Raw genomic sequence first — 57671 nt, 5'->3', positions numbered from 1 at the left:
GCGCCTCCCCGCAGGGTATGCCCGAGGTTCCGGAAGCCCGGCACCGGCCTTCCGACACGCGCGCACGGCGTGCCGGCCCGCTCCGCGTCCGCTGCCGCGACGGGCCGCGTCCACCGGTCCCGACGGGCCGTGCGCGACGGGCCCAACAGCCCGGCGGACACCGCTGATCCGGGCTTTCGACACGTGCGGTCCGGCCCGCAAGTCACCCCTGGTCGTCACAGCAGCCGCATGCTAGCGTTGCCCTCAGTTGCAGTTTGATTCCCCTTGCAGTACTTGAAGCCTGCGGAGCATGTAACCGCAGGCTTTTTGTAGTTTTTCAGCAATATCGAAAAACTCCGGACCCGTCCGGAGGCAGGGCGATCAGCGCAGCGGACCGGGTGCCACACGGTGTGGTCCCCGACACGTCCCTCGCAAGGAGAACGGCATGGCTCAGGGAACCGTCAAGTGGTTCAACGCTGAGAAGGGCTTCGGCTTCATCGCCCAGGAGGGCGGCGGCCCCGACGTCTTCGTCCACTACTCCGCCATCAACGCGAGCGGTTTCCGCTCGCTGGAGGAGAACCAGGCGGTCAGCTTCGACGTCACTCAGGGCCCGAAGGGCCCGCAGGCGGAGAACGTCACCCTTATCTGACCATCCTCACGATGTTCTGATCGCTCGGGACCCCTCGGGTCCGCCGACGGCCGCCGGCCGTCACCAGAGCACAAGAGAGCAACACCCAAGGGGGCCCGCCGTTTTCGGTGGGCCCCCTGCCTTTTCCGGCGCCGGGGGCTGTGCCGCACCCCCTCCGCGGGCATGCGCAGGGCCCCCTCCCCGGCGGGGAGAGGGCCCTGCGTGGAACCGGTCAGGCCGTGGCCGCGGCCTTCGGGCCGGACTGCGCCGGGACGACGGCCGCCGGGGCGTCCGCGTAGAGGTCGCCGGTGGGGTTGTTGTAGGCCACCAGGTCGAGGGTCTTCTCCCGGGCGGCGACCACGATCGGCACGAGAGCCTGGCCGGCGACGTTGGTCGCGGTGCGGATCATGTCGAGGATCGGGTCGATCGCCAGCAGCAGGCCGACGCCCTCCAGGGGCAGGCCCAGGGTGGAGAGGGTCAGGGTCAGCATCACGATCGCGCCGGTGAGACCGGCCGTCGCGGCCGAGCCGATGACCGAGACGAAGGCGATCAGCAGGTAGTCCTTGATGCCGAGGTCGATGCCGTAGACCTGGGCGACGAAGATCGCGGCCAGCGACGGGTAGATCGCGGCGCAGCCGTCCATCTTCGTGGTGGCACCGAACGGCACCGCGAACGAGGCGTACTCGCTCGGCACGCCGAGGCGCTCGGTGACGCGACGGGTGACCGGCAGGGTGCCGACCGAGGAGCGGGAGACGAAGGCCAGCTGGATGGCAGGCCAGGCGCCCTTGAAGAAGTTCAGCGGGTTGAGGCCGGCGGCGAACTTCAGCAGCAGGGAGTAGACGACGAACAGCACCAGCGCGCAACCGACGTAGATGTCGACGGTCAGGACGGTGAAGGGCTTCAGCAGGTCCCAGCCGTACTTGGCGACGGACTTGCCGATGAGGCCGAGGGTGCCGAGCGGCGAGAGCCGGATGACCCACCACAGGGCGGTCTGGATCAGCTCCAGGACGGACTCGCTGAGCTTGAGGACCGGCTCGGCCTTCGCGCCGAGCTTGAGGATCGCCGCGCCGGCCACGACCGCCAGGAAGACGATCTGCAGGACCTCGACCTCGGTGAACGCGGTGACGATGTTGGTCGGGAAGATCCCGGTCAGGAAGTCGATCCAGCTGCCGGTGGACTTCGGCGCCTTGAGGCCCTCGGTCTTGAGGTCGGTGCCCTCGCCCGGGTTGGTCAGCAGGCCGAGGCCGAGGCCGATGGCCACCGCGATCAGCGAGGTGATCAGGAACCAGAGCAGCGTGCGGACGGCCAGGCGGGCCGCGTTGGTCACGTTGCGCAGGTTGGCGACGCTCACCAGGATCGCGGTGAAGACCAGCGGGGGGACGGCGAGCTTCAGCAGCTGGACGAAGATCTTGCCGATCGTCTCCAGGGTGGTGGCCAGCCAGGAGATGTCGGCCGCGCGGGCCAGGTAACCGAGCCCGATGCCGAGCACGAGGCCGGCGACGATCTGGACCCAGAAGGGGGTCTTGCGGATTCTGGCGAGCACGGACGGCGACGAGGTCGCCTCGGGCGCTGTGGACATGACGGTGCGGCTCCGGGGGAGGCGTTGCTGACGGTGAGGCGGGGCGGGGAAGGCGACACGGCGGGGGCCGGGGGAGGAGGACCGGCTCCGGTCAGGGGCGTGCCGCCGGAATACAGCTCATCGCGCGACAACGGCGCGGGCTGTCCACAGCACCGGGCAGACGGCACCCGCGGGCGGCGCCGGGCTGCGAGCCCAGGCCGTGCATCCGGAGTGCGTCTGAGGTGGTCATGGCCGATACGTTAGCAGTAAAGGTTTGAGATGTTCAAAGTAGTTGTTTGAGTTCCGGACACGCGCCCACGCGCGACCCGGGCGGAGTCCGGACACGAACGAAGCTGACGCCCCATCAGATCGATCGTCCGCCCCGATTGACCGCCTGCCGGTTATACGTATAACTTGGATGGCGCCCCCTCCACGCCCACCGCCCAGACCGGAGAACCCCGCCCATGGGCTACCTCGCCCTGCTCCGCGCCCCGCACGTCGGTCGCCTGCTCCTCGGTACCCTGCTCGGCCGCCTCCCGGCCGGCATGACCGCCCTGGTGATCGCGCTCGCCCTGCGCGAGGCCGGCGCGCCGTACAGCCGGATCGGCCTGGCCACCGCCGCGTACGCGATCGCGGCGGCGGTCGGCGGACCGGTGCTCGGCCGGATCGTGGACCGGACGGGGCAGCCCCGCGTCCTGCTCCTCTCCGCCGTGGTCGCCGGCGGCGGGTACACCCTGCTCGCGCTGGCTCCCGGATCGGCCCTGGCCGCGCCGGTCGGCGCCGCGATCGCCGGCCTGGCCATGCCGCCGCTCGAACCCTGCCTCCGCTCGCTCTGGCCGGACGTCGTCGAGGACGAACAGCTCGACACCGCTTACGCGTTCGACTCCGCCGCCCAGCAGATCCTCTACGTCGCCGGTCCGCTCGCGGTGGCCGGGATCGCCGGTGCGGTCAGCCCGGTCGCGGCACTCTGGGTGGCGGCCGGGCTGGGGCTGGCCGGGGCCCTGATCGTGGCCACCACCGCACCGGCCCGGGCCTGGCAGGCGCCGCCGCGCGAGCACTCGGCGGGCCTGCTCGGACCGCTCCGCTCCCCCGGACTGGTGCTGCTGCTGGTCGGCCTGGCCGGCGCCGGCTGGGCGGTCGGTGCGCAGAACGTGCTGTTCATCGCCTACGCGGAGGCCCACGAGCGGACGGACGGGCTCCCGGGCGGCGCGGGCACCCTGCTGGCGCTGGCCGCGCTCGGCGGGCTGCTCGGGGCGCTCGCCTACGGCGCAGTGAAGTGGCGCAGCTCCACCGCCACCCGCACCGGGCTGATGGCGCTCGGCATGGCCGCCTCCTACCTGCCGCTGCTCCTGGTTCCGGGACCGGCCGCGATGGCCAGACTGGCGTTCGTCTCCGGGATCGCCCTCGCCCCGCTGCTGGCGGCGGCGTTCGTCCTGGTCGCCGAGCTGGCCCCGGTCGGCACCGTGACCGAGGCCTTCGCCTGGCTGGTCACGCTCTTCGCGACCGGCAACTCGCTCGGCTACGCGGTCTCGGGCCACCTCGCCGAGGGATCGCTGCGCTCGGTGGCGCTCTGTGCGGCGGGCGGCATCGGCCTGGGCGGGCTGCTGCTGTTCGGCGCCCGCCGCTGGTTCCGGGTCGTCCCCGCCGCCGGCCCGGCGGGCTCCGGCGCGCCCGCCGACGCCGGACCGGTGCCGGTGCCGGTGGGCTGAGCCCGCCCCGAAGACGTGGCTGCGCCCGTCGGGCCGGTGGTCCGGCCGACGGGCGCAGTCACTTTCTCCTGGCCGGTGCCTCAGCTGTGGCGGCCTCGGCCTCCCCAGACGATCAGGGCGAGCAGCAGGCCGGTACCGAGCACGGCGGCCGCGAGGATGCCGATCAGGGTTCCCGGTCCGCCGCCGGTGTCGGGCAGCTCACCGCCGTGGCCGGACGAGTGCGTCGGCTTCGGATGGTGGGTCGTGGGGTGGTGCGTCGGCGAGTGCGTCGGCGACGGGGGCTCGACCGTCGGCGACGGCGAGGGAACGGCCGTGGACGTCGACGAGGTGGGCGACACCGTCGGGGACGGGGAGACCGTCGGGGACGGCGAGACGGTCGGGGACGGCGACACCGTCGGGGACGGGGAGACCGTCGGCGACGGCGAGACGGTCGGGGACGGCGAGGGCGAGGGCGAGGGCGAGGGCGAGGGCGAGGGCGAGGGCGACGGCGTGGGAAGCACCAGTCCCAGGTCCAGGCCGAGGTCCCGCGTCCCGCCGGCCAGCGTGACCGTCTGGGTCACTCCGGTCGTCGGGTCCGCGTCCGAGTCCAGCTCCCGGTCCGCCCCGGCGGCCCGCCGGGTCACCGTGGCCCCCTCGGGCAGCGTGGTCAGGTCGAACCGCACCGCGTACACCCCGTCCGGCAGCTGCTCGAACAGGTAGTGCCCGCTCGCGTCCGTGACCGCGGCGACCGGCCGGCCGCTCTTGTCCCGGACCGCCCGGCCCTCGCCGTCCAGCAGCTCGACCCGCACGCCGGGGACGCCGGGTTCACCGGGCTGCTGGACGCCGTCGCCGTTGAGGTCGTTCCAGACGAAGTCGCCGAGCGCGTTGGCCGGCGGGACGGCCTGCTCGACGCCGACCCCGACCTTGGCCGGTTCGGCGGGCAGGAACGGACGGCCGGAGGCGTCGGTGGCGGAGTAGGCGAAGCTGTTCCAGGCGAACTCGTCCGCACCCGCGTCGAACGAGGCGACCATGGGCCAGGTCAGGGTGAACAGTGCGCCGGGGGCGAGGGTGCCGGGGCGGGCCACCCGGAACCAGGTGGCGGTGCCGGGGCCGGGGAAGGCCGTGCTCCACTGCGCGCCGGCGTCGCACGGCCCGGGCACCGCGAAGTCGGCGGGCAGGCAGGGATCGGGCGAGGTGGTGTACTCGATCACCACGGTCGGGTCGCTGGAGGTCAGCGGCTCCACCAGGGAGGGTGTCCAGGCCGAGCTGCGCGGGGTGTCCGGCCGCAGCACGTACCCGTCGCCGGGGGTGGGCAGCTTGTCGTACGCGACGAACTCGGTGACCGGGTCGGCGGAGTCGTTGCGGACGGTCAGCCGGTAGGAGATGCCGCCGCCGGGCCGGGTGGTTCCGGTGGTGGTGTAGTCGGGGTCGAGGTCGCCCCTGACCTCCTTGTAGGACCGCAGCACGGCCGGTACCTGCACCTCGACCTGCGAGGAGGCATGGCACAGGGTCTCGGTGGCGTCGCCGTCCTTGTCGAGGTCCTGGGCGTCCTGCACCCCGCTGTCACTGCCGAAGTAGAAGCAGGCGACCGGGGGGCCGCTGCCCTCGGTGGTGACGTACACGTCGTTGGTCAGGGTGCCGGGGCGGGCGCTGCCGGCCACCTGGACGTCGATCAGGGTCCGGTAGGCCCGGTGGTCGTTCAGGTACATCATGTCGGGGCTTCCGGCCGGCCAGGTCAGCTTGAGCAGCTGCCGCCCGTCGGGACCGGGCAGCACCGCGACGGACTCCGGGGCGACCGACTCCGCGTAGGCGGGGTCAGGGCGCGCACTGCCCTCGACGTAGACCATGCCGGGCGGCAGCAGGTCGTAGAGGACGAGCGGACGGTCGAGGGTGCGGCCGGTCCGGTTGTACGGGGTGATCTGGAAGGTGGCCACCCCGCCGGGGGAGAGCACGGCGCCGGCCACGGTGGTCTTGGCGGCACCCAGGTTGGTGGCGGCGGTGACGGTGGAGTCGGCGCAGTCGTTGGCGGCCGAGGTGTCGCCGGCCGCGTCGGTGCCGACCACGTCGACGCAGTTGCGCAGCGGGACGGGCGCGGGGCGCCCGTCGTGGCCGGGGGTGATGGTCTGGGCGAGCAACTGGACGGAGTTGCCGGGGCTCCAGCCGGTCGGGATCGGGCCGGTCCAGGTGAACCGCAGGCCGTCGAGGTAGCGGCCGGCCGGGATCCCGATCACGTCGTTGGCCGGGTCGCCGGCACCCGCGGCGAAGGTGATCCGGCGGGTGCCGGACCCGTTCAGCGGGGTGCCCGGGGTGAAGGTCTGCCAGGCGGGGTCGCCGTCCAGCCGGTACTCCAGGGCGAGACCGATCGAGGTCGGGTTCCACGCCTCCAGCTGGATGGACTGCGGGATCAGCCAGTTGTACAGGTTGGCGGTGGTGCCGGTGCCCGGGTCGGTCACCACCAGGCTGGTGATCGGACCGGCGACGTTGCTGGGGCGCAGGCTGAAGGAGGTGAGGTCGCCGGAGACCGAGGTCGTCTGCCACACCTTGGAGGCGCCGACCTGGATGCCGGTGACGGGCGGCTGGAAGACCGGGGTCTCGGCGGTGGCGGTGGAGAGGTCCCGCTGCGGTTCGGGGCCGAGCGGGTCGCCCTGGAGCGTCACGGTGTTGGTGGAGGTGGTGCCGCTGGGGAACGTCGGGTCGGGGTAGTTGACCACCAGGACGCCGGGGATCCGGCAGCCGGCCTGGCCGTTGCCGGCCCGGAAGGCGCCGATGTCGTACACCCAGGTGGTCGAGCCCGCCGGGTCGTTGACCCAGCCAGGGGAGCGGCCGGTGTCCACCACCGCACCGGGCGGCAGGGTGTCGACCAGCCGGCTGCCGTCCAGGTCGACGTTGGGCACGTTGGCGGTCGAGCAGGCGCTGAACTGGTAGGTGACCGAGCGGCCGTCCTGGCTGCTGCCCTGGACACCCTTGGTGGTGGTGTAGCTGGGCTGGACCACGGCGGTGGTGCCGGCCGTACCGGTCTGCGGCTGTTCCCCGTCGGCGGTGAGGGTGGCCGAGTTGGTGCTCTGGGTGCCGTTGGCTGTGGTGAAGTTGGGGTACCTCAGGACCACGTTGATGGTGGCGGTGGTCCCCGGGGTGAGGTCCTGCAGCTTGGCCGTGAGGGTGCCGCCCACGGTGCCGGGCGCCGGGACGGTGGAGTTGGGGACGTCGACGGTGGAGGCGTCCGGAGTCCAGCCGACGAACTCCATCCCGGCCGGGAGCGTGTCGACGATCTGCCCGTTGACGCAGTCGCTGACCGAGCAGGTGTAGCGCAGTGTGTAGGTGACGTTCTCGCCGGGTACCGGGTTGGGCTTGTCCACCGACTTCGTGAAGGTGACGGCGGCCTCGGCGGGCGGGGCGGTCAGGGTGCCGGTCAGCAGGGTGCCACCGATCAGGCCCAGAGATGCGGCCAGGAGTGGCAGGCGTGAGGGTTTAGGTCGAAACGTCCACATATCGAAATCTCATCGCCCGCCCAGCCGGCCACGGCGTCGGCGCGAGTCCGTATGACGATATTTCACCCGTCGGGCCCAGCCCGGTCGAGCGGTCCACCGACCGGAACGGACGGTCAGTCCGTCCGCCCCGGAGCGGTGGAGGACCGCAGCACCAGCGAGGTGGCGAGCGGCGCCACCGGCGCCACCGGCTCGCCGCGGAGCAGCCGGGCGAGCGCCGCGACACCGGCCCGGCCCAGTTCCTCGCCCGGCAGGTCGACGGTGGTGAGCGGCGGGGCGAGCAGCGCGGCCACCGGGACATTGTCGATACCGACCACCGAGAGGTCGGCGGGCACCCGCAGGCCGAGTTCGGCGGCGGCCTGGTAGACGCCCGAGGCGACCACGTCGTCGTCGCAGATCACCGCCCGCGGACGGGCCGGGTGCTCCAGCAGCCGGTGGGCGGCGACGCGCGCCGCGGACTGACCCTCGTTCAGGCTGACGCCCAGTTCGAGCACGTCCAGGCCGAGCGACCGGACGGCCTCCTCGAAGGCGGCCTGGCGGACCCGGAAGGTGTAGGCGGAGTGGGTGGAGCGGAGCCGGCCGATCCGGCGGTGGCCCAGGGCCGCCAGGTGCTCGACGGCGGCGCGCATGCCGCCGGCCACGTCCAGCTCGACCGTCGGTCGGGCGCGGTCGGTGCCCGGGTCCGCGTCCAGGAAGACCGCGGGGGTGTCGGCGGGCAGTTCGCCGAGCTGGCTGTCGTCCGGGGAGCAGATCAGCAGGCCGTCGAACCGGCTGGTGGTGGCGGCCTCGGCGAGGGTCGCGCTCCCCCAGCCGGAGCTGACCACGACGGCCAGGCCGTGCCTGCCCGCCTCCTCGTGGACGCCCTCCAGCACCCGGCCGAAGAACGGGCCGAGGATGTTCGGCACGGCCAGCAGGATCATGCCGCTGCGGCCGAGGCGCAGCTGCCGGCCGGCCGCCTGCGGGCGGTAGCCGAGCCCGCGTGCGGCCTCGCGGACCCGTTCCCGGGTGGCGTCGGAGACCCGGCGGCCCGCCTCCGAGCCGGAGAACACCAGCGAGACGGTGGCCTGGGAGACCCCGGCGAGCCGTGCCACGTCCCGGCCGGTGGGCCGCCGGACGGGGGCCGGCCAGGTACCGGTCGCGGGCCCGTCGCCCTCGACCGCGTGCTCCGGGGACCCGGCACCGGCGGCACCGGGCGGACCCGTCGCACCGGCCGGCGTCCCCGGCGGTACGACGTCACCGGGCCCGGCGTCGTCGGGGACGGCGCCGGGCGTGGCGGGACCGGAGCGGGGCACGTCGGCGGCGCTGGTCAGTTCGGCGCGGCGGCGGTCCGGGCGGACGTGGCCGCCGCCGAGCGGGCGGCGTCGTCGGCCGCGTCCTCCTCGGCGTTCTGGGCGGCGATCTTCTGCGCCGTCCGCGTCCGGATGCCGTCCACCCGGCCGGAGATCTCGGCCGACATGTCGTCGCGCTGCCTGTGCAGCAGCACGTAGCTGAGCGGCGCCGAGACGAGGGCGGCCAGCAGGAACAGGAAGACCGTGCCGGACTGGCCCTTGACCGGGATCACCTGGAAGTGCCCCAGCAGCAGGGCGACCAGCAGGCAGCCGAGGAAGATGGAGACCCGCATGGAGGTGTAGCGGAGTGTGGCGTGCGACTTCTTGCTCACAGTGCTGCTCACCGGGGACACGTCCTTCTCTGCGCGGGGGCTGGCCGGTCTCCCAGTGAAGCATGCCCGGGCGGCCCGCCGGGGAACGGGTCCGCCGTCCCCGGGCGGAAGGCGCTCCGCCGGGGGTGCGGTCAGCGCAGGTCGAGCCACATGGTGACCTCGTCGCGGTCGTCACCGGGCGCGATCCGGATGGCACCCGGGACCCGGCCGGCCTCGGTGTAGCCGCTGCGCCCGTAGAACGACTCCAGACCGAGCCCGCCGCGCAGGTGGAGCCGCAGACCTGCCAGGCCCCACTCCCGGGCGATCCGTTCGGCCTCGGCCATCAGCACCGCGCCGTAGCCGCGCCCCTGGAGCTCGGGGTGCACCATCACCCGGGAGAGCACCCGCCAGTGCTCCATCAGTTCGAAGCGCATCGACTCGAAGACCAGCAGACCGGCCAGCCGTCCCGTCCCGGCCTCCCGGGCCACCAGCAGCCGGTCCGGCCCGGCCGGCGCGATTCCGGCGAACTGCTTCTCGGCGGTGACCCAGACCTCGTCCTCGGTGACCGGGGGCACGAAGCCCACCGCGCCGCCGGCGTTGCTGGCCTCGGTCCACAGCCGGGTGATCTCGCCGCGCAGACCGGGGTCGAGGTCGGGGTCGAGGGTGAAGATGAGCGTCATGGGCGCGAAGCCTAGTCGCCCCTTACGACATGACCCCGGCGACAGGCCGTCACCCTCCGGGAGGACACCCCGGCAGCCCCCCGGCAGCCCCCGGCGGTCCGCCCTCACGGTGGGCCGCCCTCACCGTGGGCCGTGCTCAGGGTGGGCCGTGCTCACGAAGGGCCCCTCACGACAGCGCCGGGTCGATCCGCTCCGGCCGGGCATCCCGGAGCGCCAGGCAGAGGGCGACGGCGATCGCGCAGAGTCCCCCGGCCGCGTACCAGGCGAGGTCGTAGTCGCCGAACGCGTCCCGGGAGAGCCCGGCCAGCCCGGCGACCACGGCCGCGCCGATCTGGTGGCAGGCCAGCACCCAGCCGAACACGATCGGTGCGTCGGCGCCGAAGTGGTGACGGCAGAGCGCGACGGTCGGCGGCACGGTGGCCACCCAGTCCAGCCCGTAGAAGATCACGAAGGCCAGGATCGGCGGCTCCGGCGTACCCGCGAACAACTGCGGCAGCAGGAGCAGCGAGAGCCCGCGCAGCGCGTAGTAGACGACCAGCAGCCGGCCGGCGTCGAAGCGGTCGGTGAACCAGCCGCTGGCGACGGTGCCGACCACGTCGAAGACGCCGATCAGCGCCAGCAGGCTCGCCGCCGTGGTGACCGGCAGTCCGTGGTCGTGGGCGGCCGGGATGAAGTGGGTGCCGACCAGGCCGGCGGTGGTCGCGCCGCAGATCGCGAAGGAGGAGGCCAGCAGCCAGAACGCCCGGCTCCGGGACGCCGTGCGGAGCACCCGCAGCGAACGGGCCAGCGCCCGCCCGTCGGTCGCCGGGGCGGGGGGCTCCTCGGTCGCGCCGTACGGGAGCAGGCCCAGGTCGGCGGGCCGCTCACGCATCAGGAGCAGCACCGGGACGGCGACGGCGGTCGCCGCCAGCGAGACCACCACGACGGCCGAACGCCAGCCGTGCTGCTCGACCAGCCAGGCGCCGACCGGCAGGAAGACCAGGTTGCCCGCCGCTCCGGCGGCCGTCAGCACCCCGGTGACCAGCCCCTGCCGGGCCTGGAACCAGCGGCCGGTGATCGTGGTGGCGAACGCGCCGGCCATCGAGCCGCTGCCGAGACCCACCAGCACTCCCCAGCAGAGCACCAGTTGCCAGGGCTCGCGCATCAGCATGGCCAGACCGGCGCCGACCGAGATGGTCAGCAGCGCGCAGACCACCACCAGCCGCACGCCGAACCGGTCCATCAGCGCGGCGGCGAAGGGGGCGGTGAGTCCGTAGAGGGTGAGGTTGACCGAGGTGGCGCTGGATATCGTGCCCGTCGACCAGCCGAACTCGTGGTGCAGCGCATCCATCATCAGGCTGGGCGTGGAGCGGAATCCGGCCGAGCCGAGCAGCACCACCAGCGAGACGGCGGCCACCACCCAGGCGTAGTGCACCCGGGGCGCACGGGCGGCGGGGAGCACCCGGGCGGAACCGGGGGCGGTGGGGCGGGCGGGGGCGGGCGGTTCGTTCACCCGCCAGAGTCTCCCGAAGGGACCGGCGGGCGACGAGGGGCGGGACTGCCGAATTTCGTCGGAATCGGGCCAGTGAGGGGCAGGAACCGGCCGACCGGAACCGGTCGTTCGGCCGGCGGCCCCGGTGGCCGAAAACAACCGCCCCCACGGGCAGATCGGATGACGGCGGGCCGCACGCACCCCGAGCACGGCACGGCCGGCCGCCATCCAACCTCGACGCACGGGCCCTGAACCCGCGCCGCACCCTCCGCACTCGCCAAGGAGCCAGCACACGACCGACAGACCGCGGCCCCCCTGCTGACGTGATCCCCCTGGACAGCAGCACCGCAGCGGCGTTCGGGTGTTCCCTCGGCGTCCCCTCGCAACGAAGAGCTGCACCCAAGCGTGATCAGTCGGATACGTCACGTCAATGGGTTGTCCGAAATTCGGAATGGTTGCGTCAGCTTTCGGCCCGACGATCACCGGGCCGCCGCACGCCCCGTTCGGACGCTCCGTCGGGGCTCCGCAGCCGTGCACGACGGCCGGGTGCCGGGTGAGCACCCGTCACTACTGGACCAGCGCGGCCCAGTCCACGGCGGCCAGCGGGTCCGTCGGCCGGGCGTCCGGGCTGATCTCGCACCAGACCCGCTTGCCGGCCCCGTCCGGGTACCAGCCCCAGCGGTCGCAGAGCAGCTCGACCAGCTCCAGGCCCCGGCCGTTGGTGGCGTCCACGTCCGGCCCGGCGTGCCGGGGGGCAGGGGCGGCCTGGCTGGCGTCGGCGACCTCGACCCGCAGCGGGCCGACCGTCGCCGCCTCACGCACCCCGGCGGCCGGTGCGGCCTCGGCCGGGCCCCCGCCGATCGGGAAGCAGAGCCTCAGCACGGCCGGACAGCCGGTGTGCACCACCGCGTTGGTCACCAGTTCGGAGACCACCAGCACGACCGTCTCGGCGATGGGCGCGTCCGGGTCGACGCCGTGGTTGAGCAGCCGTGAGCGCACCCACCGGCGGGCCCGGCCGACCTCGGCGGGGTCCGCCTGCACCGCCAGCTGTACCTGTAGAACCTGCACTGCTCCACCACCTGCACTCGCAGTTCGGCCATCGTCCCGGCCTGGCCTGATCACCCGGCCTGCCCGGGCACACACCGGGCCGCCCATCGGGTCGCCGTCCCCCGGGTCGGCAGCCGCCCGTCGGGCCGCCGCACGTCACACCCGGTACGACGCACCCGCGTCACCTCGTCCGTCGCGCACCGGCCGCGACACGAACACGCCTCAGGATGATTCGGCGGACCGGCCGCAGCAAGCGCTTCGGGCATATTCCAGCGATCGGGGGACAGCGCAGGGCATACTGTCCCGCTCACTCTGGCGAGCCTCGGACCGGCGATCGCTCGGCCCGGCCCGACCGGCCGGGGATGCAGTGGTGAACCTACCGCCGCCCGCCCCCGCCGCCGCTCCCGCCACTCGCGAACCACCCGTGCAACATATGTCCAGCCACCTTCGAACAGGCCCGGCGCGACGGCCGGATCGACGGCAGATCCCACGATCCGACCATCCGAAACCGGCTCCTCCGTTCTTCACCGAATCCCTCCACCTCCCGAACGGCGCGGGATACCGTGGGGCACGTCAGCGGTCCGCACGGCAGGAGGGGTGGTGACCGATGGCCACCACCGACGGCGCCCCTCGCCGGGACGAACAGCTCCAGCGGCGCCTGGCCCGCGGCGAGGAGACCGCCCTCGGCGAGCTGTACGACCAACTCGCGCCGATGGTCCACGGGTTGGCCGGCCGGATACTCGCCGACCAGACGGCCGCCGCCCAGCTCACGCGGGAGATATTCGCCCACGTCTGGGAGCACCCCGAGGCCTTCGACCCGGCCCGCGGCTCGCTCCGCTCCTGGCTCGGCGCACTCACCCACCGCCGCGCCGTGGACCGGCTGCGGGCCCGCCGCGCCGCCGAGGCCGGACCGGCCGCAGCCGGTGAGGACGGCGCCGCCGAGGAGGAGATCCGGACGGTGGCCACCGCCGCCCGCGTCCAGTACGTGGTCGCCTCCCTGCCGCAACCCCTGCGTGAGACCATCGCCGAGTCCTACTACGACGGCCGCACCTACCAGGAGACCGCCCACCGGCTCGGCATCAGCGAACAGACCGCCAAACAGCGGATGCGGCTCGGTCTGGAGCTCCTGGCCACCGAACTCGAAGAGGAACGCTCCCGCCACCGGCGCACCCCGGCGCCGGGGAACCATGGCGGCACGGACGGCCGGGACTGCGGCAACGGGCAGCGGAAGGAGGGCGGGGAGGCGTGACGATCGCCGACGACCGACACGAGGCCCTGCGCTCCCTGCTCGGTGCTTGGGCCCTCGGCGCCGTCCCGCACCGCGAGGCCGCCGAACTGGAAGAGCACCTGCGGGCCTGCCCGGGGTGCGCCGCGGAGGCGGCCCGGCTGCGCGAGGCGGCCGGCTGGCTCGGCGTGGAGGAGCCCCTCGACCAGCCCGGCCCGCTGCGCCAGCAGGTGCTCGACTGGTGCCTCGCCCGCCGCCCGGCCGACCTGCCCGTCCCGGGCTGGGGCGCGCCCTACACGGCCGAGACCGCCAAGCTCGACGCGCTGCTCCGCGACCTCGGCCCGGAGGAGTGGCAGGAGGTGGCCGAACTCCCCTGGCACGGCGGCACCGAGTACCTGCGGCCGGCCGAGGTGCTCTGCCACCTCGCCGCCGTGGACGGCTACCTGGCCGTCGCCCTCGGCCTGCCCGACCCCGTCCCGGGCGGCGTCGCACCGGCCGTCGCCCGGCGGGTGCCGCCGCAGGAGGCCGTCCCGCCGCTCCCCCGGGTGCCGCCGCAGGGCGTCCCGCGCTGGGCCGGGATCACCGAGCGGACCGCCCGGCTGACCGCCGAGCAGGCCGGGCAGCCGCCGCAGCGGGTGCGCGCCAGGTGGCGCCGGCACTGCCACGAGCTGGTCCGCTCCGCCGCGCTCGCCCCGCAGGGCAACACCCCGGTCGACTTCGGCTTCGCGACCGTCCCGCTGCGGGACGCCTTCGTCGACCGGGCCTTCGAGTGCTACGTGCACGGCGAGGACGTGGCCCGGGCGGTCGCCTACCCGTACGACCCGCCGGCCCCGCAGCACCTGCGGCAGATGATCGACCTGGCCGTCCGGATGCTGCCGTTCGCCCTGGCCGGGCAGCGCGCGGCCCGCCCCGAGCACGCCGGGGCGCCCGCGGGAGCGCCCGAGAGCCGGGCGGAGGGCCGGACCGGCGACGAGCGGACCGGACGACGGGTCAGGCTGGTGATCGACGGCCCGGCCGCCGGCGAGTGGCTGATACCGCTGGACGGACCGGAGTCCGGTCCGCCCGGGGGCGAGCCGGTGGCCGCCCTGGTGCTGGACGGGCTGGAGTTCTGCCAGCTGGCCGCCGCGCACCGCGACCCGGACCGGGTACCGGTCGGCGAGCACGGCGACCGGGCCGCGATCCGTGAGGTGCTGCGCGCGACGCCGCTGCTCTCGCGGCCCTGACCGCGAACGGCCCCGGCGGTACTGGACCGCCGGGGGCCGGTACCCCGGAGGATCAGGTGAAGACGACGGTGCGCGTCCCGTTCAGCAGCACCCGGCGCTCGCTGTGCCACTTCACCGCGCGGGCCAGCGCCTGGCACTCGACGTCCCGGCCGAGCGCGACCAGCTGGTCCGGGGTGACGTCGTGGGTCACCCGGGCCACCTCCTGCTCGATGATCGGGCCCTCGTCGAGGTCGGCGGTCACGTAGTGCGCCGTGGCGCCGATCAGCTTCACGCCCCGGGCGTGCGCCTGGTGGTACGGCTTGGCGCCCTTGAAGCTCGGCAGGAAGGAGTGGTGGATGTTGATCACCTTGCCGGAGAGCTCCGTGCAGAGGCGGTCCGAGAGCACCTGCATGTAGCGGGCGAGCACGACCAGTTCGACGTTCTCCTTGGCGACCAGGTCCAGCAGCTGCTGCTCGGCGTCGTCCTTGGTGTCCCGGGTGACCGGGATGTGGTGGAACGGGATGCCGTAGCCCTCGGTCAGGTCCTGGAAGTCGGTGTGGTTGGAGACCACCGCGGCGATCTCCACCGGCAGCGCGCCGATCCGGGTGCGGAACAGCAGGTCGTTGAGGCAGTGCCCGAACTTGCTGACCATCAGGACGATCCGGAGCCTGTCCTCGCTCGGGTGGATCTGCCAGTCCATCCCGAACGAGGCCCCGATCGCGGCGAAACTGGCCCGGAGCTTGTCGGCCGTCACCGGCTCGACGGCGGAGAAGTGCACCCGCATGAAGAACAGACCGCTGTCCCCGTCACCGAACTGCTGGCTGTCGATGATGTTGCACCCGGTCATGAAGAGGTAACTGGAGACCGCGTGGACGATGCCCTGCTTGTCGGGGCAGGACAGCGTGAGGACGTACTGGGCGCTGGCCGGCTGCTGTTCCACGGTGGTGGTGTCCCGTCCTGAGCTCGTGCGAGTGTGAATGGTCCAGCGTTTCACACTCCGGGACGGGCCCGGTCCGGCTGCCCGCACTCCAAGACGGGCCTGTGTGACGGGCCCCGGACCCGGCCCGACGGGGCGCGGATCGCTCCGGGGCGGGCCTCAGACCTGGGTCAGGATCCGCAGCACGTCCAGCGAACGCGGCGGGGCGTCCGGGTCGTCGCCGTCGCCGGCCGCGAGCCTGACGTGCGCCTCGCGGGCCGCCCGGACCGCCTCCGGCCAGTCCTGGTGCGCCAGGTACGCGGAGGTCGGGGCGTCCGCACCGACCTGGTGCAGGATCTGCACCACCCGCAGCACCGCCACGTCGACCAGCGCGGCCTCGGCGGAGTCCCGGAAGATCGTTCCGACGTACTTCTCGGCCGACCAGCGGTCCAGCCAGGTGTCCTCGACCAGCCGGTAGACGGCGTCGGTCACGTCGCCGTACCCCTCCCGGCCGGTCAGCCAGGTGTCCTGCTGGAACCCGGGGTCGGAAAGCATGTGGAGCGCCGAGCGGAGGCGGGCCCGCCAGCGCCACCAGGGCAGGTCGTTGAGCGACATGCCGCCCATCGTGCTGGAGCGGTGGCCCGGACGAGAAGGGTTTCGGGCAGACCGATACGAAGAATCTGTGCTGGCGGACATGAACGACGATCGTACGTTCCCCCACCGTTCGTCCTCCACTCCCGCTCTACACGCGTCCGTGCCCCGAGTTCTGCTGTCGTTTCCCGTCCGTTCGCTTTTCGGCCCTCTCGGCTTGCGGCGTCAAGGCTTGGCTGGTCCCCGTGCGCAGTACGGCGCCCAGGGAGGGAAGACCGATGACCGGCCGACGAGGCTCGTCCCAGGACATGCACCCGAACGCGGGACGGCGCCGCCGGCGCCCGATCGCTGCCGCCGCCACCACCGCGGCGCTGCTCCCAACCCTCTTCTCGGCCTCCGCGTGCGGCGGACCGGCCGACGCCGCCACCGGCAGCGGCGAACTCACCGTGATGACGTGGGCCCCGGCCGACACCGGCGCGGCCGACCGCCCCGGGATGACCGCCCTGGCCGAGGCGATCGGCCGGGACATCAACCTCAAGGGCGGCCTCCACGGCCGCCGGCTCCGTGTGATCACCTGCAACGAGCACAACAGCTCCGACGGCGCCAAGGCCTGCGCGCAGCAGGCGGTGGACGCCAAGGCGGTCGCGGTGATCGGCTCCTACAGCCAGTACGGCGACGACTTCATGCCCGCCCTGGAGCGGGCCGGCATCCCGCTGATCGGCGGCTACGGGCTCTCCCAGCCGGAGTTCAGCAGCCCGCTCTCCTACCCGGTGGGCGGCGGCATGCCGGCCCTGATCGGCGGCAGCGGCCGCCAGCTGGTGGAGGCCGGCTGCAAGGCGGTCGCCCTGATCCGTCCGGACACCCCGGCCGGTGACAACCTGCTCGGGTACCTGGGCAACGCACTCAAGCCGGCCGGGATCAAGCTGCTGGACGTCAAGGCGCCGGAGAAGTCCAACGACTACAGCCCGACCGTTCGCAAGGCGATCGGCACCGACCAGCCGGGCAACTGCGTCACCAGCGCGCTGGGCGCCGAGCCGACCGGCAACCTGCTCGACGCCTACCGCCGGGTCGGTGCGAAGAACACCCGGATCGCCTCGGTGATCGGGAGCGTGCAGCAGTCGGTGGTCAACTCCACCGGCGGCGACTCCGGCCCGCTGTCCGGCGCCTTCGTGACCGGCTGGTACCCGCCGGAGTCGGCCAAGGTCTGGGACGGCCTGCGCGCCGTGATCCAGGCCGACACCGCCAACGGCCGGACCATCGACGCCGCCGACCCCGGGGTGCAGACCACCTGGGTCGCCTACCAGGTGTTCAGGCAGATCGCCGAGCGGCTGAACGCGGCCGGCCGGCCGATCGGCAGCAAGGCCGTCTCCGCGCTGCTGGACAGCGGCGAGCAGATCGACGTCGGGCTCACCCCGCCGCTGAACTGGGGCACCACCAACATGCTGCCCAGCACCGAGTCCCCCCGGCTGGTGAACACCTGGGTCACCTACCAGGTGGTCAAGGGCGGCCAGATGACCCTGCAGCGGCCCGGCTTCGTGGACGTGCGCTGGGTCCTCACCGGGGGCAAGCCGCCGGCCTGACCCACGCCCGTCCCGGAGGGCCCGGACCGCCCGGTCCGGGCCCTCCGGCGTGCCCGGGCGCCGCGGGGCGGTCCGGCGGGGGCGGTCCGACGGGGGCGGCTCAGAGGTCGCCGTCGGTGCGGGTCGGCAGGCCGGTCTGACCGGCGACGGTGTTCCAGAGCCCGGCCGCCTGCTTCTTGGCGGTGGTGGCGGTGCCACTGGCCTGCACGGCGTTCTTGTAGTGCTGGTTGTCGGTCTTCCTGGGCTCGCAGCCGCCCTGCGCGTCCCCGGCCCAGGCCGCGTACTCGTCGTCGGCACCCGCCGAGGCCTGCCAGGCCGCGTTGAGCTGCTCGACCAACTGCTGACCACCGGGCAGCTTGTCCGTCTTCAGCGCGGCGAGCTTGGTCTGCAGCTCCCGCCGCTGGCCGGCGGCGGCCGTCAGCGCCTGCTGCGACTCGGGCAGCTTCTCGCACTTCTGCACCGAGCCGACCGCGCTCACCACCGCCTGGCGGCTGTCGTTGGCGGTGCCCAGCAGGTCGGAGAGCGCCTGCGCCTGGGCCTTGACCTCGGGGCTGACGGTGGCCGTCGACGGACCGGCGGTCGGGGTGGTGCCCGCGCTGCCGGCGGCGGCGCCGCCGGTGGCCACGGGGGTGGCCTTCGGCTCCTGGCCGGTCGGCTCGTCCTTGTCCATCAGCACGGCGACCAGGACGGCCGCCGCCAGGCAACCGGCCACCACCGCGCCGACGATCAGCTTGGTGGACGAACGCCCGCCACGGCCGCCGCCCGGGCCCCCCGGGGTCTCCTGGGTCGGGTGCTCCCGGTACTCCTGCCCCGGGTAGTCCTGCGCGGCCGGCGGGTAGCCCTGGTAGCCCGGCTCGGGCTGGTGCGGATACGCCTGCGCCGGCGGGGCGTAGCCGGGCCCGGCGGCCGGGTAGCCGCCCGGCGCCGGCGGGCCGCCGGTCGGGTACGGCGGCAGGTACTGCGTCGCCGGGGCCGGGTCGGGCTGCGGCGTGCCGGGGTAACCGGGCTGCGGCGCACCGCCCCAGGTGCCCGACTGCGCGGGGATGGCCTGGGTCGGCAACGCGCTGTCGCCGAGGTACTCGGGCTGCCCGGAGGGCCGGCCCGGCTGCGGGTGGCCCTGCGGGGGGCCGGCGAGCTGGCCCGGGGGCACCGGGGGTTGGCCCTGCGGCTGGCCCTGCTGGCCCTGTTGCTGCCCCTGCTGCTGGCCGGGCTCCGGGCGGAACAGGTCGTCCAGGTTGAAGTCACCCGAGTTGGGGTACGAGCGGCGCTGGCTCAACGCGATTCCTCACCTGTGCAGGACCGCGCGCTGACGGCGGACCACATCTCGTCGGTTCTTGGGAGCATCACAGTTCCTTGGACGTCGCGCCCACGCTACCGGTTCGACGAACCGGCCGACCACGTGGGCGGTCCGTCCCTCACCGACCCTGCACGCGCCCCGCCGACCTTCCGCTCAGGCGGCCTCCGCCTCGGCCCGGGCCTGGAACTCGCGGACCACCCGCTGCTCCCGGAACGGCTCCAACCTGCGCCGGAACTCGTCCAGGTACTCCACGCCCCGGTTGGACCGCAGCCCGCTCAGCAGCCGGACCGCCTGGGCCCCGGTCTCGCAGGCCCGTTCGACGTCCCGCTGCTGCAGCTGCGCCGTCGCCAGCAGGACCAGGTCCACCGCGCGGCGCCGGACCCGGGTCGGCGGGTGCAGGTCGAGCGCCCGGCGGGCGTAGTGCTCGGCCTGGCCGGCCTGTTCGAGGTCGCGGTGGCAGTGGGCCAGCTCGTCCGCGAGGTAGGCGTCGTCGAAGTGGACGATCCAGTCCGGGTCGTCCTCCGGGCGGCGCTTCTCCATCATCTCCAGCGCCTTGGCGGCCACCGCCTCGCAGGCCCGGGCGTCGCCGAGCAGGGCGTGCCCGCGCGCCTCCGCCGCGTAGAACATCGCCATCGCCGTCGGAGTGGCCACCGAACGGGCGCCCTCCTGGGCGGCGCGGGCGAGCTGGGCGATCTCCCGCGGGTTGCCGAGGGTCGCCGCCAGGTGGCTCATCGAGGCCGCCAGCACGTACCCGCCGTAGCCGCGGTCGTCGGCGGCCTGCGCCAGCCGCAGCGCCTGGATGTAGTAGCGCTGGGCCAGGCCGGGCTGGCCGGTGTCCACCGCCATGTAGCCCGCCAGCTCCGTCAACCGCGCGACCGCGGCGAAGAGTTGGCGTCCGGTCTCCTCGCGGTAGGCACCGCCGAGCAGGCCGGAGACCACGCTGTTGAGGTAGTGCACCACCACCGGGCGGACGTGGCCGCTGCCGAACCTGTGGTCCAGGTCGACCAGCATCGCGGTGGTCGCCTTGATGGCCGCGACGTCGGTCGGGCCGACCCGCGTGCCGCCGGTCCGCGCCACCACCGGGTCGGGCGGGGTGATCAGCCAGTCCCGGCTGGGCTCGACCAGGGCGGAGGCCGCCACCGTCGCCCCGGTCAGGAAGTCCCGGCGGCCGACGTCGCTGCGCCACAGCTCGCAGACCTGCTCCAGTGCGGCACCCAGCGTCGGCGCGAACTGCAACCCGATCCCGGAGCTGAGGTTCTTGCCGTCGGCCATGCCGATCTCCTCGACCGACACGCTCCGCCCCAGCTTGCGGCCGAGCGCCTCGGCGATCACCGCCGGCGCCTGCCCCCGCGGCTGCTGGCCGCGGAGCCAGCGCGCGACGGAGGTCTTGTCGTAGCGCAGGTCCAGGCCGTGTTCGGCACCGCAGAGGTTGACTCTCCGTGCCAGACCGGCGTTGGAGCAGCTGGCCTCCTGGATCAGCTGCTGCAGACGCTCGTTGGGCTGTCGTGCGACAAGTGGTCTCGCGGCCATTGGCTTCGCCTCCCCACACCCTCCGGTCCGGCCGGCGGGCGACGCTTTCTGCTGATCTCTGTTGCCGACTGTCCGACCGTCAAAGGAATCTGACATCAGGTTAGCGATCAGCAACGCCAGCGGGATACCCACGGTGACGATCCCCACCCCCCACGCGCCCGGGAATATGCTCCCGTGCGCCCCCACTGCGCCCACCTCGCCTCCCCCCGGCGCTCTTCCACACGGTTCGCCTCACCGGTTCGGGTGAATTGCCCCCGCCCGGCGGAACGTCCCGCACCGGACCGTAACCAGCCTCACGCACGGTAGTTGAGCAGCCCGTGGAAGACACCCCCGACTCCCCCGACCAGGGCGGCAACGCCGGACTGCCCCCGCTGCTCATCGAAGCCGTCGGCTACGCCGAGAACCGCCACTGGGAGGTCGCGCCGGGCGCCTGGCTGATCGACGGTGACGGCCCGGCCCGCTGCTCCTGCGCGGACCCGCGCTGCCCGCTGCCCGGCGCCCACCCGATCGACTCGGACTGGGCGCGCAAGGCGAGCGCCGGGCCGGGCGCGGTGCGGCGCTGGTGGACGGAGCGGCCGGAGGCGTCGATCCTGCTGCCCACCGGCCGGTCCTTCGACGTGCTGGACGTGCCGGAGGTGGCGGGCTGCCTGGCGCTGGCCCGGATGGAGCGGATGGGCCTCCAGCTCGGCCCGGTGGTCGTCGCCCCGGCCTCGTCGGGGCGGTACGGTCGGCGGCTGCACTTCCTGGTCCTGCCGGGCGTGGCGGCCAAGCTGCCGGAGATGCTCCGCAAGCTCGGCTGGCCGACCGGCCGGCTGGACCTGGTGGCCCGCGGCGAGGGGGACTGGACGGTCGCCCCGCCGTCCCGGGTCGGCCCGACCGGGTTCGCCCAGTGGGCCCGCTCGCCCTCCGCGCTGAACCGCTGGCTGCCGGACGCCGCCGAGCTGATCAGTCCGCTGGCGTACGCGTGCGGCCGCGAGGCGCCCTCGCTCCCGGACCGCTCGGCCCAGCCGGCGGCGGTGCGCTGAACCGACCGGCCGAGCCGCCCGCCGGTCGCCCCCGAACGGCCGCCCTACGCCTATCGGGTGAGGGCGCGCGATGCGCGAGACCCCGCGCGCGAGTGACGGGCCTTGTCTCCCACCGGAGACGGGGCCCGTCATACGCATGTCCGGATAAGGCTTCGGTGTACCCGCTGGTCACAGGCGAAAGCCCCTCGTACGAGTGACAACGCTCAAGGATTGCCATGATCGACCGAGGGGAGGAATCCACCTGTGAGGGGCCGCAGGACGGGGCGCTCGGACGGGGAAGCCGGGCGAGGCGGAGCGGGAGGGACGGAGGGGACGGGAGGGAGGCGGGGGCCGTGTCACCGGCCGGGTTCGGGGAGGCCGGTGGCACGGAGGGCAGGTGAGGGAGGGACCAGCAGGGCCCGGTGCTCGGGGAAAGCACCGGGCCCTGTCGGCCGTCCCGGACCGACCGGGACGGGGCCGACAGGGCCCGGGCTGACTCACGCCCCGTCGGGGCGCCCCGTCAGGGCTGCGCGACGAACACGTGCGCGGCGATCTCCTTGCCCAGCTCCGCGGCGTTCTCCCCGGAGCCCACGAGCACCCCGCCGACCCCGGCGGTGACCCGCACCGTGGAGCCCGGCCGGACCCCGGCCCGGCGCAGCGTGCGCATGAGGTCGCCGTCCATCTGGATCGGCTCGCCGATCCGGCGGACGATCACGCTGGCGCCGTCGTCCCCGGGCTTCACCGAGTCGAGCGGGACGAGCCCGGCGTCGAAGCCCTCGCCCTCGGCCTTGGCGTCGCCCAGCTCCTCCAGACCCGGGATCGGGTTGCCGTACGGGGACTGGGTGGGGTGGCCGAGCATGGCGAGCACCTTGCGCTCGACCGTCTCGCTCATCACGTGCTCCCAACGGCAGGCCTCCTCGTGCACCTGCTCCCACTCCAGTCCGATCACGTCGACCAGCAGGCACTCGGCGATGCGGTGCTTGCGCATCACCCGCACCGCGAGCCGTCGTCCCTCCTCGGTGAGTTCGAGGTGGCGGTCGCCCGCGACCTGGAGCAGTCCGTCGCGCTCCATCCGGCCGACCGTCTGGCTCACGGTGGGGCCGCTCTGCTCCAGGCGCTCGGCGATCCGGGCGCGCATCGGGGTGATGCCCTCCTCCTCCAGTTCCAGGATGGTGCGAAGGTACATCTCAGTGGTGTCGATCAGCCCAGACATCGCCGCTGGCTCCGTTCCTCGGTGTCCTCATCGCCAATTCTGACCTACCGGGCCGACGACCGGGCCCGCGCAAGGGTCCCGGGCGTGGGTTTCGTGGCTGTTGACAGCGGCCCCGGTGAGGCAGCACGGTGCTCGCCGTAGCTTTCTCCATCGGCGGCCCGGACCTCCGGAGCCGCCCCACCCGGCCGGCTCCCCCACCGGCAGAGAGCGAAGGCAGCAGATGAGCGAGCTGGTCGGCCGGTACTTCGACGCCGCGATCGCCCACCTCCAGCGGGTCCGGACGGAGGAGGCGGACACCATCGAGGCGGCTGCCGCCCTGCTGGCCGCGGCGATCTCCGAAGGACGCAGAATCTTCACCTTCGGCGCCGGCCACTCCTCGCTGGCGGCCCAGGACGTGGTCTACCGGGCCGGCGGGCTGGTTCCCATCAACCTCCTGGAGGTCCCCGGGATGGCCGGGGTGACGGTGATGCCCGCACCGCTCTCCAGCGCGCTGGAGCGGGTCTCCGGACTGGCCACCACCACCCTGGACCTGACCCCCGCCACCGCCGGCGACCTGCTCTTCGTGATCTCGCTCTCCGGCCGCCAGGTGATGCCGGTCGAACTGGCGCAGCACGCCCGCGGCCGGGGCCTGCGGGTGATCGGGCTCACCTCGCTCGCCTACCCCGGCGAGGTCCCCTCGGCGCACCCGTCGGGCACCTACCTGAAGGACCACTGCGACGTCGTCCTGGACAACAAGATCGCGGTGGGCGACGGCGAGCTGACCCACCCGGGCGCCGAGGCCACCTTCGGGCCGGTCTCCACCATCGTCACCAGCGCGCTGATGCAGGCCGTGGTCGCCTCGGCGGTGGGCCGGCTGGCCGACGCCGCGGCGGCCGGCGACGGCGCCGCCCCGCCGCTCTTCCGCTCCGGCAACGTGCCCGGCGGGACCGAGTGGAACGCCAAGCAGATGGCCGACAACACGGACCGGATCTTCTACACCTTCTGAGTCGGGGCTCCGGCGCTCGCGGGCCCGGGGGCGCGGGCCCGGCGCGGGCCCGGCGCGGGCCCGGGAGATGCGGCTCCCGGGCGCCGGCGCGGTCGCGGGAGCACCGATATACGGGACAAACTCCGGCGGTTTCCCGGCCAAAGCGGACGGGCCGGGGCCCGCGCAGGCGTACCGGCCCGGCCGCCGGGGCAGGACAGCGTGCGACCGGAGCGACGGGTGGGGGCCGAGCATGGCGTCGGGTGCGGGGCCGCTGGCCCGGGTGCAGGAGCGCGAGCTGCTGCCCGAACTGTTCTGGGCCGCCGACTCGGCCTCCCGGCAGGGGCAGCGGCGGGCCGTCCGGCTCTCCGCCTGGGAACTGGTGCTGCTGGTCGCCGCCGCCGCGGCCGGCTCCGCCGACGGCGGCCTCTGGGCCTGGCTCGCGGCCGCGGCCTACCTCGGGGCGATCTGCCTGGCCGTGGTGATCAGCCGGCAGAACCCGCAGGGCCTCTGGTACGAGGGCCGGGCCGCCGCCGAGTCGGTGAAGACCCTCGCCTGGAAGTTCGCCGTCCGGGCCGACGCCTTCCAGCCGCCGCCGCGCAGCCTGCCGGACGCCGAGGGCCTCTACGGCTTCCAGCTGGGCCGGGTGCTGAACGCCTTCCGGGACAGCCGCGCGGTCGGCCCCGGCCTGGGCACCCGGCCCGCCGACACCCAGATCACCGAGGCGATGCGCGGGCTGCGGGACCAGCCGCTGGCGGTCCGCCGGGACGTCTACCTGCGCGAGCGGATACGGGTCCAGCACGACTGGTACCGGTCCAAGGCGCGGTACTGCGCCCGGGCCGGGTTCTGGGCCGGTGTGCTCGGTGTGGTGCTGCCGCTGCTCGGCCTGGTGCTGGCGGCGCTGCGGGCGATGGGCGAGTTCTCCTACGACGCGCTCGGTACCGTCTCCGCCGTCGCCGCCTCGGTCGCCGCCTGGGCGCAGCTGCGCCAGTACCGGCCGCTGGCCGCCGCGTACGGCCTGGCCGCCCACGAGCTGGAGCTGATCAGCAACCAGCTCGCCCGGCTGGACGTGGGTTCGGCCGACGCCGAGGAGCTCTGGGCCCGGCTCGCCCGCGACGCCGAGGACGCCGTCTCCCGCGAGCACACCACCTGGCAGGCCCGCCGCGAGGTCCGCGGCACGACCGACCGGGACCACTGAACGGGCGGTCGACCGGGCCCGGCGCCCGGACCGACCCGCCGGGGCCGCCCGGGGATCAACCCACCTGATCCGGTCCGGCCCGCCGACCGGGGCCGCCGGCCGACCGGCCGGACCCCGAGAGCCGAGGAGGTCGTGCGTGGCGCTACGGATGGTCAAGGCGGCGGACGGCCGCGCACTCGCGGTCGAGACCCACGGCGACCCGCGCGGCCGCCCGGTCTTCCTGCTGCACGGCATGCCCGGCAGCCGGGTCGGCCCGCACCCTCGCAGCACCGTGCTGTACCGGCTCGGCGTCCGGCTGGTCTCCTTCGACCGGCCCGGGTACGGCGACTCCACCCGGCTGCCCGGCCGCCGGGTGGCCGCCGCGGCCGTGGACGTCCGGACCATCGCCGACGATCTCGGTATCGACGCCTTCGCGGTGCTCGGCCGTTCCGGCGGCGGTCCGCACGCGCTGGCCTGCGCGGCGCTGCTGCCGGAGCGGGTCACCCGGGCCGCCGTCCTGGTCGGCCTGGCCCCCCGCGACGCCGCCGGTCTGGACTGGTACGGCGGGATGACGCCGTCCAACGTCCGGGCGTACCGGGAGGCCGAGCGCGGGCACGACCGGATCGCCGCCGGCATGCTCTTCCGCTCGCAGCAGATCCGGGCCGACCCGGTCAGCCTGCTCAAGGGGCTGCGGCCCGAACTGCCGGCCACCGACCGGGAGGTGGTGGCCGACACCGGGTTGCGGCGGATGCTGCAGAGCAACTACCGGGAGGCGTTCCGGCACGGCGCCGACGGCTGGATCGACGACGTGCTGGCCTTCACCGCCGGCTGGGGCTTCCAGGTCGGGGACATCGGGGTGCCGACCTGGCTCTGGCACGGCGCCGACGACCAGTTCTCCCCCGTCGACCACTCCCGCTGGCTGGCCGACCACATCCCCGGCTCCGAGCTGTTCCTGGAACCCGGTGCCGCCCACTTCGGCGCGTTCCGGGTGATGGCCACGGCTCTCAACTGGGCCGCGGGCCCGGCTTCCGGCGGGTGACCGGCGTCACCGGGGGGTGACCGGCGCGACCGGCGTCACCGGGGGGTCGCCGGCCAGGACGGCGAGGACGTTGTCGACCGCGAGGCCGCCCATGGCCTGCCGGGTGCGGACGGTGGCGCTGCCGAGGTGCGGCGCGAGCACGGCCCGGTCCTGGGCGAGCAGCGCGGCGGGGACGGCCGGCTCCTTCTCGAAGTTGTCGACGGCGGCGGCGAACAGCGCGCCGGACTCCAGGGCGGCGGCGAGCGCCTCCTCGTCGACGACTCCGGCGGTCATCGACACCACCACCGCGCCGGGCGGCAGCAGGGCGAGCCTGCGGGCGTCCAGCAGGTGCCGGGTGGCGTCGCCGAGCGGGCAGGTGACCACCAGCACGGTGGAGGCGGCGAGCAGGTCGTCCAGCGGCAGCCAGTCGGCGCCCTCGGCCTGCTCGGGCGGCAGCGGGTGGCGGTTGTGGTAGCTGACGGGCATGTCGAACGCGCGGGCCCGGCGGGCCACCGCCCGGCCGATCCGGCCCATGCCGAGGATGCCCAGCGGGGTGCCGGCGAGTTCCAGGCCGAGCAGGAAGGTGGGGGCCCAGGCCCACGGCCGGCCGGAGCGCAGCAGGCGCTCGCCCTCGCCGAGCCGGCGGGTGGCGGACAGCAGCAGCGCCCACGCCATGTCGGCGGTGGCGGCGGTGAGCACGCCGGGGGTGTTGGTCACCAGGACCCCGCGGTCGGCGCAGGCGGCGAGGTCGATGTTGTGGTGGCCGACCGCGTGGTTGGCCACCACCCGGAGGCCGGGGCCGGCCGCGTCGAGGAGTTCGGCGTCGACCACGTCGTCGAGGGTGGTGATCACGGCCGTCCGGCCGCGGACGGCGGCCAGCAGTTCGGCGCGCGGCAGCGGCAGTTCGGAGTCGTGCACGGTGGCCGCGTGGTGCGCGGTGAGCCGTTCGACGACGCCGGGGGCGAGACGGCGGGTGACCAGGACCGGAGGCTGCTCGTTCATCAGGCCCGAAGCATACGCGGCGGGCCGGAGCGCACCGCGGACGGCCGACGCCGGCGACCGGCCTCCGCGAGGGCCGGCCCCGGCGGTGTGCGGCCCGGCGGTGTGCGGCCGACCCGCACACCGCCCGGGCCGGTCACACCGGCTGCGGTTCGAGGTCGCGGTTGATCCGCTTCCAGCCCCGGGCCGCGACGGTGTTGGGGTGCTCCTCGCCGAACTGGCGGATCAGCTCGGCGATCGCCCGGGCCCGGTGTTCGGCGGCCGGGGTGTGCCGGCCGGCCACCCGCAGGGTGACGGCCAGGTTGGCCTCGCAGGCCACCGCGTCGGGGTGGCGCGCCGAGTAGCGGCGGCAGAGGCCCTCGTACGCGGCGCGGCCGAGCTCCTCGGCGAGGTCGGTCCGGCCGTCGTCGCCGTGGGCGTTGGCCAGGTTGATCATCGCGATCAGGGTGTACGGGTGGTCCGGCCCCACCGAGCGGGTGAGGCCGTCCACGGTGGCCAGGCCGCGGGCGATCGCCCCGGGCACGTCGCCGCTGCCGCGCAGGTAGATGCCGAGGTTGTTCGCGCAGGCCAGGGAGAACGGGTGCTCGTCGCCGAACAGTCGGCGGTGGCCCTCGTAGACGGTGGCGCACAGGTCGCGGGCGGTCTCCTTGTCGCCGGACGCGCTGTGGTCGGCGGCCAGGTTGAGCGCGCAGGCCAGCGCGTCCGGGGCGTCGGCGCCGTACCGCTCCAGGTAGCGCTCGTAGGTCTCCTTGGTGATCCGGCGGGCCTCGGCCAGCTGTCCGATCCGGCGCAGGGAGACGGCCAGGGACTTGGCGTTGCGCAGGTTCTCCGGAAGGTCCGGGTCGAGGACGCCGCCGAGGTCGTTGGTGACTTCCTGGAGGAGTTCCACCGAGCCCTGGTAGTCGCCGAGTTCCCGCAGGTCGCGGGCGAGGTTGGACTTGGTGGAGAGGGTGTACGGGTGGCGCGGCCCGAGCACCGCGGTGCGCCGGTCGAGGGTCTCCTGGTCGAGTTCGCGGGCGGCTTCGCTGTCCCCGACGAGGCGGTAGTCGATGGCGAGGTTGTTCGCCATCGAGAGCGTGCGCGGGTTGTCGTCGCCGAACAACTCGCGGAACTGGTCCAGGATTTCGCGGTCGAGGTCGAGGGCGGCCTGGAACCGGCCGAGGGCCCGGCGGTCGGCGCCGAGGGAGCCCGCCGTCATCAGGGTGTAGGGGTGGTGCTCGCCGAGCAGGGCCCGCTGGCGCTCCAGGGTCGATTCGTCCAGGGCCAGGGCCTCGGCGTAGTTGCCCTGCGAGCGCAGGACGTTGGCGAGCTGGAAGCGGAGCAGCAGGGTCTGGCGGTCGTTCTCGCCGAGCTTGCGGGTCCACTCGTCGTCGAGGGCGTGGCCGAGGTCGCGGGCGCGGTCGAGCTCGCCGCGCTTCCACAGGTAGCGGACGCGGTCGATGAGGAGCTGGCGGGTGTCGGCCTCGTCGCAGTTGTGGGCCTTGGAGGGCGACAGGTGGGGCCAGATCTCGTCGAACGCGGGCCAGTTGGCCGGGTCGTCGGTGTCGCCGAGGGAGGGCCGGGCGCCGGTGAGGATGCGGTGCACCTCGTGGACGGCGACCTCCTGCTCGTCGTCGGTCATCTCGGCACGGATGACGGCCTGGACGAGGCGGTGCACCTGGAAGCTGTTGGTGCCGGCGTCGACCTTGGCGAGCGCGTACCGGCCGATCGCCTGGATCACCTTGCCGAGCATGAACTTGTCGCTCAGGTCCGCGTCGTACTGGACGAGCGCACGGATCATCTGGTCGCTGTAGAAGAGGTTCATGGAGATCGGCTCGGGCGCGAAGAACGCGCAGAGCTGGAGCAGCCGGACGGCGGCCGGGGACTGCTCGCGGAGCCGGGCGATGGAGACGTTCCAGGTGGCGCCGACGGGGGTGGGGTAGTCGGCGGGGCGGGTGCCCGCGAGGGCGCGGGCCGCTTCGGCCTGGAGCTGGGCGACGTAGGTGTCGACCGGGGTGCCGGTGGTGTCGAGCCAGGCGGCGGCGACCTCGACGGCGAGCGGCAGGTCGCCGACCGCCTCGGCGACGCGGTCGGCGTCGGGGCGGGAGAGGCCGCGGGCGCGGCGGCAGAGGTGTTCGACGCTCTCGCCGCGGGTGAAGACGTCCACTTCCAGGGCCTCGGCGTGGCCGGACCAGGCCTGGTTGCGGGAGGTGACCAGGATGTGGCCGGAGCCGCCGGGGAAGAAGCGGCGGATCTCGGTGGGTTCGTCGGCGTTGTCGAAGATCAGCAGCCAGCGCGAGGTGGGCACCCCGCGGCGCAGCGCCTCGCGGGCGGCTTCGGCGGCTTCGGTGACGGAGTCGCCGACGCGCAGGCCGAGTCGGCGGGCGAGGTCGGCGAGGGCGGGGGCGACGAGTTCGGTCTGTTCGGCGTCGATCCACCAGACCAGGTCGTAGTCGGACATGAAGCGGTGTGCGTACTCCAGGGCGACCTGGGTCTTTCCGACGCCGCCGAGCCCGTAGAGGGTCTGTGGGGTGGGCAGGACGGCCGCCATGCCGCCGCGCAGCTGGTTGCGGAGCTGCTCCAGGACGGCGGAGCGCCCGGTGAAGGAGGGGTTGCGGGGCGGGACGTCCCAGACCTGGGGCTTGCTGCCGGGGAACCGGGGGCCGCCGGCCGGGGCCTCGGCGAGGGCGACGTCGCCGCGGCCGAGCGCGCGGAGCAGGGTCTGTACGGACTGCGCCTCGTCGCGCCCGACGAGGTCGACGGGGTTGCGGTTGGAGAACGGCGCGGTGAGCCGGACGTCGCCGACCCGGACCGGGACCAGCTGACGGCGGGTGCCGGACGGGTCGGAGCTGACCACCGACTCCCAGAGCGCGCGGGCCTGCGGCGAGCGCTGGTAGGCGGGCGAGAGGACGGCGACCGTCCGGTGGGCGGCGTCGATGCCGCGCTCGGTGTCCTGGCGCGGTTCGGCGCCGGCGCTGAGGTCGCGGGGCAGCACCCGGAAGCCGGCCCGGGTGAGCACCGACTCGATCCAGTCCGCCCACATCCGGTCCTCGGGGACGTACGAGAGGTAGAGGTCGGCCGGGACGGACGGGCGGCGCCGGGTGAAGGCGTCCACGTACCGGAGGCGGATCTCCTCGTCGACGGCCGGCAGCGAGCGGACCCGGCTCTCGGTGATCGCCGAGGTGAGCCGCTCGCAGGCGGCCAGCATGGAGGTCTGGGCGCCGCCCTGGTCGCCGAAGGTGGCGAGGATCTCCTCGTAGGCGTAGAACGGCCGGTAGGGGATCTCCACCGAGCCCCAGTAGTGGGCGAGTTCGTCGCCGTCGAGGCCGGCGGGGAGGCCGTCGAAGCGGATCCGGGCGAGCGCCCGGCCGGCGTCGGCCTTCTCCTTCTCGCCCTCGTCGATCCGCATCGGCACCGGCAGGATGCGGATGCCGCGCTCGCGGTAGCGGTCGTGGATGTGCTGGGCGATCCGCGAGGCGCCGTCGATGGACTGGTCGCTGAGGGTGAAGCAGACGACCAGGTCGTCGGGCATCTGGACGGTGCAGATCTCGGCGATGTCGGAGAGGCCGGTCCGGGAGTCGATCAGCACGTAGTCGTAGTGCTTGCTCATGTCGGCGCGCAGGGCGTCGAAGAACTGCCCGCCGTCGAAACGGTCGTAGAAGATGTCCCAGTCGAGGTGGGTGACGGCCTCGGAGTAGTCCCGGTTGAACTGGCCGGCGGAGAGGAAGTCCAGGCTGCCGCCGGGCGGGAAGAGCGGCCAGGAGAGCGAGAGCGCGTGCGGGTGCACCCGGGCGAAGTCCAGGTGCCAGCCCTCGGCGTGCTCGACGGGGCGCAGCGCCTCCTCCCGGTACTCGGCGATCAGGTCCATCATCCCGGTGGTGCCGGCGAGGGCGGCCTGGTCGAGGAAGGGGTGGAAGAACTTGGCCAGGCCCGGCGCCTCCAGGTCCCAGTCCACGGTGAGCACGCGGAAGCCGTTGGCGGCCAGGATCCAGGCGGTGTTGGCGAGCGCCATGGTGCGGCCGGTGCCGCCCTTGTACGAGTAGAACGTGATGATCCGGCCGTGCCGGTCGCGCTCCGCCTCGCGCTGGGCGGCGAGCGCCTCGGCGGTGAGCCCTCCGATGCGGAGGTTCCTGGTGCGGTCCTCGCTCATGTGGTTCCTCCCCCGGGCGTCCCGTCGTCCGGGCGGTCGCCTCTCTGGCGTGCTGGGTGGTCGTCGTCACCGAAGGGCTCGTCCGGTTCGAAGGGGTCCCCGCCGTACCGGTCCGGGCCGGCCCGTCCGCCCTGCGGCCGGAACGCGCCGCGCAGACTCGGGCGGGGGGTCGGTGGCTCGTCCGGTTCGGTCCTCGTCCGGCCCTCGAAGGCGTACTTGGCCTTCATCGCGGCTCTGGGCAGCGCGTCGTCGAACTCCTCCAGGCTGGCCAGCCCGGGGGTACCGCCGAGCACGCCGAGGAAGCTGGGGCGCGCCGCCCGGTGGGTCAACCGCAGGACCTGGTCGGCGAGGTCGGCCATGTCGCGGTGGTGTTCGACGCAGTCGGGGTCGTCCGCGTTCCAGGGTTCCAGCACGCTCACCCAGGCCGAGTCCGACCGGTCGAACCGCCGGACCAGCTCGCGGCGCTGCTCGTCGCAGAGGGCCCAGCGGTCGAGCAGCAGCAGTCCGGGGGCGGTGGGCTCGCCGCCCCCGAGCAGCGCCTCGGCCTCCTCGTCGAACTCGTGCACGGTCGGCTGGAACCCCAGCTGCCGGGCCAGGCGCACCGCGTGCTCGGCGAGCGGGCGGTTGGCGACCGGCCGGTAGGGGTGCCAGTCGGTGCGGCGGGTGCCGTAGTAGTCCGGGTTGCGGTCGGCCGGCACCTCGCTCCGGTGGTACGAGAGGACGGAGATCCGCAAGCGTTTGGTCGGCGCGGCGACGTCGAAGGCGCTCGGCTGGGCGTTGAAGTCGAGCGGTCGCCCGACCGGGATGACCGTCTCCTCCGCCACCTCGACGATCCGCGCGGCCAGCCGGTGCACGGCCAGCTCGTACGCGGAACGGAAGTAGCTGAGCTTCATCAGGGCGTACAGGCCCTCGGTGGCGTAGTCGGGGCCGAAGCTGGCGTGGTTGAACTGGAGTTCACCGGCCACCTTGGGCAGCTTGTAGCGGCTCATCGGCGCCCAGAGGACCGGGACGATGCCGCTGGTCCGCTCGGCGTCGATGGTCGCCGGGTAGACCGGGCGGCGGGTGAAGGAGTGCCACTCCTGGCCGCACGGGATGCTGTTGAAGTAGCGCGGCGAGTAGAGCGGCACGAACACCCGGCAGGCGGCCAGCTCCTCGGAGAGCCGTTCGGCCCACAGCTCGCCCTGGTGCATGGACTCGTCCATGAAGCCGACCGGCACGCCGGCGGGCACGGCCGTGAGCTGGAGCACCGCCTCGCAGAGGTCCCGGTAGAGCTGGCGGACCCAGTGGTTGGGGTCGCCGGCGCCGCGCGCGCCCGCCTTCGGGGTGTGCGCGTAACTGAGGAAGAAGTACGGCCGGGCCGCGTCCTCGTCCCAGCCATGGTCGTTCACACGCGCCTCCCCCTGGCCCCCCGGCAACCGCTACCCCTCGCGTCCCCGTTCGCGGGGCTTCAGTGTAGGAACGACCCGGGGGGCATGGGAATAGCACGAAGGGCCACCCGGATTGACATGACCGAAACGACCGGGGGCGCACGGTCGCACGCACGCGCGGGCGGCCGGAGCACTTCGGCGGCGTCCGGTGACCCCGGACAACCCCCGCCCACCCCCGGCGACCCCGACGGCCCCGACGACCCCGGCGACGCGCCACGCTGCCCGGAGGCGCGCCGCGATGCCCGGGAGGCCGTCGGCGCCGGGGAAACGCCGTGCCGGGGAAACACGTTGCCGGGGGCGGCCGACCCGACCTACCCTCGACGGAACACGTGGACGGAGACGAGTACCCCCGGGTCACCGTGGGCCGAGAGAGCCGCCGGCAGCTGGGAAGGCGGCCTCACGCCCCGGAGGGAAGACACTCCTGAGTGCGGGGAGGCAATGCCCCGTCGGCCGGCCCCCGTCACCGGGCCAGAACGAGGCCGGCGCCCTCCGGGGTGCCGGCGAAAGTGCGGTGGCACCGCGAGTTGCCCCTTCTCGCCCGCACTCCGAAGGGATCACGGCAACGCCCCTGGAGGGCTGCGATGATCCACCCGACGACCCGCGTCCTGGCTGCGGAACTACCCGGCCGCGTAGGCGAATCCGTCGAAGTCAGCGGCTGGCTGCACCGCCGCCGCGGGCTCAAGTCCGTCACCTTCCTCGTCCTCCGGGACCGCTCCGGTCTCGCCCAGGTCGTGACCGCCGGGAACGGCGCCGACTACCCGGAGGAGACCGTCCTGCGCATTCGGGGGACGGTCACCGTCAACTCCCAGGCGCCCGACGGGGTCGAACTCACCTCGCCGGAGATCGAGGTCCTGTCCAGCCTCGCCGAACCCCCGCCGTTCAGCCTGTTCCGGCCGACGGTGCCGGCCACGCTGCCGGTCGTCCTGGACCACGCGCCGGTGGCCCTGCGGCACCCGCGGCTCAGCGCCGTCCACCGGATCTCGGCCGCCTCGGTGGCCGGCTTCCGGTCGACGCTGGACGGCCTCGGCTTCACCGAGATCCAGACCCCGAAGGTGGTCGCCTCGGCCACCGAGTCCGGGGCGAACGTCTTCGCCCTGGACTGGTTCGGCGAGCGGGCCTACCTCGCGCAGTCCCCGCAGTTCTTCAAACAGACCATGGTCGGGGTCTTCGAACGGGTCTACGAGACCGGTCCCGTCTTCCGGGCCGAACCGCACGACACCGCCCGCCACCTGGCCCAGTACACCAGCCTGGACGCCGAGCTGGGCTTCATCGCCGACCACCGCGAGGTGATGGCCGTCGTCCGCGAGGCCGTCGCCGGGATGGTCGCCGCCGTGGCCTCGCGTGCCGCCGGGGCGGTCGGCGCACTGGCGGTGGACCTCCCGGAGGTCCCTGCGGAGATCCCGCAGATCCACTTCGCGGAGGCCATGCGCATGCTGGGCGCCGACGAACCGGACCTCTCCCCCGCCCACGAGCGCGAGCTCGGCGCGTGGGCGCTGCGCGAGCACGGCAGCGAGTTCCTGTTCGTGGTGGGCTACCCGATGCGCAAGCGCCCGTTCTACACCCACCCGGAGCCGGGACGGCCCGCGTACTCCAACAGCTTCGACCTGGTGTTCCGGGGCCTGGAGCTCGTCACCGGCGGGCAGCGCCTGCACCGGCACGAGGACTACCTCGCCGCCCTCGCGGCCCGCGGCGAGTCCCCGGAGCCGTACGCGGGCTACCTCAGCGCCTTCGCCCACGGGATGCCGCCGCACGGGGGGTTCGCCCTCGGCCTCGAACGGTGGACCGCCCGGCTCACCCGGTCCGACAACATCCGGTACAGCACCCTCTTCCCGCGCGACCTGCACCGCCTGTCGCCCTGACGCCTCGCCGGCCTGTCCGCTCCGGGCGCTCCGGGCGCGGTCGGTGGCCTCCTCGGTGGCGCGTCCGGTGGCTGCCCTCCGGTGGCGCGCTCGGTGGCTGCCCGGGAATCCCCGGCGGGTGCCACCCCGCCTACCGGCCGCGGAGTTCCCGGAGCGCTTCGACCGCGAGGTCGACGGCCTCGCGCACCGGGACCAGCCGGCAATCCGCGCCGCCGATCCGGCGCTCCGTCAGCCCCGTGGCACGGGAGAGCACTTCGGCCCCCAGCTCCGCGAAGTGGAGGTCGTCCAGGTCGGGCGCGGTGAAGGTGACCCAGCCGTCGGGGCCGGAACAGCGGTACTCGCGCAGCCGGACGCCGGGCATCTGCAGATCGGCCAGGTGGAAGGCGGTGAAGCGGGACATCGGGACACCCATCATCAGCACCCGGGCGTCCAGCTCGTACAGCCGGCCGAGCGGGGAGTCCGGCCCGAGGTGGGAGGTGAGGTCGTGGCGGCGGACGATCTCCTCGGCCCGGGCGCCCAGCGCGGCGAAGGAGGTCTGCGGGTGGGCGCTGCGGCGGGCGCCCGGCCGGGTCCGGATCTCCTCGGAGAGCGCGCCCACGGTCGGCGAGCAGGGCGTGGTGGCCGGGTCGAAGCGCGGCATCCGGGCCCGGTGCGCGGCAGCCTCGGCCTCGGTGAGTCCGGCCACGGCGGCCAGGTGCAGGCGGGAGGTCGAGGAGTTCTCCGGGGTCGCGGTGTAGGCGACGAGGGTGCCGTGCGACGGTCCGCCGAGGGCGTCCAGCAGGGCGTCGGTGACGGTCGCGGCGCCGCCGTCGACCGGGCCGAGGGCCCGCAGCGAGGCCTGTACGAGCAGGACGCCGCCCGGCCGGACCCCGAGCGCGGCGAACCGGCGGGCGAGCCGGTCGCGGGTCGGCGGCGGCGCGTCGGCCGGCGCCGCGCGACCGGCGGTCACGGCGTGCGGGGGTGAGGCGGTCGCGGGGGCGGTCACGGGGGCGGAGGCGACGGCGACGCGGGTCTCGGTGGTCATGGCATGTCCCGGGGGTGACGGCCACGGACGGGGGATCCGCGGCCAGGGTAGTGGGCGGGGGCGCGGCTGGGAACGGGGCACCGGCGCCCGGCGTCCGGGCCCCGGCGTGCGCCGGGCGTCCGACGGGCCGGGCACCGGGCGGGCCGGGCGTCGGACGTCGGGCGTCGGGCGTCGGCACCCGGCGGGCCGGGCCCCGGGCCCCGCCGGGTACCGACCCGGCGGTCAGCCCGCCACCGTCGGCGAGCGGTCCCGGCGGGCCCGGTCGGCGGCCTCCTCGGCTGCCCGCGGCAGCGGGACGGCCGACCAGGGGCCGACGGTCGCCCCCATGCCCTCGGCGAAGCGCAGGCCGAGGGCGGTCAGCGAGCCGGAGCCGGCCAGCCGCTCCACCGCCTCGGCGGTGTACCGGCGCCACAGCGCGAACTGGGCCCGGACGTGGTCGGCGGCCGAACCGGGCAGACCGTCGTGGGCCCGGACCCTCGTCCCCCAGTACGCCGTCACCGCCAGATGGGCGTAGGTGCCCTGGAACAGCCCCTCCAACGGGCGCGGGTCGGGCCGCCAGGGAGCGTCGTACAGCCCCGTGTCGGCCGGGTCGTAGAGGTCTGCCCGGTCGAGCACCGCACCCAGCTTGACGTGCTGGAACTCGTGCGCCAGCAGGAGCGCGAGGGTGGGCGCGGTCGCCGGGCGGGCGATCCCGACCGCGCCGAAGGCCTGCCGGGCGGCGGCACTGACGTCCCTGCCGGGCGGGCCCGGACGCAACGGGGTGACGGTGGTCAGGCCGACCCGCAGGCCGACGGCGTACTCGGGGAGGTCGCGGTCCAGCAGTTCGACGGCCTCCCGCAACGCCCAGCTCCAGGACGTGAGTTCGGGATCGTCCAACCGGGCGGAGACCGGCCACTGGTGGCTGTCCCGCTGCGGGTCGACGTCCTCCAGGGCGAGCGTCCAACCACCGGCCAGCGCGACCCGGCGGACCGGCCGCCAGCGCGGGTCCCCCTCACCGGGGCGGGCGGACGAACCGTCGTCGGCGCGGACGGCGAACCCCCGCGCCCCGCCGGTGACCACCGCTTCGCGGGCCCCCGCACCGAGGTCCAGCCGGCCGAGCGTGGGCAGGTGCAGCGCGCCGTCCCGGAGCGGGACGGAGACGGCGTCCCCGCGCCCGGCCCGGACCGCGGCGGCGGCGGCCAGCCCGGCCAGCGGCCCGAGCCCGGCGGCCGGGTCGCCGCCCAGCCGCCGGGCGGCCCACGCGCGGGCGTAGGGGTGGGCGAGCACCGCGTCCACCGCGGCGGGCGCGGCCGAGTCGAGCTCGGCGAGCAGCTCCCAGGCGGCCGAGCGGGCCAGCCCGGAGGTGCTCCGCACGGCGGCCAGCATCGCGCGTGTGATGGCGAGTTGGGAACGGTTCAGGGCGCGGACGGTGTCCGCTCCGCCGTGGCCGCGGGCCAGCTCGTCGAGCTGCGCCCCGGTGAGCCCGGCCGGCACCTCCGGCGCGCCGGCCTGCACCGGCAGGGCCGCGGGGACGGTGGCGCCGGGACCGCCAGGACGGTCGGGACCACCCGGACGGTCGGGGCCGTCGGACCGGTCGGCGATGCCGTTGATCAGGTTCATGAGGTCCCCGCAGTAGACGGACGGGTGGTCGAAGCTGCCGCCGCCGTACCGGTGTGCGTACAGACCACCCCCGCAGGAACGGACCACCGGACAGGCCCGGCAGGTCGCGCCGAGTCCGGCCAGGCCGGTCTGCCGGGCAGCCATCCCGGGGTGGAGGGCGACCTCGTCGAGGCTGTGGGTGAAGACGTCCAACCCGGTGGCGGGGGCTCCGTCGTACGCGGTCTTCAGGCTGTCGGCCTGCTCGAAGGTGCCGTCGGTCTCCAGGACCACCAGGGCGGAGGGTTCCAGACCGAGCGACTCGGTGAGGCTGGAGAGTCCGTGCCGGGTGCGGTGGACGGAGTCGAAGGTCCGGACGGCGAACGGGCGGCCGTCCGCCTCCCAGTGGTCGTAGACGGTGAGCAGCCAGTCCGCGTACGGGGCCGGACCACGTCCGGCGGGGCGCTTCGGCGGCTGCTCCCAGGTGGCGTGCGGGAGCAGGAAGTCGACGGCCGGGGGTTCGAGTTCGGCGAGCGCCCGGTAGACGGCGACCGGGTCGTTCTCGACGTCGACGGTGCAGAGCAGGCCGGCGTAGAGGTGCCGGTACTCGGGTCGGCGGAGGAGCGCCACCGCGCGGAGCACCTGCGGGTGGCTGGAGCGGCCGTCGGCGTAGCGCCGGTGGCGGTCGTTGGCGGCACGGTCGCCGTCCAGCGAGATCCCGACCCTGACGTCCAGTTCGGCGAAGAGGTCGCAGAAGGCGGGGCTCAGGAGCACACCGTTGGTGTGGATCCGCAGGTCGAGGGAACAGCCGGGCGGCAGGGCCGCCCGGAACTCCTCGGCGGCGCGCCGCAGCCGTTCCGGGCCGGCCAGCAGGGGTTCCCCCCCGTGCAGGACGACCCGGACGGACGGCAGCCGATGCGTGGCCGCGTGCTCGCCGACACGTTCGGCGGCCCTGGCCAGGACGGCGTCGGCGACGGTCTTCGGCCTGGACCGCCAGCTGGTGTCAGCGTGCTCGTAGACGTAGCAGTGGTCGCAGGCGAGATCGCACCGACTGTGGACCTTCACCACGAACTGCGTGAAAGGCAGCGGATTGCGCGTCATGGCCATTCGGGTTCAGCTCGGTTTCAGCCGGAGACGACGATGGATCGGCTGGTCAGATGGACGAGTTGAAGGCAGCGACCGGCACGAGGCCTGAATCGGCGCCGGGCAGTGCGCGTCGGATCAGCCGGTCGAGGTCCGCCGTCCCGAGCTCGGCGAGATCTGCGAGACTGGCCCGATCGGACGTGTCCTGACGATGCGTCAGTTCAACAGTGGGGCGGGCGTCCAGTGCGGATGTCATGTTCGATTCTCTTCCACGAAGGGGATTAGAGATTGCCGATGCCGGGTAGTAGTCCCGGCCTCCTCGCCCCAAATGTAGTGCCACCGCAGCGGCGGCGCCGTCCCATCGGACCCGCCGTTCGCACCGCTACCCCCAGCAGGCCGCGAGATCGCGCCGAAGTTCACCCGCTCGGCGGTCGCATCGCGACACCTGCCCGGCGCACGGCCGCCCGGCGGAGCGGCGCCGGGCTCACACTGGCGGCGGTTCGACCTCCCCGTCCAGCCGGTCCCCCGCAGCGAGCGCCCGGGTCACCGGATGATCCTGGCCCAACGCCTGCCGGGCCAGTCCGAGAGCTCGTTCTGCCGTCACAGCCGCCCGCTCCCCCGCCCCGGCAGCCGCCAGGGCGAGCGCCAGGCAGCCGGCCGCCGCCAGGGCGTCCGGATGGTCCGGGCCCAACCGCCCGGACAGCAACCCGTGGGCCTCCTCCGCCAGGGCCAGGGCGGCGGCCCGGTCTCCCGCCAGGGCGGAGTCGTGGGCATGGTTGACCAGGGCGAGGCCGACGTACGGGTGCCGGTCGCCCAGCGCCGCGCGCAGGGTGGCCAGCGCCGCGCCGGAGAGTCGCCGGGCCTCCTCGCTGCGTCCGGCCCGGCGAAGCAGCACGGCAAGGTTCCCGCCCGTGGTGGCCGTGGTGGGGTGCGCCGGGCCGAGCCGGTCGAGGTGGTGGAGGTGGGCCTCCTCGGCGAGCGGGACGGCCCGGCCGAACTCGCCGAGAGCGCCGAGGGCGGCGGCCAGGTTCCCGGCGGCCGCGGCCGTGTCCGGGTGACCGGCGCCGTTGCGGCGGAGGAGCCGACGGTGCACGTCCTCGTCGTTGTCCAGCGCCTCCCGGTACCGGCCCAGGCGGCGCAGGGTGGCCCCGAGGTAGCGGCGGGCGCGCAGGGTGTCGTCGTGCTCCTCGCCGAAGGCCTCCCGACACTCCGCGACGGCGGCCTCCAGCAGCTCCAGCGCGGCAGGGAACCGGCCGGCCTCGCGGAGCATCCGGCCGTGTGTGGCAGCCGCGTTGAGCGTGTAGCGACTGCGCGGGCCGAGCACCTCGTACTCCCGCTGGTGGGACTGCGCGAGCCGGTCGAGCGCCTCGGCGACGTCGCCGTCGAGCAGAGTGGAGACGGCCAGGTTGTTGGCAGCCATCATGGTCCGCGGGTGGTCCGGTCCGAGCACCCGCAGTCCGGTGGCCAGGGTCTCCCGGTCGAGCTCGCGGGCCTCCCGGTAGCGGCCGAGGTGACGCAGGTCGCCACCGAGGCTGCCGGCCGCGGCGACGGTGTACGGGTGGTCCGGACCGAGTGCGGCCCGCAACCGGACCAGCACGTCCCGGTCGGTCTCGTACGCGTCCCGGACGACGCCGAGGCTCCGCTGGATGTTGCCGAGCTGGACCCGCAGCCGGAGGGTCGTCAGGTCGTCCTCGACGCCCGGTCCGGCCGCGTCCCGCCAGCGGGCGAGCGTGTGTTCGGCGAGGTCCCGGCCGACGGTGTGCAGGCTGCGGTGCCAGAGGTATCGGACGGTGTGCACGATCCACTGCCGGACCGCCGGGTCGGTGGAGTCGGACGCGCCGGACGGCCGCAGGTGCGGCAGGAGTTCGGCGTACCGGGACCAGGTCGCGGGGTCGTCCGGATCGGCCGGGTCGGCCAGGGCCAGCGCACTCCGGGCCGCGGACCGAACCCGCTCCCGGTCGACCTCGACCACCTGGTCGCGGAGCAGCGCCTGGACGATCCGGTGCACGCCGAGTGTGCCGGCCGCCCGGTCGTAGCGGGCCAGGTTGAACTGGTCTACGGTGCGCAGGATCTCGCCGACGGCGATCCGGTCGTCCGAACCACCCGGAGGCAGGCCGATCACCTCGGCCACCGGGGCGCTGTAGAGCAGCCCGATGGGGATGGCGTCCGGGCCGAGGAAGCCGCAGACCTCCAGCAGCCGGGCGGCCGGGGCGTTGATCCGGCGCAGGTCCCGGCCGGCGATCCGCCAGGTGGCGGCGGTGACGTTCGGGCGGAAGCGGTCCTCCGTACCTTGCCCGCCCGGCTCGCCCGATCCGGGCTGCTCCCCGGTGCCGGCCGGCACCGGCCGGTCGAGGATCTCGGTCAGCGCCTCGTCCAACAGGTCGGCGTACGTGGACGCCGGCATCGGCGTCTCCTGGAGCCAGGCGGCGGCCTGTCCGACGGCCAGCGGCAGGTCGCCGAGCAGCTCGGCGATCCGCTCCGCCTCGGCGCGGGTGGCCCCGGTGTTGACGTGCCGAACCAGCCGGACGCTCTCAGCTCGGTCGAAGACATCCACCTCGGTCCGGCCCCGGTGCCGGGCCCAGCGCCGGTCCCGCGAGGTGACCAGAACGTGCCCGTCGGCGCCGGCGGCCGTCAGCCAAGGGGCCAGCTGCTCCGGGTCCCCGGCATTGTCGAAGATCAGTAGCCATCGCCGGTGCGGCCGGCCCCGGCCGAGTGCGTCGAGCACCGCGTGGGCAGACCGGACGACGTCGCCGTCGTTCTCCAGGCCGAGGCCCGGGGCGAGTTCGGCGAGCCGCTGCGGAATGCCGGCCGGGTCCTCGGCCGGGACCCACCAGACGACGTCGTAGCCGGGGGCGAAACGGTACGCGTACTCGACCGCGGTCTGCGACTTGCCGACCCCGCCCATCCCGTACAGGACCTGGACCGGCTCGACGGCCGGGCCGGTCGTGAGACCGTCGCGCAGGGCCTCCAACAGGCCGTCCCGCCCTGTGAAGGCCGCCAGCTGCGGCGGGAGCTCGCACAGCACCGGCCGGGCGACCGGGAAGCGAGCGGGTACGACCGTGGCCTCCTCACCGGTCTCCAGCCATCGGCCGGCGCCGGGCGGCGGGCCGATCAGCTCGAACAGCTGGTTCTCGGCGGCCGCCGCCGGTCCCCGGGCCAGCTCGACGGCCCGGTGGCCGGCGAACGGCGCAGGCAGCGGCCCCGCCGGTCCGGTGAGGCGGACGGCCAGCAGCGCGCCCGAACCGGGTTCCTCCCCGGCCGCGGCGAGCCGGCGCCAGAGCTCGCGGCCGCGTGGCAGGGCGGCGTACTCGGGCGAGAGCAGCACGAGCACCCTCCCGTCGCCGTCCAGCGGCCCCGCCGCCTCGGGCAGCGGAGCCCGGTCCGGCGGACCGGGTTCGAGCGGCGCGCCGGCGCTGTGCAGGGTGGCCAGGTAGCCGAAGCCGGCCAGGACGGCGGCGGCCCACTCGGCCCAAATCCGTTCGCCGGGCGCGTAACTGACGCATACCTGTCGGGAGCGGGTGCGGCCGGTGCGCAGATAGGCGGCGTAGAGGCGGCGGCGAGCGCGGTCGGGGACGGGGCGCAGCGCACGGACCCGGCCGTCGGTGAGCCATCCGGCCAACCGCTCGAAGGCACCGAGCAGACTGCGGTCCTGCTGCGGCCGGTCGACGACGGTGGCCGGCACCTCCTCGTACGCGTAGAACGGTTTGTACGGCACTTCGACGTCCCGCCAGTACTCGGCCCGGCGTTCGGGGCCGAGCCATCGGTCCAGGTAGGGGGCGAAGGCGTCGTGCGCGAGGTCGCGGCCGGCCGCGAGCCCGGCCCGCTCGGCGTCCTCGACCCGCATCGGGACGGGCAGCACCCGGATGTCGCGCTCGTCGGCGTCGACGATGGCCCGGGCCGCGTCGACGCCGCCGCGGATGCTCTGGGCGCCGAGGGTGAAACAGTCCACGACGGTGTCGGGCATCAGGACGGTGCAGATGCCCGAGGTGTCGCTCACTCCGGTCCGACTGTCGATCAGCACATAGTCGTAGGAGCCGGTCCACTGTTCCCTGAGGATGGCCAGGAACTCGGCGCCCCGGATGTCCCGGCGGGTGTAGAAGGTGCGCCAGTTGAAGCTGGTCACGGCGGCCGAGTAGGCCGCGTTCTGCCTCCCGGCCGGCATCAGGTCGAGCCGGCCGCCGGCCGGGAGGTCGAGCGCCAGGCCGCAGAGGTAACCGTCCAGCCGGCCGGGGGCGGCCAGCCACTCGCCGGGGCCGGCACCCGGCACACCGTCGGCGCCGGGAAGCGCCTGGTCCACATAGGCGCGGAGCAGGTCGATCAGGCCGTCGGTGGCGTGCAGTTCGGGATCGACCAGCAACGGGTGGTAGTAGCGGTGCAGGCCCGGCGCCTCCAGATCCCAGTCCACCACCAGGACCCGCAGACCCTGGCTGGCCAGGATCCAGCCCAGGTTGGCGAGCGCCATGGTGCGGCCGGTGCCGCCCTTGTACGAGTAGAAGGTGACCACCGTGCCGGTTCCGGTACCGGGTGTGGTCGGGGCCGCGGACTCGGCGTCCGTGAGGGCGGCCTGTTCAGTGGTCATCGTTCGCTGTCTCCTTGGCGGGGCTCCCGGAGCGCCGGGGGGCCGGTCGCGGGGGCACGGGCGCAGAGGCCGGGCCGCCGCTGCCCGCAGGGCTCGCGGGCACGGGCGGCCAGGCCGGGATGGTGAGCCCGGGAAGGGCCGCCGCCGCCGGCCCGAGCCCGAACTGCGTGCGCACCGCGGCCGGGTCGTGGTCGATCTGGTCCAACAGGCGGTTCTGCGCCGTGGTAAGGGCCTCGACCAGCACTCTTTCGAAGGTCTCGCGCGCCACCCTGACCCGAAAGAGGGGATCGGGCCCGGACCGGTGCAACCAGTTGCGCGGGAAGACCTCGCGCACGCCCTCCCAGAGCTCGGCGCGCGCCGGTCCGTCCGGCGGGTCGTCGGCGCCGTCGGGCAGCAGGACACCGGTCACCGGGTGGTTCTGCCCGTCGAACTCGCGCAGCACCTGCCGGTACGGCTCCCGGCCGACGGCCCAGGGATCCAGCAGCAGCAGGCTCACCTCGTTGTTCTCCCGCGCCCGGTCCAGGGTGGCGGCGAGGTCGGGGCCGACCGTGTCCAGGCTGGTGCTGTGCCCGGCCCGGGTGATCACCCGCTGAGCCTGGACGACCAGGGAGGGGAGCCGGGGCGGGTGGTAGGGCGCCCAGTCCCGGGGGTGGGCGCCGTACCACCCGCCCCGACACAGAAGGTCGTGCGCCGACTCGGCCCCGGGCGCCGGATCGGCCCCCGCTGCGATGCCCGGGGCGGCCCGCTCGGCCGCCCGGCCCTCGGCCCGGCCGGCTGCGACGAAGATCCTGACCAGGCCGCTGCGGACCGGCCCGGCCGGGGCGTCCGGCGCCGGGAAGCACCCCTCCACCCGGGCCAGGTCGAGGTCCCGCAGCTCGACCACCGGACGGGCAACCCCCTCCCGGACCCGCTCCGCGACGGTCCGGACCACTTGGCGGTACTCGGTTCCGTGCGGATCGGAGCGGAGCAAGTGCCGCAGCCCTCCGGCGGCGTACGCCGCCCCGAAGTCGTACTGGAGGTACTGGATCCGCCGCACCTCGGGCGGCAGGTCCTCCGGCGGCGGCTCCCACAGGACCGGGATCAGCGCCGCGACCGTCTCGCCGGTCAGCTCGCGGTGCCGACGCATCCGCCGGTCGAACGCGGTCCACTCCTTCCCGCAGTAGACGCTGGCGAAGTAGGCGGGCGAGTACAGCGCCACCATGGTGCGACTGGCGCCGATCACTCGGGAGAGCTGCTGTTCCCAGTCGTCGCCGACGCGAAGCCGTTCGGTGTCCCGGTAGGCGAGTTCGGCCGGTCCGGCCTCCGGCGCGATACGGGCCAGCTCGTCGCGAAGGTCGGCGAAGAACTGGTCGACGAAGGCTCCTCCCACCAGATGGTCCCGGCGCGCATAGCTGAAGAAGAAGTACGGCCACACTCAGCACCCCCGGGCCGGTCCGCGAACCCGTCCACCGTAGTGGAGTTGACGTTCCGTCACCAGTGCGATCCGGGCCGGACCGGATCACATCCTGCCGGTTTCCGCACGGCGCCGCCGGAGTTGGCCGACCCCGCCGGGGAGCCGGGTTGGCGCCCTGCGCGCAGGCCGTCAGATCGAGGAGTGAAAGCCCGCCGGCGAGAGCGCGCCCGGCCGGTCGTGGGCCAGGCCGGCCCGGCACACCAGATCGACGAGGAAGTCGTCGGTGCGGTCGGCGAGCTGACCGAGCGTGGGGCGCCCGGGGGCGCCTTCGGAGGCCGGGGCCGGAGCAGCGGGGGTTTCGTTCGTCATGTGGCTCGCCCTCTCCGGGGAGTCGGCGGCGATGCCGTCCGCCCCACGGTACCCGCCGATTCCGGCCCTCGGGCGGACAAACGCCGGGCCCGCCGGATCGCGGCGGAGCACGCCCCGGCGCACGCCCCACCGGGGTCCGCAGGACCTCGACGCCCGCACCCCGCCAGGACCGCCGACCGCTGCCCCTACCGCCCACCCCACGGACGTCCGGGCATTCGTACGGCCCGCCAGGCTTCACGGGCAGAGCCGCTCCACCCGCCAGCCGGTCGGCGCGGCCGGGTCGGCCAGGTAGCGCAGCCGGTCGTGCAGCCGGTTCTCCCGGCCCTGCCAGAACTCGACGATCTCCGGCACCACCCGGTAGCCGCCCCAGAACGGCGGCACCGGCACCCCCTCGCCCTCCGGGTAGCGCCGCTCCAGCTCCGCGTACCGCTGCTCCAGCACCTCGCGGGAGGCGACCGGGCTGGACTGCTCACTGGCCCAGGCGCCGAGCTGCGAGCCGTGCGGGCGTGTCCGGAAGTAGGCGGCGGTCTCGTCCCGGCCGACCTTCTCCACCCGGCCCTGGACGATCACCTGGCGGGCCAGCGCGATCCACGGGAAGAGCAGCGCCGCGTGCGGATTGGCGGCCAGCTCGGTGCCCTTGCGCGAGCCGTAGTTGGTGAAGAAGACGAAGCCGCGGGCGTCGAACCCCTTGAGCAGGACCGTCCGCGAGCCGGGCCGCCCCTCGGCGTCGGCGGTGGAGAGCACCATGGCGTTGGGCTCCACCACCCCGGCCTCGTCCGCGTCGTGGAACCACCGGGTGAACTGGGCGACCGGCTCCGCGGCGAGCCGCTCCTCGACCAGTCCCTCGTGCGCGTAGTGCTTGCGCATCACGGTGAGGTCCGGTCCGGGGCGGGCCTCGTCGGCCAGGATCCGGGTGACGGGGGTCAGGGGCGTCGACTGGGCGCGGTCCGGGGTCTGCACGTCAACATCATCCCGTACGACAAGCAACCGGCACCGCTACCTCCGGACAAACCCCGGTGGGAGATAAGGTGACTCGCCACCGTTCGGCCGCCCGTCGTACGGTGATTTGTCCGGAATCTGGGCCGCGGTTCCGGAGATTCGCCGGACACGACCGGTCTTCGGGCGAAAAGTCAAGCGGGCCCCCGGAAAACATCAGCACGGTGGTGTATGGCGTAATGCACCCCGTGCCTGTCACCCTGGCACCGAGTGCCAACCACCATTCGGTCACAGGCGTGCCTCCCCACCACGGCGGCCCGCCGATCGCAGAACTGAAGGAGCCGTGCATGTCCGACTTCGTACCCGGGCTCGAAGGTGTCGTCGCTTTCGAGAGCGAGATCGCCGAACCCGACCGTGAAGGCGGCGCCCTGCGGTACCGAGGCGTCGACATCGACGACCTGGTCGGCCACGTCTCCTTCGGCCATGTCTGGGGCCTGCTGGTCGACGGCAAGTTCAACCCCGGCCTGCCGGCCGCCGAACCCTTCCCGATTCCCGTCCACTCCGGCGACATCCGGGTGGACGTGCAGTCCGCCCTCGCCATGCTCGCCCCGGTCTGGGGCCTCAAGCCGCTGCTGGACATCGACGCCGAGCAGGCCCGCGACGACCTCGCGCGCGCCGCCGTCATGGCCCTCTCCTACGTGGCCCAGTCCGCCCGCGGCCAGGGTCTGCCGATGGTCCCGCAGAGCGAGATCGACAAGGCCGAGACGGTCGTCGAGCGGTTCATGATCCGCTGGCGGGGCGAGCCCGACCCGAAGCACGTCAAGGCCATCGACGCCTACTGGACGTCCGCCGCCGAGCACGGCATGAACGCCTCCACCTTCACCGCCCGCGTCATCGCCTCCACCGGCGCCGACGTCGCGGCCGCCCTCTCCGGCGCGGTCGGCGCGATGTCCGGCCCGCTGCACGGCGGCGCACCGTCCCGGGTGCTCGGCATGATCGAGGAGATCGAGCGCACCGGCGACGCCACCACCTGGGTCAAGAACGCGCTGGACAAGGGCGAGCGCCTGATGGGCTTCGGCCACCGCGTCTACCGCGCCGAGGACCCGCGTGCCCGCGTGCTGCGCCGCACCGCCAAGGAGCTCGGCGCGCCGCGCTTCGAGGTCGCCGAGGCGCTGGAGAAGGCCGCGTTGGAGGAGCTGCACAACCGCCGTCCGGACCGTGTGCTGGCCACCAACGTCGAGTTCTGGGCCGCCATCATGCTGGACTTCGCCGAGGTCCCCGCACACATGTTCACCTCGATGTTCACCTGTGCCCGGACCGCCGGCTGGTCGGCGCACATCCTGGAGCAGAAGCGCACGGGCCGGCTCGTGCGCCCCGCCGCGCGCTACATCGGCCCCAACCCGCGCAGCCCCCACGACATCGAGGGCTACGAGGCCATCGCCCGCTGAGTCCGCCGGGCCACCAGGCCACCGGGCCACCGGGCCGGCTGATTCCGCCGCTCACGGTGCGGGGCACTCAGCGCCCCGCGTGCACCGCGCGCCCTGCACGCCCCCCGGCCACCCCGACCGCCCTGAACTGAGCCCCTGCGAAACAGCGGGTCCGGTACCGACCGGACCCGCTGTTTCCGCAGCTCGCGGCCGGGAAGATCGCATCTCAGCGGGCGGACTCCCGTCGATTCCCGGTCGACCCGGCCGGTAGGCTGCCGCCCGTGGCTCAGATCCAGATCCCCGCTGACATCAAGCCCGCAGACGGCCGTTTCGGCTGCGGCCCGTCCAAGGTGCGCCCCGAGGCCCTGAGTGCCCTCGCCGCCACCGAGACCTCCCTGCTCGGCACCTCGCACCGCCAGGCCCCGGTCAAGAACCTGGTCAAGCGCGTGCGCGAGGGCGTGAGCAGCCTCTTCTCCCTCCCCGAGGGGTACGAGGTGGTCCTCGGCAACGGCGGGTCCACCGCCTTCTGGGACATCGCGGCTTTCGGCCTGGTGCGGGAGAAGTCCCAGCACCTCGACTTCGGTGAGTTCTCCTCCAAGTTCGCCTCCTCGGTCAAGGCCGCGCCGTGGCTCGCCGAGCCGAGCGTGATCAAGACCGCCCCGGGCACCCACCCGCTGCCGGTCGCCGAGGCCGGCGTGGACGTCTACGCGCTCACCCACAACGAGACCTCGACCGGTGTCGCGATGCCCATCGCGCGTCCGGCCGGCGGCGACCAGGGCTCGCTGGTCCTGGTGGACGCCACCTCGGGTGCCGGCGGCCTGCCGGTGGACATCACCGAGACCGACGTCTACTACTTCGCCCCGCAGAAGTCCTTCGCCGCCGAGGGCGGTCTCTGGCTGGCGACCTTCTCCCCGGCCGCGCTGGAGCGCGCCGCCGAGATCGCCGGCTCCGGCCGCTACATCCCGCCGTTCTTCGACCTGCCGACGGCCATCGACAACTCGTCGAAGGACCAGACGTACAACACCCCGTCGATCGCCACCCTGTTCCTCCTGGCCGACCAGCTGGAGTGGCTCAACGGCAACGGCGGGCTCGACTGGGCCGTCGCCCGTACGGCTGATTCCTCGTCCCGCCTGTACGGCTGGGCCGAGAAGTCCTCGTTCGCCAGCCCGTTCGTGGCGAACCCGGACGAGCGTTCGCAGGTGGTCGGCACGATCGACTTCGACGACGCCGTGGATGCCGCCGCCGTCGCCAAGGCACTGCGTGCCAACGGCATCGTCGACACCGAGCCGTACCGCAAGCTGGGCCGCAACCAGCTGCGCGTCGCGATGTTCCCGGCCGTCGACCCGGCCGACGTCGAGGCGCTCACCGCCTGCATCGACTACGTGGTCGGACAGCTCTGATCCCGACCGGTCGGCACGACGGACGAAGGGCCACCGCCTCCGGGCGGTGGCCCTTCCCGTTCTCCGGGGACGCCTGCGGCCCCCTCGCCGGGGACGCTACTGGCCGACCAGTGAGCTGATCAGCACGACGACCAGCAGCAGCACCAGGGCTCCGGTCACGATACGCATACGAGTCTTGGGATCCACGGTCAACGAGCGTACCCCCGGCCCGCCGGCGGTCAGACGCCGAGGTTGGACCCCCCGCTCGCGTCCAGGTTCTGGCCGGTGACCCAGCGGGCGTCGTCGGAGGCGAGGAAGGCGACGACGTCCGCCACGTCGGACGCCTCGCCGACCCGGTCGAAGGCCGAGTAGGCGGCGACCCGGGCGCGCGCCCGCGGGTCGTCCAGCCAGGGGTTGACGTCCGTGGCGACCACGCCCGGCAGCACCGCGTTGACGGTGATCCCGCGCGGTCCCAGCTCCTCGGCGAGGGTGAGCGTCAGGGTGTTCAGCGCCCCCTTGGTCATCGCGTAGGCGATCGCCGTCGGGAACGCCACCCGGGTGACGCCGGAGGAGACGTTGACGATCCGGCCGCCGTCGCGCAGCCGCTCCAGGCCGTGCCGGACGACGAAGAACGGCGCCCGCGCGTTGACCGCGAACACCTTGTCGAAGTCGGCCTCGGCCACCTCGTGGATCCGCCCGTACTGGCCGATCCCGGCGTTGTTGACCAGGATGTCCAGGCTGCCCGCCGTCCCCTGCCCGGCCGGCCCCCGGCCTTCTGCCCCTTCCCCCGCCGCCCTCTGCCCTGCCAGCCCCGCGTCGAAGGCGGCCCAGAGCGCTTCGGCGTCGCCGGGAACGCCCAGCTCGGCACCGACCGCGAAGGCCCGGCCGCCGGCGTGCTCGATCGTCTTGACGACCTCCTCGGCCGCCGCCGCGTTCCGTCCGTAGTGGACGGCGACCAGGGCGCCGTCCCGCCCCAGCCGCTCGGCGATCCCCCGCCCGATGCCCCGGCTGCCGCCCGTGACCAGCGCCGTCCTCCCCGCCAGCCTGCCCGTCGACGTCCCCATGGCTACGCCCTCCCATTTATGTAGCGGTCGCTAATGAAAGGAACCGTAGCACGCCTTCTGTAGTGGTCGATATAGAATCCCCCCATGGCGACGACGAGCAGCGCGAAGAGCGGCACCACCACGACGGAAGCGGGCGCCGCACCGACCACCGGCGCCCGGGCCGGCGCCGCGCAGCGCGGCCGGCCCCGCGCCTTCGACCGCGAGGCCGCCCTGGAGCAGGCGTTGCGACTGTTCTGGGAACGCGGCTACGAGGTGACCTCGGTCGCCGACCTCACCGCCGTCATGGGCATCCGCCCGCCGAGCCTCTACGCCGCCTTCGGCGACAAGCGCGCGCTCTTCGACGAGGTGGTCGCCCGCTACCGGGAGAGCCACGGCGCCTACTCCGCCCGCGCGCTCGCCGAGGAGCCCACCGCCCGGGCGGGGGTGGCCCGGATGCTGCGCGAGGCCGCCGCCGAGGCCACCGACCCCGACCACCCGTGGGGCTGCCTGCTGATCAGCTCGACGGTCAACTGCACCTCGCCGGAGGTGGTCGAGGCCGTCCGGGCGCTGCGCAACGCCAACGTCCGGGCCCTGGAGTCGCTGATCCGCGCCGACGTCGCGGCCGGGCACGAGCCCGCCGGGGCCGACCCGGCGGCGCTGGCCCAGTTCACCGCGACCGTGGTCCAGGGCATGTCGCAGCGCGCCCGCGACGGCGCGACCCGCGCCGAGCTGGAGCGGGTCGCCGCCGACGCGATGCGCGTGTGGCCCTGACCGGGCCCCCTCGCCCCCGGTAGGCCCGGTTCCGGCCTGCCCCGGCCTGCGGGAACCGGGCCCACGGGAACCGGGCCCGCCGGCCGGCTCTCAGCTCCAGCGGGCCAGCGGCCAGGAGCGGACCGTCTCGTAGTGCGCGAACCCGCCGTCCTGCTCGCTCTTCATCAGGTGCAGCTCGGCGGCCTCCCACTCCGGCCCCCGGTACTCCCCGAGCGCCAGTGCCAGCCCGTCCAGCTCCGCCGCCGCCACCCGCTGCACCGCCCGCCGGTGCCCGCGCGTCGAGCCGGCCCGGGCCAGGGTCAGATGCGGGTGGAAGCTGAACGCGTCCACCTCACCCACCACCCCGGCGGTGGCGTCGTTCACCGCCTCGGCCAGCCGGCGCAGCGCCCAGGTCCGGCCCTCCACTCCGGCCCAGAGCACCCGGTCCCCGAACCGGCCGGCGCCGGCCAGCCGCAGCGGGTGCGCCGCGTGCACCTCGGCCACCCCGGCCAGACCCGTTTCGAGCTCCGGCACCCGCTCGACCGGCACCTCACCGAGGAACGCCAGCGTCAGGTGCCAGCCCTCGACCGCCGTCCAGCGGAGCCGGTCGGCCCCGGGCAGCTCGCGCACCGGCGCCACCGCGTCGACCAGCCCCTGCAATGCCTCCACCGGCGGCAGCACCGCCACAAAGAGCCTCATGGGGCCATCTTCCCGCGCACGACGGTTTGGGCTAGAACGGTTTTCATGAAGATCCGTAACGGGGGTCCCGAGGACATCCCCGACATCCTCGCCCTGCTCGACGGCGCCGTCGCCTGGCTCGCCTCCCAGGGCCGGACGCGGCAGTGGGGCAGTCACTCGTTCAGCGGCACCCCGGCCAGGGTGGAGCACATCGCGAAGTACGGCGCCGAGCCGTACCTGATCCGGCTCGCGGTGGCCGACGACGGCCGGGCGGTCGGCTCCTGCGTCCTCTCCGAGGAGCGCCCCGACTACGCCACCCCGGTGGACGAGCCCGAGGTGTACATCCGCAACCTGGTGACCGACCGGTCCCGGAAGGGCTCGGGGGTCGGCGCCGCGCTGATCGCCGACGCGATCGAGGAGACCCGCCGCCGGGGCATCGGCCTGCTCCGGGTGGACTGCTTCGCCGGGGGCGACCGCAAGCTGGTCGGCCAGTACCGGGCGCTCGGCTTCACCGAGACGGAGTCCTTCGAGGTCGAGCAGCCGGCCGGCCCCTGGCAGGGCCAGATCCTCGCGATCAGGGTCTGAGCCGCGGGCCCGGCACGAGCCCGCCGGACGGCGCCCGCGCCGGCCCGGCCCCCTCCACCCGGACCCGTCCGCCGCCGGCCCGGCCCCCTCCGCGGGGTCCGGGCCGGTGCGGCGTCAGCAGGCGGCGGCGAGCTCGGACTTGGCCGGCGCCCCGGTGCGCGGCACGAGGGCCACCACCCGGCCGCCGTGCCCCGGGTGCAGGGCGAAGCGGAGCCGCAGGTCGGCGCTGCGGGCCAGCACCAGGCCGACCACACCGGCCGCCAGGGCCGAGACCAGTCCACAGGCCAGCAGCCCGAGCCGGGGCCCGTACGAGGCGGTGACCCAGCCGACGATCGGCGCGCCGATCGGCGTGCCACCGGTGAACACCAGCACCAGCAGGCCCATCACCCGGCCGCGCATCGCGGGCTCGGTGGCCAGCTGGAGCGCGGCGTTGACCGAGGTGTTGAAGCTCAGCCCGAACACGCCGATCAGGGTGAGCAGCGCGGCGAAGGTCCAGTAGCCGGGCGCGAACGCGGCCACCACCTCCAGCAGGCCGAAGGCCAGCGCGGCGCCCACCAGCCGGCGCAGCCTGGGCGCGCCGCGCCGGGCCGCGATCAGCGCGCCGGTCAGCGAGCCGACCGCCATCGCGGTGTTCAGCAGGCCGTACTGCCCGGCGCCGACGTGGAAGGTGTCGGTCGCGAAGCCGGAGAGCAGCGTCGGGAAGTTGAAGCCGAAGGTGCCGATGAACCCGGCCAGCACCATGGGCCAGAGCAGTTCCGGCCGCTCCTTCACGTACCGCAGGCCCTCGCGCAGCTGGCCCTTCTCACGGGCGATCGGCGCGGTCGGGCGCAGTTCGCCCGGCCGCATGGCGAGCAGCCCGCCGATCACGGCGGCGAAGGAGAGCGCGTTCACCGCGAACGCCCAGCCGCTGCCGACCGCGGCGATCAGCAGGCCCGCCACGGCGGGGCCGACCAGCCGGGCGGTCTGGAAGTTGGCGGCGTTCAGGCTGACCGCGTTGGCGAGGTCCTTCGGGCCGACCATCTCGGAGACGAAGGCCTGCCGGGTCGGGTTGTCCACCACGGTGACCAGGCCGAGCAGCAGCGCGAAGACGTACACGTAGTACGGGGTCACGACGCCACCGACGGTCAGCACGGCGAGGCCGGCGGCGAGCAGGCCCATCGCCCCCTGGGTGAAGATCAGCAGCCGGCGCTTGGGCATCCGGTCCGCGAGCACCCCGCCGAACAGGCCGAGCAGCAGCATCGGCAGGAACTGCATGGCGGTGGTGATGCCGACGGCGAGCGGGCTGCCGGTGAGGCTGAGCACCAGCCAGTCCTGGGCGATCCGCTGCATCCAGGTACCGGTGTTGGACACCACCTGACCGGCGAAGTAGTAGCGGTAGTTGCGGACGCGCAGGGAGGAGAACATCCCCCCGGGCCGGGTGAAACGGGCACCGGCCGGAGCGTCGGCCTCCGCCGTGGGAGGCGTGGCCTCGGAGAGGGGCCGCGCGGGGCGCGCCGCGGGAGGGGTGGCGGCGGGCGCCGGGTGGGCGCGGCCGGGAGCGGCGGGGTCCTCCGCCGCGGTGCGTTCGTCGGGGTCGTCGTCGCCGTTGCCCGGCAGCCCCGTCGGGGCGGGCGCCTCGGCGTCGGCTGCCGCGGCGCCCGCTGCGGCGGGGTCGGCGGTCCGGTGGTCGTCGGTGCGGATGGCGGCGCTGGCTGCGGCCGGCGGTGTCACGGTGGTCTCCCCTCGCGGCGCGACGGCCCGTGGCATGGCCGTCGCGCTCCTGGTTTCGGTGGTCGGTCCTGCGGTGATGCGGTTCTCCTTCGTCCTCCGGCGGCTGACCGGAACGGCGGTGCCTAGAGGTGTGCGAGCTTGTAGAGCACGGGCGCGGCCTCGCGGAGGACGGCCCATTCCTCCTCGTCGAGCCCCTCGGCGAGCTCGGCGAGCCAGGCGTTCCGGCGGCTTCGGCTCTCCGCCAGGATCGTCTCGGCCTGTTCGGTACTGCTGACGACCACCTGACGGCGGTCCTCCGGGTGCGGCTCTCGCCGCACGAGGCCCTTCTCCTCCAGCATCGCGACGATCCTGGTCATCGAGGGCGGCTGTACGTGCTCCTTCCGGGCGAGCTCACCCGGTGTGGCCTTCCCGCACCGTGCGAGGGTGCCCAGCACTCCGATCTCGGTAGGGCTGAGCGACTCCTCGACCCGCTGGTGACGCAGGCGACGGGAGAGGCGCATGGCGGACGATCGCAGCTGACTGATGGCTACGAGGTCCTGCTCGGACATCTCGGGCATGTCCTTAGCCTACGTCATTACTCTCGCTAAAGAAAACCGGTTTCCCGCCCTCCTGCCGTCCACCACCCCGCCCGGGGCCGGCTCGCGGTCCGGCCCGCCGTGCCGTGGGCCGCGCCGAGCGCGATGCTGGAAGCACGGGTACCCACCCATCCCTCAGGAGAAGGGCCGACCAGACCATGTCCGACCTCGCCACCGAGCAGAACGACACCGGCTTCGCCCGGCTCGCCATGGTCACCATCGACTGCGCCGACCCGGTCGCGCTGGCCGCCTTCTACGGTGAGCTGCTCGGGTGGGAGACGCGGCACGTGGACGAGCAGTTCGCGATCCTGGACAACCCGGAGGGCGGCAGCCCGCTCGGCTTCGGGCGCGTCAACGGCTACCGGCCGGAGCCCTGGACCGAGCCGGACGGCGGCAAGCACTTCCACCTGGACTTCTACGTCGACGACCTGGAGGCGACCACCGCCCGCGCGCTGGCCCTCGGCGCGACCGAGCCCACGTACCAGCACGGCCGGACGCTCAAGGTCCTGATCGACCCGGCCGGCCACCCGTTCGGTCTAGCGCCCCTGGACTCCTGACCGCGCCGGCGACCCCGCCGGACCGCCGCCCGCGCACGCCGACGGGGCCCGCCGCCGACGCGGCCGGGCCCCTCGCCCTTCTCCTGCCTCCCGCGCCTCCCGCGTCCGTCCGGCCGACGGCCCCGTCAGCGCGGGAAGGCCCGGCGCGCACGCCAGGTGGTGTGCTCGCGCGACACCGCGTCCTCCGCCTCGGCTGCCAGCCGGGCCCAGCGCTGCTCGGCGTCCGGAGCCCGCACGTCGAGGTCGGAGAGCTGGTTGCCGACGTTCTCCAGCTCGCGCGCCGCCAGCTGGTACGCGGCCGCCAGCGGGCGGAGCTGCTTCAGCTGGGTCCAGGCGATGATCGACGCGGCCGCCGCCGAGCTCGCCCCGAAGACGTGCACCTGCAGCGCGCCGGTCGCCTGCGCGATCGCCGCGGCGGCGCCGATGATGATCAGCGTCGCGATGCCCAGCCCCCAGGTGACCGCCTGCGACTCGCAGGACTCGGCCCGCGAGCGGTACCACGTCCGCTGCCCCTCCACCCGGGTGCGCAGGTACAGCGTCCGCCGGGCCGTCAGCGACTCCGCCCGCACCCGGCGCATCTCCGGCGTGATCTCGGCCGCCGTCCCCGGCGGCACGATCTCCGGGTCCTCGAACGCCCGCAGCACGTCCTCCATCTGGAGCAGGTAGCCCCGGTCGACGTCGGCCGAATCCGCGTCACCCTCGAACGGCCCGGCCCGTACGGAGTACTTCCAGGCCAGCGTCTTCACCGACTCGGCCGCCGCCCGCGCCTCGTACCACCGCCCCTGCGGGTTGCTTCGGCGAAGCCGTGACCAGAAGTAGCCCGCGATCAGGAACGCCACCACCGAGAAGAGCGGGACGAGGCTGCCCTCGTCCGGATCGTCCGGACCGGGCAGCGCCCCGACCGCGGCCGCGAGCACCAGCATCCCGATCAGGCCCCGGTACCAGCGCAGTGTCTGCTGCTGCCCCTCCAGGGACGCCCGGTCCGCCGTCCGGAACAGCTCCGGCAGCAACTGCGCCTCCACCCCCGCCGGCGGGTCTTCTCGCACCATCAGCCGATCCCCCTCCCCGCTCTCCGTCCAGCCAGTATTCCCTCCATCAACTGCCCTACACGGCCACCTTTTTGACACCCCGCGCCGAACAGTGATTGCCCGTCACCCATGATTACCGGTATAACCGGTTACATGCCACTGCACTGGAAGCTCGTCATCGACTGTGCCGACCCGCACCGCCAGGCCGCCTTCTGGGCCGCCGCCCTCGACTACACGGTCGAGGACCACAGCGCCCTGATCGACCGCCTGCTGGCCGCCGGAGCCGCCGGAACCGACCTCGTCACCGAGGTCGGGGGCCGCCACGCCTGGCGCACCCTGGCCGCCGTCCGCCACCCCGAGGACCCGCACGACCCGGCCACCGACACCGGGCTCGGCCGCCGCCTCCTCTTCCAGCAGGTCCCCGAACCGAAGCAGGGCAAGAACCGCCTCCACCTCGACGTGCATCCGGAGCCCGGCACCCGCGACGACGCCGTCGAGCGCCTCCGGGCCCTCGGCGCCACCGTCCTCACCCGCGTCGACGAGCCCGCCGGTTCGTGGGTCGTCATGCAGGACCCCGAGGGCAACGAGTTCTGCGTCCACTAGAGCTTTGTCCGCCGGGCGAGCTCCGGTGCGGCCGCGGGGGCGATCCGCCCGCCCCGCCGGCCCTGCCGCAGGAGCGTCGGACCGGACGAGAGCCGCAGGCGCACCGCCGGCCGGCTGCGGCTCTCCGCGTTCCGCGCGGTTCACCGAGGGCCGACCGGCCGGCCGGCTCGACACCGGCCGGGCCGCGCGGCGCGGGACGGGCCCTCAGGTCGTACCGCCCGCCCCCGGATCGACCCGCGTGTGGAGGATCTCGCGGGCCTGCTCGGCGGCCCGGGTGATGCTCTCGCTGACGAAGTCGACGAAGCGGGCGATGTTCTCCAGGCGCGCCGCGGCCGGGGTGTCGGCGCCGAGGATGCCGACACCCTGCCGTGCGATCTCGACGAGTTGGGCGGTGGCGCGGGCGCTGGCGATCATCGTCTGGTACCAGACGTCGTCGTCGACGACGTAGCGCTCGCGCCGGCGTTCGTCGCGCTCCCGGCGGACGAGGCCCTGGCTGTCGAGGAACGTGACCGCCTTGGAGACGGACGCCGGGCTGACCTGGAGGCGCTGGGCGAGTTCGGACGCGGTGAGGCTGCCCGTGTCGGTGAGGGTGAGACAGGCCATCACCCGCGACATCATCTTGGGCATGCCCGAAGCCATCAGGACGGTGGTGAACGTCTCCTCGTACTCGCGCACCGCCTCGGCGTCGCGGCCGTGGGCCTGCGCGGGCTCCTGCGCGCCCCGGGGGGCGGTCGGCGTGCGCCGGTGGGCCCGGCGCTCGGTGGCGCGGTGGGCCAGGTCGGCCCGGTAGGCGGTGGGGCCGCCGTTGCGCATCACCTCGCGCGTGACGGTCGAGGTGGGACGGTCGAGGCGCCTGGCGATCTCCGCGTAGGCGAGCCCGTCGGCCACCCCCGACGCGATCTGCTGGCGTTCCTGCTGGGTGAGCCTGCCTCCCGGCATCGCGGCCTCCTTCATGGTCGGTGATGCCCCAGCATAGCGTTCACATCCAAATCATTGCAACGCACCCGCTGGTGATCGTTGCATTTGATTCGAAGCCTTCGCAACGATCTCAAGCCGTTCACCTGCATAAATAGGATTTCTGCGCAACGAGCTTGTTGCCGAGACTTGGAAAGCAACGTAGCTTTTCCATCGTCAGAAACGACAAGCCGAAGGACAGCATCATGCAGAAGTTCGACACCCCCGCCCCGGTCGCCACCGTCCTCGACATCCCCGCAGGACGCATCCGGCTCATCGCCGCCGACCGGGCCGACACCACGGTCGCGATCCTCCCCGCCGACCCCTCGAAGAGCCGCGACGTGAAGGCCGCCGAGCAGACCACCGTCGAGTACGCCGACGGCGCCCTGCGGATCCGGACCTCGGCCGACAACCGGCTCCTCGGCTCCTCCGGCCACGTCGAGGTGACCGTTCACCTGCCCGCCGGCTCCCGCGTCGACGCCAAGGCCGCCACCGCCGAACTCCGTAGCACCGGACGCCTCGGCGACGTCACCGTCGAGCTCTCCCACGGCTCGGTCGAACTCGACGAGACCACCGGCGCCCACCTCACCCTCCTCGCCGGCGACATCTCGGTCACCCGCCTCGGCGGCCCCGCCGAGATCAGCACCCGCAAGGGCGACATCCGGATCACCGAGGCCGTCCAGGGCACCGTCACGCTGCGCACCGAGGCCGGCGGGATCGAGGTCGGCGCCGCCCGCGGAGTCTCCGCCGCCCTGGACGCCGGCACCGGCCACGGCCGGATCCACAACGCACTCCGGAACGCCGACGGCGCCGCCGACCTGACCGTCCACGCGACCACCGGCCACGGCGACATCACCGCCCGCAGCCTCTAAGGAGCATCGACATGACCGACCTGGCCATCGCGGCGAACGGGCTGCGCAAGTCCTACGGCGACAAGACCGTGCTCGACGGCATCGACCTGGCCGTCCCCGAAGGAACGGTCTTCGCCCTGCTGGGCCCGAACGGCGCCGGCAAGACCACCGTCGTCAAGATCCTCTCCACGCTCATCGGCGCCGACGGCGGGCAGGCCCGGATCGCGGGCCACGACCTGACGGCCGCCCCGCAGGCGGTACGCGCCGCC

46 protein-coding genes are annotated in these 57671 nt (G+C 74.1%); 18 read left to right on the top strand and 28 right to left on the bottom strand.

Translation table 11 applies throughout. The annotated features are described in order from the left end of the window. The first annotated feature begins 424 nt into the window (after positions 1–424). The gene (locus PUR61_RS33515) at positions 425–628 is read left to right on the top strand and encodes a cold-shock protein (RefSeq protein WP_329883282.1); all 204 of its coding nucleotides are present in this window, start codon (positions 425–427) and stop codon (positions 626–628) included. A 211-nt stretch (positions 629–839) separates the two neighbouring features. On the opposite strand, the gene PUR61_RS33510 is transcribed toward PUR61_RS33515, so the two are convergent. After that, positions 840–2186: a dicarboxylate/amino acid:cation symporter gene (locus PUR61_RS33510; RefSeq protein ID WP_329883281.1), complete on the bottom strand. Its 1347-nt coding sequence runs from the start codon at positions 2184–2186 to the stop codon at positions 840–842. A gap of 443 nt (positions 2187–2629) precedes the next feature. On the opposite strand from PUR61_RS33510, the gene PUR61_RS33505 reads away from it, so the two are divergent. Next, positions 2630–3874, top strand: coding sequence for an MFS transporter (locus PUR61_RS33505; protein WP_329883280.1), 1245 nt, complete (start codon positions 2630–2632; stop codon positions 3872–3874). Between the two features lie 80 nt (positions 3875–3954). On the opposite strand, the gene PUR61_RS33500 is transcribed toward PUR61_RS33505, so the two are convergent. The 6 genes from PUR61_RS33500 to PUR61_RS33475 all read right to left on the bottom strand — a co-directional run bounded on the left by PUR61_RS33500 (position 3955) and on the right by PUR61_RS33475 (position 12196). Continuing rightward, positions 3955–7341: an SdrD B-like domain-containing protein gene (locus tag PUR61_RS33500; protein ID WP_329883279.1), complete on the bottom strand. Its 3387-nt coding sequence runs from the start codon at positions 7339–7341 to the stop codon at positions 3955–3957. 113 nt (positions 7342–7454) lie between these two features. Continuing rightward, a complete protein-coding gene (locus PUR61_RS33495) occupies positions 7455–8630 on the bottom strand; it encodes a LacI family DNA-binding transcriptional regulator (RefSeq protein ID WP_329883278.1) in 1176 nt (391 codons plus the stop codon). A gap of 14 nt (positions 8631–8644) precedes the next feature. After that, complete coding sequence (locus PUR61_RS33490) at positions 8645–9010, bottom strand: DUF4229 domain-containing protein (protein WP_329883277.1); 366 nt, start codon at positions 9008–9010, stop codon at positions 8645–8647. Between the two features lie 119 nt (positions 9011–9129). Continuing rightward, on the bottom strand, positions 9130–9657 hold the full coding sequence (locus tag PUR61_RS33485; RefSeq protein WP_329883276.1) for a GNAT family N-acetyltransferase: 528 nt from the start codon (positions 9655–9657) through the stop codon (positions 9130–9132). 166 nt (positions 9658–9823) lie between these two features. After that, positions 9824–11149 (bottom strand): MFS transporter, encoded by a 1326-nt coding sequence (locus PUR61_RS33480; RefSeq protein WP_443035283.1) that lies wholly within the window; start codon positions 11147–11149, stop codon positions 9824–9826. 546 nt (positions 11150–11695) lie between these two features. After that, a complete protein-coding gene (locus PUR61_RS33475; protein ID WP_329883275.1) occupies positions 11696–12196 on the bottom strand; it encodes an ATP-binding protein in 501 nt (166 codons plus the stop codon). 586 nt (positions 12197–12782) lie between these two features. On the opposite strand from PUR61_RS33475, the gene PUR61_RS33470 reads away from it, so the two are divergent. Then, a complete protein-coding gene (locus tag PUR61_RS33470; protein ID WP_329883274.1) occupies positions 12783–13424 on the top strand; it encodes a sigma-70 family RNA polymerase sigma factor in 642 nt (213 codons plus the stop codon). Beyond that, positions 13421–14623, top strand: a complete 1203-nt coding sequence (locus tag PUR61_RS33465) for a zf-HC2 domain-containing protein (protein WP_329883273.1) — start codon at positions 13421–13423, stop codon at positions 14621–14623. The genes PUR61_RS33470 and PUR61_RS33465 overlap by 4 nt, the downstream gene beginning before the upstream one ends. 52 nt (positions 14624–14675) lie before the next feature. Here PUR61_RS33465 and purU read toward each other — a convergent pair whose 3' ends face one another. Then, positions 14676–15542: a formyltetrahydrofolate deformylase gene (purU, locus tag PUR61_RS33460; RefSeq protein ID WP_329883272.1), complete on the bottom strand. Its 867-nt coding sequence runs from the start codon at positions 15540–15542 to the stop codon at positions 14676–14678. 156 nt (positions 15543–15698) lie between these two features. Beyond that, the gene (locus PUR61_RS33455; RefSeq protein ID WP_329883271.1) at positions 15699–16214 is read right to left on the bottom strand and encodes an SCO4402 family protein; all 516 of its coding nucleotides are present in this window, start codon (positions 16212–16214) and stop codon (positions 15699–15701) included. Positions 16215–16387: 173 nt separating this feature from the next. Here PUR61_RS33455 and PUR61_RS33450 point away from each other — a divergent pair, with 173 nt between their 5' ends. Next, positions 16388–17689, top strand: coding sequence for an ABC transporter substrate-binding protein (locus tag PUR61_RS33450; RefSeq protein WP_329883270.1), 1302 nt, complete (start codon positions 16388–16390; stop codon positions 17687–17689). 100 nt (positions 17690–17789) lie between these two features. On the opposite strand, the gene PUR61_RS33445 is transcribed toward PUR61_RS33450, so the two are convergent. Together PUR61_RS33445 and PUR61_RS33440 are read right to left on the bottom strand one after the other, a co-directional pair. Then, a complete protein-coding gene (locus tag PUR61_RS33445) occupies positions 17790–18965 on the bottom strand; it encodes a hypothetical protein (RefSeq protein WP_329883269.1) in 1176 nt (391 codons plus the stop codon). 174 nt (positions 18966–19139) lie between these two features. Continuing rightward, on the bottom strand, positions 19140–20516 hold the full coding sequence (locus tag PUR61_RS33440) for a transcriptional regulator (protein ID WP_327679947.1): 1377 nt from the start codon (positions 20514–20516) through the stop codon (positions 19140–19142). A 317-nt stretch (positions 20517–20833) separates the two neighbouring features. On the opposite strand from PUR61_RS33440, the gene PUR61_RS33435 reads away from it, so the two are divergent. Further along, complete coding sequence (locus PUR61_RS33435) at positions 20834–21541, top strand: bifunctional DNA primase/polymerase (protein WP_329883268.1); 708 nt, start codon at positions 20834–20836, stop codon at positions 21539–21541. 499 nt (positions 21542–22040) lie between these two features. Here PUR61_RS33435 and PUR61_RS33430 read toward each other — a convergent pair whose 3' ends face one another. Then, complete coding sequence (locus tag PUR61_RS33430; protein WP_329883267.1) at positions 22041–22733, bottom strand: metal-dependent transcriptional regulator; 693 nt, start codon at positions 22731–22733, stop codon at positions 22041–22043. A 220-nt stretch (positions 22734–22953) separates the two neighbouring features. On the opposite strand from PUR61_RS33430, the gene PUR61_RS33425 reads away from it, so the two are divergent. The 3 genes from PUR61_RS33425 (at position 22954) to PUR61_RS33415 (ending at position 25910) form a co-directional block, all read left to right on the top strand. Then, complete coding sequence (locus tag PUR61_RS33425; protein ID WP_329883266.1) at positions 22954–23718, top strand: SIS domain-containing protein; 765 nt, start codon at positions 22954–22956, stop codon at positions 23716–23718. A 229-nt stretch (positions 23719–23947) separates the two neighbouring features. Continuing rightward, positions 23948–24892, top strand: coding sequence for a DUF4231 domain-containing protein (locus PUR61_RS33420; RefSeq protein WP_329883265.1), 945 nt, complete (start codon positions 23948–23950; stop codon positions 24890–24892). A 148-nt stretch (positions 24893–25040) separates the two neighbouring features. After that, the gene (locus tag PUR61_RS33415) at positions 25041–25910 is read left to right on the top strand and encodes an alpha/beta fold hydrolase (protein ID WP_329883364.1); all 870 of its coding nucleotides are present in this window, start codon (positions 25041–25043) and stop codon (positions 25908–25910) included. A gap of 6 nt (positions 25911–25916) precedes the next feature. On the opposite strand, the gene PUR61_RS33410 is transcribed toward PUR61_RS33415, so the two are convergent. The 3 genes from PUR61_RS33410 to PUR61_RS33400 form a co-directional block, all read right to left on the bottom strand. Next, entirely contained in the window at positions 25917–26891 is a 975-nt protein-coding gene (locus PUR61_RS33410) for a 2-hydroxyacid dehydrogenase (RefSeq protein ID WP_329883264.1), read from the bottom strand. Between the two features lie 133 nt (positions 26892–27024). Further along, positions 27025–31017, bottom strand: coding sequence for an FxSxx-COOH system tetratricopeptide repeat protein (gene fxsT, locus PUR61_RS33405; protein WP_443035282.1), 3993 nt, complete (start codon positions 31015–31017; stop codon positions 27025–27027). Next, on the bottom strand, positions 31014–32405 hold the full coding sequence (locus PUR61_RS33400) for a TIR-like protein FxsC (protein WP_329883263.1): 1392 nt from the start codon (positions 32403–32405) through the stop codon (positions 31014–31016). Before PUR61_RS33400 ends, fxsT (PUR61_RS33405) begins: the two co-directional genes overlap by 4 nt. A 620-nt stretch (positions 32406–33025) precedes the next feature. On the opposite strand from PUR61_RS33400, the gene aspS reads away from it, so the two are divergent. Then, complete coding sequence (gene aspS / locus PUR61_RS33395; protein WP_329883262.1) at positions 33026–34303, top strand: aspartate--tRNA(Asn) ligase; 1278 nt, start codon at positions 33026–33028, stop codon at positions 34301–34303. 130 nt (positions 34304–34433) lie between these two features. Here aspS and PUR61_RS33390 read toward each other — a convergent pair whose 3' ends face one another. The 7 genes from PUR61_RS33390 to pdxH form a co-directional block, all read right to left on the bottom strand. Beyond that, positions 34434–35327, bottom strand: coding sequence for an aminoglycoside N(3)-acetyltransferase (locus PUR61_RS33390; RefSeq protein ID WP_329883261.1), 894 nt, complete (start codon positions 35325–35327; stop codon positions 34434–34436). 222 nt (positions 35328–35549) lie between these two features. After that, positions 35550–38003: an FxsB family cyclophane-forming radical SAM/SPASM peptide maturase gene (locus PUR61_RS33385; protein WP_329883260.1), complete on the bottom strand. Its 2454-nt coding sequence runs from the start codon at positions 38001–38003 to the stop codon at positions 35550–35552. 52 nt (positions 38004–38055) lie between these two features. Further along, a complete protein-coding gene (locus tag PUR61_RS33380) occupies positions 38056–38241 on the bottom strand; it encodes a hypothetical protein (protein WP_329883259.1) in 186 nt (61 codons plus the stop codon). A 228-nt stretch (positions 38242–38469) separates the two neighbouring features. Further along, positions 38470–42564 carry an FxSxx-COOH system tetratricopeptide repeat protein gene (gene fxsT, locus PUR61_RS33375; protein ID WP_329883258.1) on the bottom strand — a complete coding sequence of 1365 codons (4095 nt, stop codon included), beginning with the start codon at positions 42562–42564 and terminating at the stop codon, positions 38470–38472. Next, positions 42554–43978, bottom strand: coding sequence for a TIR-like protein FxsC (locus PUR61_RS33370; protein WP_329883257.1), 1425 nt, complete (start codon positions 43976–43978; stop codon positions 42554–42556). The genes fxsT (PUR61_RS33375) and PUR61_RS33370 overlap by 11 nt, the downstream gene beginning before the upstream one ends. A gap of 168 nt (positions 43979–44146) precedes the next feature. Then, a complete protein-coding gene (locus PUR61_RS33365) occupies positions 44147–44326 on the bottom strand; it encodes a hypothetical protein (protein WP_329883256.1) in 180 nt (59 codons plus the stop codon). 234 nt (positions 44327–44560) lie between these two features. Beyond that, positions 44561–45193 (bottom strand): pyridoxamine 5'-phosphate oxidase, encoded by a 633-nt coding sequence (pdxH, locus tag PUR61_RS33360; protein WP_329883362.1) that lies wholly within the window; start codon positions 45191–45193, stop codon positions 44561–44563. Between the two features lie 416 nt (positions 45194–45609). On the opposite strand from pdxH, the gene PUR61_RS33355 reads away from it, so the two are divergent. Together PUR61_RS33355 and serC are read left to right on the top strand one after the other, a co-directional pair. Then, a complete protein-coding gene (locus PUR61_RS33355; protein WP_329883255.1) occupies positions 45610–46710 on the top strand; it encodes a citrate synthase 2 in 1101 nt (366 codons plus the stop codon). 260 nt (positions 46711–46970) lie between these two features. Further along, on the top strand, positions 46971–48089 hold the full coding sequence (gene serC / locus PUR61_RS33350; RefSeq protein ID WP_329883254.1) for a phosphoserine transaminase: 1119 nt from the start codon (positions 46971–46973) through the stop codon (positions 48087–48089). Between the two features lie 218 nt (positions 48090–48307). Here the strand turns inward: serC and PUR61_RS33345 are convergent, their stop codons facing one another. Continuing rightward, positions 48308–49132, bottom strand: a complete 825-nt coding sequence (locus PUR61_RS33345; RefSeq protein ID WP_329883253.1) for an SDR family oxidoreductase — start codon at positions 49130–49132, stop codon at positions 48308–48310. 84 nt (positions 49133–49216) lie between these two features. On the opposite strand from PUR61_RS33345, the gene PUR61_RS33340 reads away from it, so the two are divergent. Beyond that, positions 49217–49882, top strand: coding sequence for a TetR/AcrR family transcriptional regulator (locus tag PUR61_RS33340; RefSeq protein ID WP_329883252.1), 666 nt, complete (start codon positions 49217–49219; stop codon positions 49880–49882). A gap of 90 nt (positions 49883–49972) precedes the next feature. On the opposite strand, the gene thpR is transcribed toward PUR61_RS33340, so the two are convergent. After that, positions 49973–50560 carry an RNA 2',3'-cyclic phosphodiesterase gene (gene thpR, locus PUR61_RS33335; protein WP_329883251.1) on the bottom strand — a complete coding sequence of 196 codons (588 nt, stop codon included), beginning with the start codon at positions 50558–50560 and terminating at the stop codon, positions 49973–49975. 45 nt (positions 50561–50605) lie between these two features. Between thpR and PUR61_RS33330 the strand changes: the two genes are divergently transcribed. Further along, complete coding sequence (locus tag PUR61_RS33330) at positions 50606–51124, top strand: GNAT family N-acetyltransferase (protein ID WP_329883250.1); 519 nt, start codon at positions 50606–50608, stop codon at positions 51122–51124. 114 nt (positions 51125–51238) lie between these two features. On the opposite strand, the gene PUR61_RS33325 is transcribed toward PUR61_RS33330, so the two are convergent. Both PUR61_RS33325 and PUR61_RS33320 read right to left on the bottom strand, forming a co-directional pair. Continuing rightward, positions 51239–52870, bottom strand: a complete 1632-nt coding sequence (locus PUR61_RS33325) for an MFS transporter (RefSeq protein WP_443035281.1) — start codon at positions 52868–52870, stop codon at positions 51239–51241. 86 nt (positions 52871–52956) lie between these two features. Then, positions 52957–53391 (bottom strand): MarR family winged helix-turn-helix transcriptional regulator, encoded by a 435-nt coding sequence (locus tag PUR61_RS33320; protein WP_329883249.1) that lies wholly within the window; start codon positions 53389–53391, stop codon positions 52957–52959. Between the two features lie 176 nt (positions 53392–53567). On the opposite strand from PUR61_RS33320, the gene PUR61_RS33315 reads away from it, so the two are divergent. Next, on the top strand, positions 53568–53966 hold the full coding sequence (locus tag PUR61_RS33315) for a VOC family protein (protein WP_329883248.1): 399 nt from the start codon (positions 53568–53570) through the stop codon (positions 53964–53966). Between the two features lie 125 nt (positions 53967–54091). On the opposite strand, the gene PUR61_RS33310 is transcribed toward PUR61_RS33315, so the two are convergent. Next, positions 54092–55015, bottom strand: a complete 924-nt coding sequence (locus PUR61_RS33310; protein ID WP_329883247.1) for a DUF4231 domain-containing protein — start codon at positions 55013–55015, stop codon at positions 54092–54094. Positions 55016–55147: 132 nt separating this feature from the next. Here PUR61_RS33310 and PUR61_RS33305 point away from each other — a divergent pair, with 132 nt between their 5' ends. Further along, a complete protein-coding gene (locus PUR61_RS33305; RefSeq protein WP_329883246.1) occupies positions 55148–55597 on the top strand; it encodes a VOC family protein in 450 nt (149 codons plus the stop codon). A 204-nt stretch (positions 55598–55801) separates the two neighbouring features. Here the strand turns inward: PUR61_RS33305 and PUR61_RS33300 are convergent, their stop codons facing one another. Next, entirely contained in the window at positions 55802–56536 is a 735-nt protein-coding gene (locus PUR61_RS33300) for a GbsR/MarR family transcriptional regulator (protein WP_329883245.1), read from the bottom strand. A 221-nt stretch (positions 56537–56757) separates the two neighbouring features. On the opposite strand from PUR61_RS33300, the gene PUR61_RS33295 reads away from it, so the two are divergent. Next, positions 56758–57423, top strand: a complete 666-nt coding sequence (locus PUR61_RS33295) for a DUF4097 family beta strand repeat-containing protein (protein ID WP_329883244.1) — start codon at positions 56758–56760, stop codon at positions 57421–57423. An 11-nt stretch (positions 57424–57434) separates the two neighbouring features. Next, positions 57435–57671: ATP-binding cassette domain-containing protein (locus tag PUR61_RS33290; protein WP_329883243.1), on the top strand; the 237-nt coding region annotated here is incomplete at its 3' end.

Origin of the sequence: Streptomyces sp. BE20 (assembly GCF_036322525.1) — a bacterium.
GTDB lineage: Bacteria > Actinomycetota > Actinomycetes > Streptomycetales > Streptomycetaceae > Kitasatospora.
The sequence above is the reverse complement of the archived record's forward strand: the minus strand, read 5'-3'. Positions and strand labels throughout refer to the sequence as shown.

Excerpts from the sequence above, each read along its gene's own strand:
- PUR61_RS33515 (WP_329883282.1), top strand. The coding sequence starts at position 425 with ATGGCTCAGGGAACCGTCAAGTGGTTCAACGCTGAGAAGGGCTTCGGC.
- PUR61_RS33510 (WP_329883281.1), bottom strand. The coding sequence starts at position 2,186 with ATGTCCACAGCGCCCGAGGCGACCTCGTCGCCGTCCGTGCTCGCCAGA.
- PUR61_RS33505 (WP_329883280.1), top strand. The coding sequence starts at position 2,630 with ATGGGCTACCTCGCCCTGCTCCGCGCCCCGCACGTCGGTCGCCTGCTC.
- PUR61_RS33500 (WP_329883279.1), bottom strand. The coding sequence starts at position 7,341 with ATGTGGACGTTTCGACCTAAACCCTCACGCCTGCCACTCCTGGCCGCA.
- PUR61_RS33485 (WP_329883276.1), bottom strand. The coding sequence starts at position 9,657 with ATGACGCTCATCTTCACCCTCGACCCCGACCTCGACCCCGGTCTGCGC.
- PUR61_RS33470 (WP_329883274.1), top strand. The coding sequence starts at position 12,783 with ATGGCCACCACCGACGGCGCCCCTCGCCGGGACGAACAGCTCCAGCGG.
- PUR61_RS33455 (WP_329883271.1), bottom strand. The coding sequence starts at position 16,214 with ATGTCCGCCAGCACAGATTCTTCGTATCGGTCTGCCCGAAACCCTTCT.
- PUR61_RS33450 (WP_329883270.1), top strand. The coding sequence starts at position 16,388 with ATGACCGGCCGACGAGGCTCGTCCCAGGACATGCACCCGAACGCGGGA.
- PUR61_RS33440 (WP_327679947.1), bottom strand. The coding sequence starts at position 20,516 with ATGGCCGCGAGACCACTTGTCGCACGACAGCCCAACGAGCGTCTGCAG.
- PUR61_RS33430 (WP_329883267.1), bottom strand. The coding sequence starts at position 22,733 with ATGTCTGGGCTGATCGACACCACTGAGATGTACCTTCGCACCATCCTG.
- PUR61_RS33425 (WP_329883266.1), top strand. The coding sequence starts at position 22,954 with ATGAGCGAGCTGGTCGGCCGGTACTTCGACGCCGCGATCGCCCACCTC.
- PUR61_RS33420 (WP_329883265.1), top strand. The coding sequence starts at position 23,948 with ATGGCGTCGGGTGCGGGGCCGCTGGCCCGGGTGCAGGAGCGCGAGCTG.
- PUR61_RS33415 (WP_329883364.1), top strand. The coding sequence starts at position 25,041 with ATGGTCAAGGCGGCGGACGGCCGCGCACTCGCGGTCGAGACCCACGGC.
- PUR61_RS33410 (WP_329883264.1), bottom strand. The coding sequence starts at position 26,891 with ATGAACGAGCAGCCTCCGGTCCTGGTCACCCGCCGTCTCGCCCCCGGC.
- fxsT (WP_443035282.1), bottom strand. The coding sequence starts at position 31,017 with ATGAGCGAGGACCGCACCAGGAACCTCCGCATCGGAGGGCTCACCGCC.
- aspS (WP_329883262.1), top strand. The coding sequence starts at position 33,026 with ATGATCCACCCGACGACCCGCGTCCTGGCTGCGGAACTACCCGGCCGC.
- PUR61_RS33390 (WP_329883261.1), bottom strand. The coding sequence starts at position 35,327 with ATGACCACCGAGACCCGCGTCGCCGTCGCCTCCGCCCCCGTGACCGCC.
- PUR61_RS33385 (WP_329883260.1), bottom strand. The coding sequence starts at position 38,003 with ATGACGCGCAATCCGCTGCCTTTCACGCAGTTCGTGGTGAAGGTCCAC.
- PUR61_RS33380 (WP_329883259.1), bottom strand. The coding sequence starts at position 38,241 with ATGACATCCGCACTGGACGCCCGCCCCACTGTTGAACTGACGCATCGT.
- fxsT (WP_329883258.1), bottom strand. The coding sequence starts at position 42,564 with ATGACCACTGAACAGGCCGCCCTCACGGACGCCGAGTCCGCGGCCCCG.
- PUR61_RS33365 (WP_329883256.1), bottom strand. The coding sequence starts at position 44,326 with ATGACGAACGAAACCCCCGCTGCTCCGGCCCCGGCCTCCGAAGGCGCC.
- pdxH (WP_329883362.1), bottom strand. The coding sequence starts at position 45,193 with ATGCGCAAGCACTACGCGCACGAGGGACTGGTCGAGGAGCGGCTCGCC.
- PUR61_RS33355 (WP_329883255.1), top strand. The coding sequence starts at position 45,610 with ATGTCCGACTTCGTACCCGGGCTCGAAGGTGTCGTCGCTTTCGAGAGC.
- PUR61_RS33345 (WP_329883253.1), bottom strand. The coding sequence starts at position 49,132 with ATGGGGACGTCGACGGGCAGGCTGGCGGGGAGGACGGCGCTGGTCACG.
- PUR61_RS33340 (WP_329883252.1), top strand. The coding sequence starts at position 49,217 with ATGGCGACGACGAGCAGCGCGAAGAGCGGCACCACCACGACGGAAGCG.
- thpR (WP_329883251.1), bottom strand. The coding sequence starts at position 50,560 with ATGAGGCTCTTTGTGGCGGTGCTGCCGCCGGTGGAGGCATTGCAGGGG.
- PUR61_RS33330 (WP_329883250.1), top strand. The coding sequence starts at position 50,606 with ATGAAGATCCGTAACGGGGGTCCCGAGGACATCCCCGACATCCTCGCC.
- PUR61_RS33325 (WP_443035281.1), bottom strand. The coding sequence starts at position 52,870 with ATGCCACGGGCCGTCGCGCCGCGAGGGGAGACCACCGTGACACCGCCG.
- PUR61_RS33320 (WP_329883249.1), bottom strand. The coding sequence starts at position 53,391 with ATGCCCGAGATGTCCGAGCAGGACCTCGTAGCCATCAGTCAGCTGCGA.
- PUR61_RS33315 (WP_329883248.1), top strand. The coding sequence starts at position 53,568 with ATGTCCGACCTCGCCACCGAGCAGAACGACACCGGCTTCGCCCGGCTC.
- PUR61_RS33310 (WP_329883247.1), bottom strand. The coding sequence starts at position 55,015 with ATGGTGCGAGAAGACCCGCCGGCGGGGGTGGAGGCGCAGTTGCTGCCG.
- PUR61_RS33305 (WP_329883246.1), top strand. The coding sequence starts at position 55,148 with ATGCCACTGCACTGGAAGCTCGTCATCGACTGTGCCGACCCGCACCGC.
- PUR61_RS33300 (WP_329883245.1), bottom strand. The coding sequence starts at position 56,536 with ATGCCGGGAGGCAGGCTCACCCAGCAGGAACGCCAGCAGATCGCGTCG.
- PUR61_RS33295 (WP_329883244.1), top strand. The coding sequence starts at position 56,758 with ATGCAGAAGTTCGACACCCCCGCCCCGGTCGCCACCGTCCTCGACATC.